Origin of the sequence: Frigoribacterium sp. MCBA15_019, assembly GCF_001864945.1 — a bacterium.
GTDB lineage: Bacteria > Actinomycetota > Actinomycetes > Actinomycetales > Microbacteriaceae > Frigoribacterium.
Genome location: NZ_MJGS01000001.1, coordinates 704,812 through 762,482, shown reverse-complemented (window position 1 = coordinate 762,482; position 57,671 = coordinate 704,812). Strand labels below are relative to the sequence as shown.

Genomic DNA, 57,671 nt, shown 5'->3' with positions numbered 1-57,671 from the left:
CCGCGACGGCCAAGGTGACGGGCTCGATCACCCTCGACGGCGAGGAGCTGCTCGGCCGCGGCGACAAGGCGATGTCGGCGATCCGCGGCAAACGGATCGCCATGGTCTTCCAGGACCCGCTGTCGGCGTTCACGCCGGTCTACACGGTGGGTCAGCAGATCGCCGAGACCGTGCTGATCCACCGCGGCGGCACGAAGAGGCAGGCGCGCGAACGGGCGATCGAGCTGCTGGGGCTCGTGGGCATCCCCGAGCCCGAGCGTCGGGTCGACTCGTTCCCGCACGAGTTCTCGGGCGGCATGCGGCAGCGCGCGATGATCGCCATGGCGATCGCCAACGATCCCGACGTGATCCTCGCCGACGAGCCGACCACGGCCCTCGACGTGACGATCCAGGCGCAGGTCATCTCGGTGCTGCGCACGGCGCAGCGCGAGACCGGGGCCGCCCTGCTGTTCGTCAGCCACGACCTGGGCGTCATCGCCGGCTTCGCCGACCGGATCGCCGTGATGTACGCCGGCCGCGTCGTCGAGACGGCGACGGCCGACGACCTGTTCGCCCACCCGCGCATGCCCTATACGGTCGGACTGATCGGGGCGCTGCCGCGGCTCGACCAGCGGTCGGACCAGCCGCTGGTGCCGATCCCCGGGACGCCGCCGTCGCTGCTGTCGCTGGCCCCGGGCTGCCCGTTCGCGGCGCGCTGCCCCCTCGTGACGGTCGAGTGCCGCGTCGACGAGCCCGCGCTCGAGCAGGCCCCGGCGGTCGAGGTCGGCCACCGGGCCGCCTGCCTGCACGCGGACCAGCTCGTGGGCGAGGGCACCGACCCCGAGGACGTGTACGACCTGCCGCCCGCTCCCACCTCGGAGCTGGCGGCCGTGCCGCGGGCGTCGCGGGACCGGGTGCTGCACGTCGACGGACTGGTCAAGACGTTCCCGCTGACGAAGGGGTCGGTCTTCAAGCGCCGTGTGGGCAGTGTGTGGGCCGTCGACGGGGTCGATCTCGACGTGCGCGAGGGCGAGACGCTCGGGCTCGTCGGCGAGTCCGGCTCGGGCAAGAGCACGACGCTGCACGAGATCATGGACCTCCGTGTGCCGGAGGCCGGCACCATCGAGCTGCTCGGCACGGCCCTCGACCGCAAGCTCGACGGGTCCACGGTGAAGCGGCTGCGCGGTGCCGTGTCGATGGTGTTCCAGGACCCGATGGCGAGCCTCGACCCCCGCCAGCCGGTCAGCGACATCATCGCCGAGCCGTTGCTCGCGATCGGTCGACCCCGCGACGAGGTGTCGCGTCGGGTGCCCGAGCTGATGCGCCTCGTCGGGCTCGAGCCCGCCGCCGCGACGCGCTACCCGCACGAGTTCTCGGGCGGGCAACGGCAGCGCATCTCGATCGCGCGGGCGCTGGCCGCCGACCCGAAGCTGATCGTGCTCGACGAGCCGGTGTCGGCGCTCGACGTCTCGATCCAGGCCGGCGTGCTCAACCTGCTGGCCGAGCTCAAGGCGAAGCTCGACCTGTCGTACCTCTTCGTGTCGCACGACCTCTCGGTGATCCGGCACGTGGCCGACCGGGTCACGGTGATGTACCTCGGCCGGACCGTCGAGACGGGCCCGGTCGACGAGGTGTTCGAGCACCCGCTGCACCCGTACACGCAGGCGCTGCTGTCGGCCGTGCCGGTGCCCGACCCGGTCAAGGAGCGGGCACGCGAACACATCGTGCTGCCGGGCGACCCGCCGACGCCGACCGTCAAGCAGACCGGCTGCCGGTTCCGCAGCCGCTGCCCGCTCTACGCGATGCTGCCCGAGGCGCAGCGGTCGCGCTGCGAGGACGAGGTGCCCACGATGCTGCCGCATGGCCGCGACGGCGCCGACCACACGGCCGCGTGCCACTTCGCCCGCGCCAAACAGCTCGTCTGAGACCCGCGCCGTGAGACCCCAGGAACTCGCCGAGACCCCAGCACGCGCACGAGGGTTTCGGCGAGTTCCTGGGGTCTCGCGGCGGGTCAGCGCGGCAGCGCGAGCGAGAGGGTGATCACGAGCACGTCCACGGCGACCGTGGCCCAGAAGGCGAGCTGGAACGAGCGTTTGCTCGTCTTGTGGCGCAGCAGCTGTTGCGCGACCAGGGCCCCGGGCCAGCCGCCGAGGAGGCCGAGCAGCAATAGCGTCCGCTCGGGCACGCGGCGCCGTCCTCGCCGGGCCGCGGATTTGTCGAGTGCGTAGAAACAGGCCGTCAGCACGTTGACGCCGACGAGCCCGCCGATCAGCCAGGGGGTGAGGCCGCCGAGCGGGGGCGACGTCGAGTCTCGGGTGAGGGCCCAGACGGCTGCGGCGACGCCGAGGACGACGACCAGCCCGACGAGAAGGGCGACCCTACCGGCCCGCGTGGGTCGGGGTGCCCGGGCCCGTGGTGCGGACCAGCGCGTGCCGACGGACGACACCCGCACGGCCGCCGGACCCCGGTCGCCGTGGCGGTCGACCTCGTACGAGAACGCGTCGCCCACCCGGGGTCGGGCCGTGCCGCGGCCGAACGCCGTGATGTGGACGAACGCGCGGCCCCGCCCCGAGAGCGGGGTGAGGAACCCGAAGCCGCGGTCGTCGTCCCACGAGGTGAGCGTGCCCTCGATCCGGGCCGGGCTGCCGGTCATGCGCCCGACCCTAGCCCGCGCCGCCCGTGCCGCACTCGGCCATCCCGCCACGAGGTCGACATCCCGCCACGTTTTCGCGTGGCGGATCGTTTACTTCGTGGCGGCGTGGCGGCAGATCCGAGGAGGCGCGGCGCGGGTCAGTCTCGACGGATCGCCGCGTAGGCGCCGCCGGTGGCGCGCACGAGGTCGTCGGGGGCGATCTCGATGTCGAACCCGCGCCTCCCGCCGCTGACGAAGACCGAGGCGAAGGAGGCGGCGCTCGCGTCGACCACGGTCGTCGCGGCGGTCTTCTGGCCGAGGGGGCTGATGCCGCCGACGACGTAGCCCGTGCGGCGTTCGACCTGGGCGGGGTCGGCCAGCGAGGCCTTCTTCGCCCCGACGGCGGCGGCGAGCGCCTTGAGGTCGAGACGACCCGAGACGGGGACGACGCCCACCACGAGGGTGCCGTCGGCGTCGACCACGAGGGTCTTGAAGACGCGCTCCTCCGACAGGCCGAGCTCGGCGGCGGCCTCCTCGCCGAAGTTCGTCGCCGTGTCGTGGTGCTCGTAGGTGTGGGGCGTGAACGAGATGCCGGCCGTGGTGAGCGCGACGGTGGCCGGCGTGGCGGGGCCGCGCGCGCCTCCTGCGTGCTTCGTGCTCACGGGGCGGCCTCGACCGTCGTGGCGAGGAACACCACCACGGTCGGCCCCGAGACGAGCAGGTCGTCACCGGGGGACGACGCCTGCGGCAGGCTGCGGTCGTCGCTCGACCACAACGCCTCGTAGGCCGTCACCCCGTCGTGCCGGGGGAGGGTCACCGGGACGGCGGTCTCGGCCCCGTGCACCACGACGAGCACCGTGTTGGGCGCCTCGTGCTCGGGTGTCGAGGTGGCGAGGTACTGCAGGGTGCGGACGCTGGGGTCGTTCCACTCGTCGGGGCGCATCTCGTCGCCCGAGGCCGAGTGCCACGACATCTCGTCGGCACCGATCGTGCGGGCGCCGTCGAGGCCGAACCGCGACGGGCGCAGGGCGGGGTTCTCGGCCCGCAGCCGGGTCAGCGTGGCGACGTCGTCGTGCAGGGCCCGGTGCCAGGGTTCGTCGGACCAGTCGACCCAGGCGAGTTCGCTGTCGGTGCAGTACGCGTTGTTGTTGCCGTGCTGGGTGCGACCGCGTTCGTCGCCGGCGGTCAGCATCGGGATGCCGGCCGAGACGAAGAGCGTGGCGAGCAGGTTGCGCATCGACCGGCGGCGGGCGTCCGAGATCCAGGGATTGACGCTGTCGCCCTCGACCCCGTGGTTGAACGACCGGTTGTCGTCCGTGCCGTCGCGGTTGCCCTCGCCGTTGCTGAGGTTGTGCTTGCCGTCGTACGAGACGAGGTCGAGCAGGGTGAAGCCGTCGTGTGCCGTGACGAAGTTCACGCCCGACAGCGGACCGCGCTCGTGGGCGTAGATGTTGCTCGAGCCGCTGAGCTTGGAGGCCAGGCTGCCGAGACCGGACGGGGGAGCGCCCTGTGAGCGGGCGGCGGCGATGTCGGTCAGCCAGAAGTCGCGCGCCCGGTTGCGGAACCGGTCGTTCCACTCGATCCAGCCCTCGGGGAAGGCGCCGGTCTGCCAGCCGCCCAGACCGACGTCCCACGGCTCGGCGATCATCTTGACGCCCTCGAGCGCCGGATCGTCGACGATCGCGCTCAGCAGCGGGTGCTCGGGGTCGAAGACGTGGTCCGCACCGCGACCGAGGGTGGCGGCGAGGTCGAAGCGGAACCCGTCGATCTGCACCTCGTCCGCCCAGTACCGCAGGGAGTCGAGCACGAGCCGCGAGGCGGCCGGCGTGCTCGTGTCGAGCGAGTTGCCGCATCCCGTGACGTCGACCGGCCGACCCTCGGCGTCGTGCCGGTAGTACGCCGAACCGTCGAGACCGCGCAGGCTCGTGACCGGGCCGCCGACCTCGCCCTCTTCGGCCGTGTGGTTGTAGACCACGTCGAGGTAGACCTCGATGCCGGCCTCGTGCAGCAGGCGCACCATGCCCTTGAACTCGCGCAGGACCGCCGAGGCGCCGGCCAGCTGCGCGTCGCGGCTGGCGTAGGCGGCGTGCGGGGCGAAGTACCCGAGGGTGTTGTAGCCCCAGTAGTTCTCGATGCCCTGCGCGACGAGGCGCTGCTCGTCGACGTGCTGGTGCACCGGCAGCAGCTGCACCGCCGTGACGCCGAGGCCCGTCAGGTAGGCGATGGTCGACTCGGCGGCGAGGCCGGCGTAGCTGCCGCGCAGCTCTTCGGGCACGAAGGGGGCCAGCCGGGTCAGGCCGCGGACGTGCGCCTCGTAGACGACCACCTGGTCGAGCGGCGTGCGGGGCTTGGCCACCCCGCCCCAGTCGAAGGACTCGTCGACGACGGTCGACTGCCACGTGCCGCGTCCGGTGCGACCGAGGCCGCGCGCGTACGGGTCGAGCAGCTCGAGCGACGGGTCGAAGGCGTTGCCGCCCCCGGCCGGGCCGTCGGCGCGCAACCAATAGCGACGGCCCGGGGTGAGGGCGCCGTCGGTGGCGCTCCACACGTCGTGCTCGTCGCGGACCATCGGCACGACGCGGTCGTGCGGGGCGTCGTCGATCACGAGGTCGACGTGGGACGCCGACGCCGACCAGACGCGCAGCGTCGGCCCGTCGGGGCCGGGACGGATGCCGAGATCGCGCAGGGGGTCGAGGTCGGTCACGCGTTTACAGTAGAGGAGGCGCGTGTCGGCCCCGAAATCATCGAGCGTCACCGCCCCACCCAGCCTGAGGACCCGAACATGAGCGTCTACCTCGACCACGCGGCCACCACGCCGATGCACCCGGCGGCCATCGCCGCCTACGCCGAGGCGCTCGGCACGGTCGGCAATCCCTCGTCCATCCACTCGGCCGGCCAGAACGCCAAGCGCGTCCTCGAAGAGGCGCGCGAACGCGTCGCCGCGACCCTCGGCTGCGACCCGATCGAGGTCGTCTTCACCTCGGGCGGCACCGAGGCGGTCAACCTCGCGATCAAGGGACTCTGGTGGGCGAGACAGTCCGACCGACCGCGCCCGCGCCTCCTCGTCCCCGCCGGTGAGCACCACGCGACCGTCGACACCGTCGAGTGGCTCGAACGGTACGAGGGCGCCGTCGTCACCTGGCTGCCGCTCGACGAGCAGGGTCGGCTGCGCGTCGACGCCCTCGCCGCGGCCCTCGACGAGCACGACGACGTCGCCCTCGTCAGCCTGCTGTGGGCCAACAACGAGGTCGGCACGATGCAACCCGTCGACGAGGTCGTGGCGCTCGCCGCGGCCCACGGGGTGCCGGTGCACTCGGACGCCGTCGCGGCCTACGGGCAGGTGCCGATCGACTTCGGGGCCTCCGGGCTCGCGGCGCTCAGCGTGAGCGCCCACAAGATCGGCGGGCCGATCGGCATCGGCGCGCTCGTGCTGTCGCGTTCGGCGACGGTCGTGCCGCTGATCCACGGCGGCGGGCAGCAGCGGCAGGTGCGTTCGGGCACGCAGGACGCCCCGGCCGCCGTCGCCTTCGCCGTCGCGGCCGAGCAGCCGCACGGGGCCTACGAGCCGCTGCGTGACCGACTGATCGCCGGGGTGCTGGCGTCGGTGCCCGGGGCCGTGTTGCGGGGCGACCCCGTCGACCGGCTGCCCGGCAACGCCCACTTCACCTTCGACGGGTGCGAGGGCGACTCGCTGCTGTTCCTGCTCGACGCCGCCGGCGTCAGCGTCTCGACCGGGTCGGCCTGCCAGGCCGGCATCCCCGAGCCGTCGCACGTCCTGCTTGGCATGGGCCTGCCGGCGGACGCGGCCCGCGGTGCGCTGCGCATGACGATCGGGCACACGAGCACCGACGCCGACGTCGACGCGCTGCTCGCGGCACTGCCGACGGCCGTCGCGCGCGCCACGACGGCTGGCTACGCCGACCGGACCCCGGTGCTCGGCGCCCGCTGATCCGGCACCCGGGACGGGCACCCCGGCACCGTCCCCCGAACGGGTGGGTTGTCGCCCCCGCGAGGGGGTGGTGTACTCGTCGTCAACACACGTGAGCACGTCTCACCGGCCGGGCCCCACCATCCCGCGCCGCCGCCGCACCCCGGCTCGCCGCCCGCTCACCACGGGCGTCCATCGCACCACCCGAGCGCCGCCCTCACCAGGCTGCGCGGATCAGGAGCACCACCATGACGCAGCACAGCTCTGCCTCCGACGCCCCTCGCGACGACGCCTCCCACGACGACGTGGCGACGCTCGACGGGGCCACGCCGAGACCCCGTCGTCTCCGCAAGATCGCGGCGCTCGCCGCCGGCGGTGCCCTCGTCGTCGGCGGCCTCGGCTACACGGTCGCCGCCTGGACCGACAGCGAATGGGTCTACGCCGGCGACGGTTCCGGAGGCCCCGGCATCGGCACGGGCACCTTCGAGGTGCAGCAGAGCGTCACGTCGCCCTACACGGCCGGCTTCACCGACTTCGAGGCCAACCCCGGCCAGGCCATGATCTTCACCCCGGGCTCCCAGACCCTGAGCCCCGGCGAGAGCGTCTACGCAGGCGTCGCCCTCCGGACGACCGCGACGACGACCGTCCCCGCCGACGTCCAGGTCCGAGCCGCCGTCCCCGCGACGGGTGTGACCGTCGCCGACGCCGGGGGCTCGCTCTTCTCCGCGCTGACCGTCCGCGTGGCGACCGTCGTGGTCTCCGGCACCGGAGCCGCCCCGACCTGCACGGCCGCCGCTTTCACGGCTCCCACGACGATCGGCACGGGCCCCCTCGCCTCGACGGGCGCGTCGGCCCCGCAGCGTCTCGCCGCCGGGTCCGCCAGCACGCAGTTCTACTGCTTCGAGGTGACCCTGCCGCAGAGCGCCGCGACGGCCGCGTCCACGGCCCTGCAGGGCCGTACGGTCGCACCGGCGTGGGAGTTCGCCTCGACCAGCGTCGAGTGACGGGCCGACCCATGGTCGACACCGTGACCCGGCCCCGAGCGGGGCGCCCGGCCCCCGAGGCCGGGCCGCGCCGCGCGGACCGTCGCGAGCGCCCGGGCCGTCGCCCGCGCCGTCGCCCGGTCGAGGTGGCGAGCACCATCCTGCTGTCGGTGGTCGGCCTCGTCGGTGCGGTCTGCCTGCTCTGGCTCGCCGTCTCGACGGTCCTCGGCCTGTCGCTCGTGGTCGTCCTGACCGGTTCGATGAGTCCCACCGTGCCCGCGGGCGGTGCCGTCGTCACGCGGGCGATCGCCGCGGCCGACGTGCGGCCCGGCGACGTGGTGACGGTGCCCCGACCCGGCTTCGAGGTCCCGGTGACCCACCGCGTGGTCTCGACGACCGCCGTGCCCGGGGACGCCGCCGCGCGATCCCTCGTGCTGCGGGGCGACGCCAACGACACGGACGACCGCGATCCCTACGTCGTGCGCGACGCCCGGATCGTCGTCGCCTCGGCCCCGGGCCTCGGCTTCGTCCTGACGACGATGTCGACCCCGCCGGCCCGAGGCCTCGCGGTCGCCGTCGTCGGTGCCGCCGTCGTGCTGGCCTTCTGGCCGACGCGACGCGGCGCCGCCCGTCGAGGGTGAGGACGACCGTGGACCCGGCGACCGGTGCCCACCGCGGACCCGCCACCCGCGGGCACCGCACCGCGCCGACGCTGCTGGCGGTCGTCGGAACGGCCGCGTTCGTGCTCGGCGGTGCCCTCACCGTCCAGGCCGGCACCGCCCGTGCCCTCGAGCCCGTGCCCGAGACCGGCCTCGACGGCCACCTCGTCCTGGCCGACGAACTGGTCGGCACCGAGGACATCGCCCCCGCGGCCCCGGGTCGCTGGCAGATCGCGACCGACGTCACGACCGGTGACCGGGTGGCGCTCGGTCTCGAACTCGTCAGCTCGGGCTCGCTCGTCGACGACGAGGCCGGACTGACGTTGGGGGTCGAGACCTGCGACGTCGAGTGGCAGCAGGTCGAGACGACGCCGCTGTGCACGACCGGGGCGCGGACCGTGACGGCCCCGACCCGCGCCTCCTCGTTCGTCGACGGCAGTCCCTCGTGGCCGGTGCGCTCGGTCGGGGGCACGGGCCGCGTCTTCGTGCTCGTCAGCCTCGGTCTCGCCGGGGGGCGCGCAGCAGACGACACCTCCTCCATGGGGCGGAGCGCCCGAGTGGGCGTCGGCATCACGGCCACGGCCCTGGACCCCGTCGCGACGCTCCCGGCCGAGCCCGCTCCCGAGCCCGAACCCACCGTCACCGCCACGCCCGGTGACCCGGCGGAGCCCGGGGCCGACGCGACGGACGCGGCGACACCCGGATCCGCGATTGACGGCTCCGACGACGGACCATCCGACGACGGACGCCCCGTCGGCGTGACCCTCAGCGGCGTGGCCGCCCCGCGCTCCCTCGCCTTCACCGGCGGCCTCTCGCTCGGCCCGGCGATCGCGGGTGCCGGCGCCCTGCTCGTCGGCCTCTCGCTGCACCTCCGCGGACGACGCCGGGCGGTGACCTCGTGACCGGCGTGCACGTCCGACTTCGTCACCCGACGGGTACGGCTCGCCTCGTCGCGGCCCTCACCGCGCGCCGGGCCGTCGTCGCGGTCGCGGCCGTCGTCGCCGTCGTGGGAGCCGTCATCGTGCCGCCGCCGCCCGTGACGACCGCCGCCTGGACCGACTCCGAGCGCACGTACGGGCTGGTCGGCACCACGAAGTTCACCTGCGGCACCGACACCGGGTACGCCGCCGCGGCGTCCAGCCGCTTCGTGCGCGGCAGCCTGGCCGGCACCGACCTCGACACCGTCGCGGCCGTGCGCGGGGCGGACCTGGCGCGCACCCGCTCCGGCGTCGTCACCGCGGTGCCGGCGTCGCCCGCCCCGACCACGGACGCGGGAGGCACGACGACGTTCCGCAATCCCCTCTCGGCGAGCGCGGGGTCGGGTCTCGTCGGCCTCGACCTGACCGGGCTCGGCACGAACCTGCCGGCGGGGTCGGCCGGAGCCCTGAACCAGTTCACGCGGGTCGCCCCGACCGGCACGGCGGCCGCCGCCACGGGGTTGGTGAGCGACCAGGGCGGTCTCGGCGTGACGTCGACGACGCCCGCGTCGGCACTGCCCGGCCCGGCCCGCGTCGGCCTCACCTCGGTCCTCCCCGCGACGACGGCGCTCGACCGGGCCGACCTGACCGTGGGGGCGGTGGCGTCGACCGCGACGATCGACGGGTGCCGGGCCCTCGAGAGCCGCATCTGGGGTGACGGCAGCGTGACAGGGGTCGTCCGCGACTACGGCGTCGCCGGTCTCGGCCTCGAGCTGCGCAGCCCGGCGGTGGTGGGGCTGTCCGGCCAGGTGTCGAGCTCGGTGGCGAGCCTGAACACGGCCGCCGCCGGATTGGGTGGCAGGGACGGGGCGATCTCCGGCGTCGTGAAGTCGGGTGTGTTCGACACGGTCAACGCCCTCACAAAGCTGCTCAGCCTCGGGTCCGTGAGCGGCGACGTCGTCATCTCGGGTCTGAACCTGCAGGCCGCGGTCGATCCTCTGCTGGCGGGCTCCGTGACGAGCGCCGACGGAACGGTGACGATCACCCCGGCGACCGGACGCGTGACGGTCGACCTGGTCAAACTGCTGGGACCTTCGGGCGGGGTGAACGGCTTGGCGCCGAACACCGAGATCGTGCTCAGCGCGACGGCGATGAACACCATCACGGCGACGGTGGACGGGCTGCTCGACGGTCTGACCTCGTCGATCGTCACGGCGCTGAAGGCCGCGGTCGACAGGGTGAACCTCGACGTGGCGCTGAAGGTCGACCTCACGGCCACGCTGCTCGGCGCCGCCGTTCCGGTCCTCCGGGTGGACGTCGTCGTCAAGGGGTCGCTGTCGCAGGTGCTCGCGTCGCCGTCGACCGCCCAGGCGTCCGTGACCGGCAGCCTGTTGCCCGTGCTCGGTCTCGGTACGGTCCTCAGCGCGGTGCTGAACGGGCTCCTCACACCCCTGGCGAACTCCGCCCCCGCTCTGGTGGGATCGATCGCGAGCCTGCTGACGACCACGCTCGTCACCCCGATCACGACCCTGGGCACCACGCTCTCGACCACGCTCGCCCCGGTCGTGACCGCGGTGGGCGCCCTGACCACCCGTCTGCCGTCCGTGCTGTCCCTGCGCGTCAACCTGCGTCCCGACCAGGCCGGCTACCCGGGTGGCGTCGTGACCACACCGCCGGCCGACAAGTGGTCGACGAGCACGTACCAGGTGGGGGCGTTGCGGGTGGCCCTGTCCGCCGGTGCGACGACGGTCACCTCGATCGACTTCGCGACCTCCCGCGTCGGCCCCGTCAGCACCGTGCCCCGGTAGCCGCCGCGACCCCGACGGCGTCGGGGCCCGAGGAGGCGCGGGTCGGGCCTCGCAGGCCCCCTCGCGTCAGACTGGGGCCATGCAGCTCTACTCGGCCTCGCCCCTCGTCCGTACCCGCCAGGTGACCGGAGACGTGGTGGCGATCGGCCTCGTCGTCCTCTTCGTCGTGCTCGGGGTCGGCATCGCGTCCTTCATCGGCACGTTCGCGGACCTCGGCCGGCAGCTCGAGGAGGCGGGGGCCGGCTTCCAGGGCACCATGGAGGACGCGTCGCGCGCCCTGGAAGGGTTGCCCTTGGTCGGCGGTGCCGCCAGCGCACCGTTCGACGGGGCCAGCGGCGCCGGACAGTCCCTGGCCGACGCCGGACGGCAGCAGCAGGACGGTGTCGCCCGGGCGGCGCTGGTCGCCGGACTCGTCGTGGCCGGGGTGCCGAGCCTCGTGGTGCTGTGGGTCTGGCTGCGCGGGCGGATCGCGTTCGTGCGCCGCGCCTCCTCGGTCCGTTCGCTGCTCGCCCTGCCGGGCGGCGAGGACCTGCTCGCGCTGCGGGCCCTGACCGGCCGCGACGCGAAGGCCGCGCTCGCCGTGTCGCCCGACCCCGTCGCGGCCTGGCGTGCGGGGGAGCCCGCGGTCGTCCGCCGGCTCGCCGACGTGGCCCTGCGCGAAGCGGGCGTCGCCCGGCGCTGACCGTCGCCGGCCGGTGCCCCACCCGGGGTGACGGGACGAGGGAACCTTTCCGGCCGATCGGACATCTAGGGGAAGCAGCAACGGACCAGAGGGGACGTCGACATGACGACGAGAAGCGAGCGCGACCGGTGACGGCGACGGGGGACGACGAGGTCTGGGCCCGGGCGGTCGGCGGGGACGCGGCCGCGTTCGGGGCCGTCTTCGACCGTCACCAGGCCCGGGTGCACGGCCACGCCCTGCGGCTGTGCCGTCACCGGCACGACGCCGAGGACGTCACGGCCGTGGTCTTCCTCGAGGCATGGCGCCGTCGGGACGCGGTCCGCGTCGTCGACGGCTCGGTCCTCGCGTGGTTGCTGGTGACCACGGGCCACGTCGCCCAGAACCTCGCGAGGTCGACCCGTCGTCACCGCCTCGCCCTGGCTTCCCTGCCGCCGCACCCCGTCGTGGACGACCCCGCCGACGACGTCGCGGCGCGACTCGACGTCGTCGCGCGGGACCGGCGGCTGCGCCTCGCCCTCGACGGCCTCGGCAAGGCCGATCGTGACGTCCTCGGGCTCTGCGTGCTCGAGGAGTTCCCGATGGCGACCGCGGCCGAAGCGCTGGGCGTGCCGGTCGGCACCGTCAAGTCCCGGCTGTCGCGGGCCAAGGCGCGACTCGCGCGAGCGATGTCGGCCTCCGAGCCGACCACCGACCGACCCGTCACCCTGAACGGAGAGACCCGATGAGCGACGCACCGAACGGCCGTCCCGACGGCCCGCACGGTCGGCCCGACCGGCCCGGCCTCGATGGTGAACGCGCCGAAGCGATCCGCGGCCTCCTGACCGAGACCGTCGAGCGAGAACCCGAACGTGCCCGCTCTGCCCGTCGCCGCCGGGTCGTCCTGCTGTCGGTGGCCGGGGTGGCCGCCGTGGCGCTCGCCGTCGGGGGCGTCGCGCTCGCCGGGGGTGGCCCCCTGCCGTCGGGAAACGGTGAAGCGGCCCCCACCTCGCTCCCGTCCGATCGACCCGAGGACGATCCCGGCACGTCGCCGGGTGTCGTCGAACCGGCCGGGACGCCGTCGGCGACACCGGTCCCACCACCGGCACCGGTGGTGGACGATCCGACGGCCCCGTCGACCTGGATCGTGTCCACCGATCGGATCGGGCCGTTGGTCCTCGGCGGGCCGCTCGAGGAGCAGGCCGCCCGGCTGACGACCTTTGACCGGCACCCGGACGACGGCTACGGTTGCCCGGCGTCGTTCTTCTCGGACGGCCGGGGACTGACCCTCGCCCTCTCGCGCGCGTCGTCGCCCGACTCGACCGAGATCGCTACGGTCTCCGCCGACCTGACCTTCGACGACCCGGCCGCCCTGGCGAGCGCCACCCCCCGGACCGCGTCCGGCATCGGTCTCGGCGACGACGAGGCGCGACTCCTCGCCGCCTACCCGGATGCCGAGCTCACGCTCGACCACGACGCCAACTACGGGACGCAGTACGCCGTCGCCGGTGACGACGGGCAGTACCTCGTCTTCGTGGTGGGGACGTCCGGCCGGATCACCGGCATGAGCGTGGGCACGACGCGCATCGCCCCGCCCGAGTACTGCGGATGAGACGAGACCTCATCGTGTCGTCCGGTGGCGCGAGGCGGGTGACGCGGGACACGGGCAGGACCGGCCCACCCGGGCCGGGTAAGCTCGGGGACCATGATCGCACTGGATTTCTCTGAGCAGATTGCCGCCCTCCGGGCCACGTTCGAAGACATCCGTGCGGTGATCGGGCAAGACCGTCTCGTCGCCGAGATCGCCGAGCTCAGCGAGCAGGCGTCGGCCCCCGACCTGTGGGACGACACCGACAACGCGCAGAAGGTCACCAGCGCGCTCAGCCACCGGCAGTCCGAGCTCGAGAAGCTCGAGACCACCGAGGCGCGACTCGACGACCTCGTGGTGCTCGTCGAGATGGCGAACGACGGCGACGACCAAGAGAGCGCCGACGAGGCGCAGGCCGAGCTCAAGGCGCTGCAGAAGATGATGGACGTCCTCGAGGTGCAGACGCTGCTCGACGGCGAGTACGACCCGCGCCCCGCCGTCATCACGATCCGGGCCGGGGCGGGCGGGGTCGACGCCGCCGACTTCGCCGAGATGCTGCTGCGCATGTACCTGCGCTACGCCGAGAAGCACGGCATGTCCGCCACCGTGATGGACACCAGCTACGCCGAAGAGGCCGGCATCAAGAGTGCCACCTTCGAGATCGACGCCCCGTACGCGTTCGGCACGCTCAGCGTCGAGGCCGGCACGCACCGGCTCGTGCGCATGAGCCCGTTCGGCGCCGCCGGCAAGCGTCAGACCAGCTTCGCCGCGGTCGAGGTCATCCCGCTGATGGAAGAGACCGAGTCGATCGACATCCCCGAGAACGACATCCGCGTCGACGTGTTCCGGTCGTCGGGCCCCGGCGGTCAGAGCGTCAACACGACCGACTCGGCCGTCCGCCTGACGCACATCCCCACCGGCACCGTCGTCTCGATGCAGAACGAGAAGAGCCAGATCCAGAACCGGGCCGCCGCCATGCGCGTGCTGCAGTCGCGCCTCCTGCTGCTGCAGAAAGAGGCCGAGAACGCCAAGAAGAAAGAGCTGGCCGGCAACATCACCGCCAGCTGGGGCGACCAGATCCGCAGCTACGTGCTGGCGCCCTACCAGATGGTCAAAGACCTCCGCAGCGAGCACGAGGTCAACAACCCCTCGAACGTGTTCGACGGCGATCTCGACGGCTTCATCTCGGCGGGCATCCGCTGGCGCAAGCGCGACGACCAGGACTGATCCGGCCCCGCCCGCCCGGCGGCTCCCAGCACATCCATAGCAGCCTCGCCGCAGCGAGTCGCTGCGGTGATCGTCGCGGACCGCGCTTAGGGTGATCACCGTCATGATTCGGTTTGATGAAGTCACCAAGGTCTACGTCGGCAACCCCCGACCCGCGCTGAACGCCGTCACCCTCGAGATCCTCAAGGGCGAGTTCGTGTTCCTCGTCGGGGCCAGCGGCTCCGGCAAGTCGAGCTTCCTGCGGCTCGTGCTGAAGGAAGAGAAGCCGTCGCAGGGGCAGATCCACGTCCTCGGCCAGCGTCTCGGCACGCTCTCGAGCCGCAAGGTGCCCTACTTCCGGCGCAACCTCGGCGTCGTCTTCCAGGACTTCCGGCTGCTGCCGCAGAAGAACGTCTTCGACAACGTCGCGTTCAGCCTGCAGGTCATCGGCAAGAGCAAGGGCTTCATCCAGGAGGCCGTCCCCGACGTCCTCAAGATGGTCGGCCTGGTCGGCAAGCAGCACCGCCTGCCGCACGAGCTCTCCGGCGGCGAGCAGCAGCGCGTCGCCATCGCCCGCGCGATCGTCAACAAGCCGGCGATCCTGCTGGCCGACGAGCCCACCGGAAACCTCGACCCCTCGACGAGCGCCGGCATCATGACCCTGCTCGAGCGCATCAACGCCGGCGGCACGACGGTCATCATGGCCACGCACGACGCCGGCATCGTCGACCAGATGCAGCGCCGGGTGATCGAGCTCAGCGCGGGCAACATCCTCCGCGACGAGCGCCACGGCGGCTACCAGACCCAGGCGGTGCCCATCCAGGCCATCGGGGTCGAGGACCTCAGCACGAGAGGAGCCGACGCATGAGACTCGGACTCGTCATGAGCGAGGTCGGCAGCGGCCTCCGTCGCAACGCCTCGATGGTCGTCTCGGTCGTGCTCGTCACGTTCATCTCGCTGACCTTCGTCGGCACGGCGGCCCTCCTGCAGATGCAGATCACGCAGATGAAGGGCTACTGGTACGACAAGGCCCAGGTCGCCGTCTACCTCTGCACCGACACCGACACGACCGGCAACTGCACCGGGGCGATGGCCACGCAGGACCAGATCGACGGAGTCAAGGCGCAGCTCGACAGCGACGTGTTGACGCCCTACGTCGACAAGTTCTACTTCGAGGACCAGACCCAGGCCTACGACCGGTTCAAGCAGCAGTTCGCCGACAGCCCGGCCACCGAGTTCGTGCAGCCCGCCTACCTCAACGAGACCTTCTGGGTGAACCTGAAGGACCCGACGCAGTCCGACGTCCTCACCGAGAGCCTGTCCAGCCTGGCCGGCGTCCAGAGCGTCGTCGACCAGCGGGGGTACCTCGATCCGATCTTCGCGGTGCTGAACGCGGCGAGCTACACGGCCATCGGCATCGCCTCGCTCATGCTGATCGCGGCCGTGCTGCTGATCGCCACGACCATCCGGTTGAGCGCGTTCAGCCGGCGACGAGAACTCGGCATCATGCGCCTAGTCGGTGCGTCCAACCGGTTCATCCAGACGCCGTTCATCCTCGAGGGGGTGATCGCGGCCCTCGTGGGCTCGTTGCTCGCGGGCGGGGCGATCATCGCGATCGTGAACTTCTTCGTGAAGGGCTACCTCGCGGTGACCTTCCAGGGCACGCCGTTCATCGGCCTGCGCGATGCCGCCCTCGTCGTGCCGATCGTCATCGTCGTCGGCATCCTGCTCGCGGCCCTCAGCGCGAACGTCGCCATCAGGCGTTACCTCAAGGTCTAGAAACCGGCCCCGTGAAGGAGGCGCGGTGCCCGTCAGTCGGGCACCGCGCCTCCTGCGGTGGAGCTGTGAGAATCGCGAAGCGATTCCGCGACCCCAGCGCCGAGGGAGCCTGCGACCGAGGGTCGGCATCAGGTGTGGAGAGGCTTTTGTCGTTCGACGTCTCCTGTATACTGAACGGCTGCCTGTCGGCAGCATCCCGACCCGAACGACCAGGAGGCCAGCGTGGCGAAAGAACGCGGTGAGAAGGTCGTGGCCACGAACCGCCGCGCGCGCCATGACTACACGATCGACACCACCTACGAGGCGGGCATCGTCCTGAGCGGCACCGAGGTCAAGTCGTTGCGGCAGGGCCGGGCGTCGTTGGTCGACGGTTACGCCTTCGTCGACGCCGGCGAGGCGTGGCTCGACGCGGTGCACATCCCCGAGTACACCGAGGGCACCTGGAACAACCACGCGCCCCGACGCAAGCGCAAGCTGCTGCTGCACCGCCACGAGATCGACAAGATCGGGCAGAAGACCAAGGAGGGCGGCTTCACGGTCGTGCCGCTCAAGATCTACTTCAGCGACGGCCGGGCCAAGGTCGAGATCGCCCTCGCGAAGGGCAAGCGCGAGTACGACAAGCGTCAGACCCTGCGTGAACGCACCGCGACGCGCGAGGCGCAGTCGGCCATGGCGGCTCGCAAGCACCTGGGGGAGTGATCGTCGGGTCGTCGCCGGTGGCGCGAGAGCGTCGGACGACGTAGACTGATGGGCCGCACGGAAACGTGCGTTGGTAATTCAAGAGCGTGTGACGACGGCCCCCTCATGGGGATGATCGGTTTCGACATCGCCTGTGTGCGAACGAGAAGCGGGCCGAGGATCCAGGGTTATCTCGTAAACGATCTCTGGAAAACAATAAGTGCCAATAACAAGCGCACTGACTTCGCTCTCGCTGCGTAAGCAGTAGAGCCACATGGAGTCCGTCAGTCTGGTGACCGCCTTCTAACCAGATCCTGACGTCATTTAGATGGCTTGCTGTGTGACTACGCCTGGGGGTCACACGGGACTTGCACTCGGGCTGGGCTCGTCGACCTAGAAGCCAGTAACAAAGGTCGGAGCCGAGCAGAACGCCTCATCTGGCTACGCCCGTAGAATGCGTGCAATCTCAGCGATGGACGGGGGTTCAATTCCCCCCATCTCCACCACCGGTCGTCGTCACACGCTCTCGAACACGAACGCCCCCGCCTGATCAGGCGGGGGCGTTCGTGCGTCCGCGGCTGTACGTTCTGCGCCCGCGCCCGCGCCTGCGCCCGCGCTCGCGCTCGCGCCCGCTCCTCGCGCGCTGACACCGTGGCGTTCATGTCGCACCACCGATGTGGTGTCGAACCACGCACATGGATGGTTCGACACCACATCGGTGGTGCGACCGCGACTGCGGGTGCGGCCGGACGCGGGACGGCCCCCGGCACTGCCGAAGCAGTGCCGGGGGCCGTCCTCGTGGTGCGGGTGGTTACTCGCCGGCCACGTCGGTGGTCGCGAGCTTCGCGCGGCGACGAGCGAGGACCATCAGCGTCGAGCCGAGCAGCAGGACGGCGGCGCCGATGCCGATGGCGGCCTCGGTGCCCTCGCTACCCGTGTACGCCAGGCCCGTGGTGCCGGTGGCGATCGGGGTGGCGGGCAGGGCTGCGGGCGTCACGGCGGCGACGAGGCTGAAGGCCACGTCGGCCGAGGGCGCCGAGACGATCGGGTCACCGGCGGCGTCGAGCACCGGCAGGCCGTCTGCGTCGAGCAGGAACGACACGGCGGCGGCCGTGTAGTCGTCCGGCGTCAGGGCGAGGGTGACGGTCCAGTTGCCGGCGGCGTCGACGACGATCGGGTCGGCGGGGTCGGCGGGCTCCGCAGCGGCGGCGGCCCGGCCGTTCTCGGCGGCCTCGAGCTCGTCGAGCTGGTCCGTCGGGATGACGGCGAGCAGGATGTTCGAGCCGGGGGTGCCGGTGCCCTCGAAGGTGACCTGGTCACCGACGACGACCTGGCCCTGGGTGGGCGAGGTGATGGCGGGCGCGTCGAGGACGACGTCGGTCGGGGGAACGGCGCCGACGGCGGGCAAGGCGAAGGTACGGGTGATGTCACCCGAACCGGCGCCGCCCGTGACCTGGGTCACGCGGACGGTCTGGGCCACGGTGGCGGTGTCGGGGTAGGTGTAGTCGAGCGACCACTGGCCGTCGACGACGGCGACGGCGCCGGTACCGGGGAGGCGGTTGCCGTCCGTGCCGAGCACGTTGACGGTCGAGCCGGAGGTGCCGGTGCCCGAGAACGTGACGGTACGCGAGGCGGTCGTCGAGCCTGCGGCGGGGGTGACGACGTCGAGCGTCTGGCCCTGCGGCAGGACGAACGCGACGGGGGCGTCGCCGGTGCCGGCGCCGCCGGTGACCTGGGTCACGCGAACGCTCTGGTTGCGGTCGACGGTCTCGGGGTAGGTGTAGGCGAGCGACCACTGGCCGCCGACGACGGCGACGGCGCCGGTACCGGGGAGGCGGTTGCCGTCCGTGCCGAGCACGTTGACGGTCGAACCCGAGATGCCGGTGCCCGAGAAGGTGACGGTGCGCGAGGCGAGCTGCTGACCACCCACGGGTGCCGTGACCGAGAAGACCTCGGCCGGGGCGACGGCGGGCAGGACGAAGGCACGGGCCTGCGGGTCGCTGAAGCCGCTGCCGCCGTAGAGGCCGGTGACGTAGACGCTCTGGTTGACGGCATCGGTGTCGGCGTACGTGAGCGTCGTCGACCAGGTCGTCGAGTTGCCCGTGTTGATGCGGTCCGCGCGGGTGCCCGAGTCGTCGGTGCCCTTGAAGACGTCGACGGTGGCGCCTGCGGCGACCGTGCCGGACACGACGACGGTCCGCGACGTCGTGGTGGTGCCGGCCTCCGGGGTCGAGATGACCAGCGAGGCGGGGGCCGCCTGTGCGGCGGTGGTCGAGAGGAGAGCCCCTCCGAGGGCGAGCGTGAGGACGGCCGGGACGGCCACCGCACGGCGCCAAGAGAACTTGGTGATCACGTGGTGAGTGCTTTCTTGATCGGTGGTGCAAGCGTCATCGCTTGTCCGCCCACGGCCCAGTGCCGGGTGAGACACGCAGTGCCGGCCCGGAGGGCGGCACACCTCGAAGCTATAGACAACCTGAGAGAATCACACTGTTCGGTCCAGAAAACGTCGGGTGATTCGGAAGACACCCGCGCTCCACCCGTTCGCGGGGGCCAATCGGCGGGGAACCTGCTATCGACCCGTTCGGGGGCGGTCAGGCGGGTGCAGGCCCCGACGACCCCCGCCGCACGAGCGATGCGGGCGGTGCCTCGACCGACGCCACGTCCTCGCCCGCCAGCACGGCGAGCAGCATGCCGGCCGCCACCTCGCCGATGCGCTGCACGTCGTGGCTGACCGCCGACAGCGACGGTGTCGACAACTGGCACTGCGACGAGTCGTCCCAGGCGACGAGCGTCAGCTGTGTCGGCACCCCCACCCCGAGTCGCTGCGCCGCGGCGAGGCCGCCGAGCGCCATCTGGTCGTTGTCGAAGACGACGGCCGTCGGCGGCGTCGGCCCCGAGAGCAGACGCGAGAGGGCGGCCGCGCCGGCGTCCCACGAGTAGTCGCCCTCGATCGTCTGGACGACGGACGAGGAGGCGCGACTCGCGGCGACCAGCGCCTCCTGCCTCACCTGCGTGTGCAGCAGCGCCGCCGGACCCGACACGTGCGCCAGTCGACGGTGCCCGTCCGCGACGAGCGCGGCCACCGTGTCGCGCATGGCGACGCCGTCGCCGGTCCAGACGGCGGGCAGGTCACCCGAGAGCGCGGGGTCGCCGAGCACGACCGCGGGCAGGCCGAGCTCGCGCAGCAGGGCGGGGCGCGGGTCGTCGTCCGTGAGATCGACCAGCACCACCGCACCGAAGTCGCCCGAATCCGCCCACCGCCGGTAGGCCGCGAGCTCGGCGTCGCGGTCGGCGAGGGCCTGCAGCAACAGGGTGTGGCCCCGGGGTCGCAGCACGCGTTCGATGCCGGCGATCAGTTCGTGGTAGAACGGCTCCGCCCCCAAGATCTCGCCGGGGCGGACGAGGGCGAGACCGACGCGACGGCGGTCGCCCGGCCCGGCAGGGGCCACCCGGGTGTCGACGATCGAGTCGGTCATGCGCCCGAACCTACAGCCCCCGACAGGTCGGAGCGACGCCCGTGGTGACCCGCGACCCCGATCCGATCCCGCCTCGGCCCGTCCCACAGACGTTGCCCGCGACGCAGTCCGCGACGCAACCCCAACCGCAGACCAGCCGCGAACTCGTCGTCGACCTCGTGCGGTCCTCGGGCCCGATCAGCCGTGTCGAGCTCGCCCAGGCCAGCGGGTTGACGCAGGCGTCGATCTCGACCATCGTCCGGCGGCTGCTCGACGAGGGACTCGTCCGCGAGACCGGTCGGGCGGCGTCGACCGGCGGCAAGCCCCGCACCATGGTCGAGATCAACCCGCGGGCCGTCTACGGCATGGGCGTGCAGATCGGCGCGGACTCGCTCACCTACGTCGTCACCGACATGCGCGGGGGAGTCGTCGGCCGCCTGCAGGTCGACGCCGGCCCCGCCACGTCCGACGACGTCACGGCCGCCGCGGTCCGCATCGTGGACGGCTTCCACGACGTCGTCGGCAGCCTCGGCCTCGCGAGCGGGGCGGTGGCCGGGCTGGCCGTCGTCGGTCCGCGGGCGACCCTCGCGCACGGCGTCCGCACGGGCCCGCGCTCCACCGAGAGCGCTCTCCACGCCGGCCTGCACGCCGCGTTGGCCCTGCGCCTCGGCCTGCCCGTGATCGTCGACAACGACGCGGCGGCCGCGGCACTCGGCGAGTTCTGGAGCCGTCAGGTACCGCGCTCCGAGACCTTCGCCTGCGTGTACCTGGGCGTCGGCGTGGGCTCGGGCATCGTGCTCGACGGAGCCCTGCACCGTGGCGCGAGTTCGGGCGCCGGCGAGCTCGGCCACGTCTCGATCGACCTCGACGGTGAGCCCTGCTACTGCGGCAACCGCGGCTGCCTCGAGCTCGCCGCGTCGCCGGGGGCGGTCGTCGCCCGGGCGCACCGCGACGCCGCCGCGTTCGACGGCCTCGGCCTGACCTGGGCGCCGGGCGGGGTCGCGCGAGACTTCGACCTGCTCGCGCGCGCGGCGATCGCCGGTCACGTCGCGGCCGACGTGCTGGTGACGCGTGCTGCCGAGCAGTTGGCCGCGGGTGTCGTCACGCTCGCCAACCTGCTCGACCTCGACCGCGTCGTCCTGAGCGGCCCCGGGGTCGCGGTCGCCGGTTCGATCTACGCCCGCGCGGCCGTCGAGGCCCTGGCCAGGAGGGCGTTCTCGCGGGGCGTCCACACGACCCGGGTCGAGGTCTCGACCGACCCGCGCGACGCGGCCGCGATCGGTGCGGCCGCCCTCGTCGTGCAACGCGCCATCTCGCGCTGACCCCGCGGCGGTGCCCGGCCCCGGCCCGCGCCTCCTCGGGTCGGCGGCCCGGGCGGGCCTGCATGCCTTCGCACTGGGTTTCGTGCAGTGCACCGCGTCTAGTCGGGGTGCCGTGCACGAAACACGGTGCGGTGCGGTGCGGTGCGGGCCGCTGCGGCGCGGCGCGTGAGGAGGCGCGGGTCACGATCCCGACACGGCCTCACGACTTTCTTGACTCGCTTACGTAAGTCGTCTAAGAAAGACCCCGGGACCAGGCGACGACGCCTGGCCAGACGAAGGGTCGACGATGCCTCTCTCCATGACCAACCGCCGACGGGCCGGGTTCGGCGCGATCGCGCTCGCGACCGCCGCGGGCCTCGCGCTCACCGGCTGCACCGCCTCGAGCGGCGGCGACGAAGGCGGCATCACCGCCAACACGGGCCCGGCGGGTGACCTGACGGCCAACTTCAACCCGTTCTCGGCCACGGCAGACAGCACCTCGCAGGGCCTGCTCTACGAGCAGCTCTTCTACTACAACGTGCTCACCGGCGCCGACCCCAAGCCGATGCTGGGTGAGAAGTACGAGTGGAACGACGACGGCACCGAGCTGACGGTCGACCTGCGCACCGGCGTGCAGTGGAGCGACGGCGAGGACTTCACGGCCGACGACGTCGCGTACACGTTCCAGACGATGCTCGACAAGCCCGAGCTGAACCGCGTCGGCTTCGAGGGCACCGTCGAGGCGACGGACGACGACACCGTGGTCTTCACCTTCGCCGACACCTCGTTCGTCAAGGGCCCCGACATCCTCGGCCAGGCAGCGATCGTGCCCGAGCACGTCTTCTCCGAGCTCTCCGACATCGCGACCGACCCGGTCGAGAAGCCGATCGGCACCGGCCCGTACATGCTCGACACCTTCACCCCGCAGAGCTACGTCTACAAGGCGAACCCGAACTACTGGCAGTCGGGCAAGCCCGAGGTCAAGAGCATCCGCTACATCGCCCTGGCGAACAACACCTCGGCGACCGACGCGATCGTCGGCGGCGACCTCGACTGGTCGAGCATCTTCATCCCCGAGGCCGACAAGGTGCTCGGCAGCAACCCCGACGTCAGCTACGTCGCGACCCCGCTGCAGCAGATCACGCTGATGACCTGCTCGAACGCCGACCTCGGCTGCACCGGCCCGCAGACCGACCCGGCCGTCCGCCAGGCGATCTACAAGGCGATGAACCGCGACCAGCTGAACGACCTCGCCTTCTCGGGCACGAACAAGCAGATCTCGCCCACGTTCATGACCCTCGGTCGTGACGACGACTACATCAGCCCCGACGTCGAGAAGGAGACGCCGATGACGGCCGACACCGAGGGGGCCGACGCGCTGCTGCAGTCCGCCGGCTACGCGAAGGGCTCCGACGGCATCTACGCCAAGGACGGCCAGAAGCTGCAGCTCGAGATCCAGGTCGTCACGGGCTACTCGGACTACATCGCGGCGATCGACGCCATGGCCGAGCAGCTGCGCGCGGTCGGCATCGAGATCACGCAGAGCGCTAAGTCGTACAACGAGTGGGTGGCCGCCCGCAACAACGGGCAGTTCCAGCTGACGATGGACTCGCTCGGCCAGGGCCCCTCGACCGACCCGTACTACCTCTACAACGGCAACTTCGACTCGACGACGACCTCGCCGGTGGGCGAGCAGGCGATCAACAACTTCGCCCGCTACTCGAACCCGACCGTCGACGCCGCCATCGTCGCGGCCGAGCAGACCGACGACGTCGCCGCCAAGACCGAGCAGTACTTCACGATCCAGAAAGAGATCGTGAAGGACATGCCGTACATCCCCGTGCTGCTGCAGTCGACGCTGACCGAGTTCAACAGCTCGAAGGTCACCGGCTGGCCGACCGGCGACGATGACACCGAGAACTTCCCGGCGACGTGGAAGACCTGGGACAACGCCCAGACCGTCCTGAACCTGAAGCTCAAGTGATCGTGGTCGGAACCCGGAAGGTCAGGAGGCGCGGGTGAGGTACGTCGCCCAGAAGGTCGGCTTCTACGCGGTCGCGTTGTTCGCGGCGCTGACGCTGAACTTCTTCATCCCGCGGTTGCTGCCCGGTGACCCGGTGGACATCCTGCTGGCCAAGATGCAGCAGAAGGGCCCGGTCAGCGAGGCGACCGTGACCAGCCTGCGCCTCCTTCTGGGTTCCGACTCGGACGAACCGCTGTTCTCGCAGTACGTGCAGTACCTCGGCAACCTGGCCCGGGGGGACCTCGGCATCTCGGTGTCGTACTTCCCGGCCGGGGTGTCGACCATCATCGGCCAGGCCATCCCGTGGACGATCGCCCTGATCGGCATCGCGACCATCTTGTCGTTCGTCTTCGGGGTGGGCCTCGGCACCCTCGCCGGGTGGAAGCGCGGCTCGGTGCTCGACAACTTCATCCCGGTGACGACGATGTTCCAGGCGGTGCCGTACTTCTGGCTCGCGCTCATCCTGCTGTACGTGTTCGGCAGCATCCTGCGGGTGTTCCCGCTGTCCGGCGGCTACAACGTGTACGAGGCGACGCCGGGCCTCAACTGGACGTTCGTCCAGAGCGCTGTGCTCTACGGCACGCTGCCGGCGCTGACGATCATCATCTCGTCGGTCGGCGGCTGGCTGCTCGGCATGCGCAACATGATGGTGTCGACCCTCAGCGAGGACTACATCGTCACCGCCGAGGCCAAGGGTCTGTCGCCGATGCGCATCCGCCAGTCGTACGCGGCCCGCAACGCGGTGCTGCCGCAGTTCGCGGGCTTCGCGATCTCGCTGGGATTCGTCGTCTCGGGATCGATCGTCACCGAGCAGGTCTTCTCGTACCCGGGCATCGGCAACGCGCTCTTCACGGCGACGCAGAACAACGACTACGCGCTGATGCAGGGCATCTTCCTGGTCATCACCCTCGCCGTGCTGGGGACGAACTTCATCGTCGACCTGATGTACGGCTTCATCGACCCGCGCACGCGCGCCAAGCGTTAGGACGACGAGCATGTCCACGATCGACCTCGGCCAGCTCGCCGACCCGAACTCGCCCACCGGCGACAGCGGCGCGGGCACCGGCCGCAAGGGCCTGAAACGGGTCTTCCCGCACGTGACGCCGAAGCTCTGGGTGGGGGCGGGCATGATCGCCGCCATCGCCCTGTTCGGCCTGATCTTCCCGTTCGTCGTGCAGAATCCGCAGGCGATCAGCGACGTCGGGCTCAGCGGGCCGAGCGGCGACCACCTGCTCGGCACCACGCAGACCGGGCAGGACGTCTTCGCCCAGCTCGCCTACGCCACCCGTGGCTCGCTGCTGATCGGGGTGCTGGTCGGCGTCGTCGCGATGGCGCTCGCCATCGTCTTCGGCGTGATCGGCACCTACGTCGGCGGGTTCGTCGACGAGGCGTTCTCGCTGTTCTCGAACGTCGTGCTGGTCATCCCCGGCCTGCCGCTCGCGATCATCGTGTCGAGCTACGTGCCGCAGAAGGGGCTCGTGGTGATCGCCTTCGTGATCGTCATCACGAGCTGGGCGGCCAGCGCCCGCGTGCTGCGCGCCATCACCCTGAGCCTGCGGTCGCGTGACTACGTCGCGGCGTCGCGCGTGTCGGGCGAGAAGACCTGGCGCATCGTCGCCGTCGAGATCCTGCCCAACGTGCTGCCGGTGCTCGCGAGCCAGTTCCTGTTCGCGGTGATCTTCGCGATCCTCGCCGAGGCGGGCCTGTCGTTCCTGGGGCTCGGCGTCTCGGGGCAGTTCACCTGGGGCTCGATGCTGTACTTCGCCCAGAACGGCCTCGCGCTGCGACTCGGCGCCTGGTGGTGGTTCGTGCCGCCGGGGCTGATGATCGCCCTGCTCGGTTGCGCGCTGTCGCTGATGAACTTCGCCATCGACGAGATCATCAACCCGAAGCTGCGCGACCAGACCCGGGCCGGCGTCAGCCGGGCCGACCGCAAGCGACTGGCGCGGGCCGAGGCCGCCGCCGGCACCACCGAGGGGGCCACCGCATGAGCACCGTCCTGACCGTCGAGGACTTCAGCGTCGACTACGCCGTCGAGCACCCCGTGCACGCCGTCAAGAACGTGAGCTTCGAGCTGGCGCGCGGCGAGATCCTCGGCCTGGCGGGGGAGTCGGGCTGCGGCAAGACGACGCTCGCCTACGGCATCAACCGGCTGCTCAAGTCGCCGGCCGTCATCACCGGCGGGCGGGTGGTCTTCCACGACGCCGAGGGGGCCGACATCCTGCTGCCCGAACTCGACGACAAGGCGCTGCGGGCGTTCCGCTGGGACAAGCTGTCGATGGTGTTCCAGGGGGCGATGAACGCGCTCAACCCGGTCACGACGATCCAGGCACAGCTCGAGGACGTCTTCAAGACGCACCGGCCGTACTGGAAGAAGGCCGACCGCGTCGAGCGGGCGGGCAAGCTGCTCGAGACCGTCGGGGTCGACCGCAGCCGGTTGAAGTCGTACCCGCACGAGCTGTCGGGCGGCATGCGCCAGCGCGTGATGATCGCGATGGCGCTCGCCCTCGGCCCGCAGATGATGATCATGGACGAGCCGACGACCGCCCTCGACGTCGTCGTGCAGCGCGAGATCCTGCGCGAGATCAAGCGGCTGCGCGACGAGCTCGGCTTCGCGGTGATCTTCATCACGCACGACCTGCCGCTGCTGCTCGAGATCAGCGACCGCATCGCGGTGATGCGCGCGGGCGAGATCGTCGAGATCGGCGAGTCCACCGAGCTCTACACGAACCCGCAGCACGAGTACACGAAGAAGCTGCTCGGGTCGTTCCCGAGCCTGACCGGCGACCGCGGGGCGTTCATCCGCAGCGGGGTCGACGAGACGGCCGGGGGCGACGCGACCCGCGCCTCCTCGGGGCACGAGCAGGCGACGTCCGTCGCCACGAGCACAGGAGGCGCGGCGTGAGCACGCTCGAGTTCCGCAACGTCGTCAAGGACTACCGGGTGCGCGGGGGCCGGGGTGAGAAAGGTCGCCTCCGCGCGGTGAACGACGTCAGCTTCACGCTCGAGGCCGGCAAGACGGTCGCCCTGGTCGGGGAGAGCGGCAGCGGCAAGTCGACGATCGCCAAGATGCTGCTGCAGCTCGAACGTCCGACGAGCGGGTCGATCGTGCTCGACGGCGCGGTCGCTCCCCGACACGGCGAGGCGCTGCGGCGCTACCGCAGCGACGTGCAGATGGTGTTCCAGGACCCGTTCGCGTCGCTCAATCCGTTCCACTCGATCGGGCACCACCTGGCGCGGCCGCTGCTGCTGCACGGCAAGGCCACCCGCTCGACGGTCGACGAGAAGGTGCGCGAGCTGCTCGGGCGGGTGCAGCTCGGCCCGGCCGCCGACGTCGCCGCTCGACGGCCGCACGAGCTGTCGGGCGGGCAGCGGCAGCGCGTGGCGATCGCGCGGGCCCTGGCGCCCGAGCCGCGCATCCTGATCGCGGACGAGCCCGTGTCGATGCTCGACGTGTCGATCCGGCTCGGGGTGCTGAACCTGCTGGCCGAGCTGCAGCGGCAGGAGGACCTGGGCGTGCTCTACATCACGCACGACCTGGCGACGGCCCGACACTTCTCGGACGAGATCCTCGTGATGTACAAGGGACAGGTGGTCGAGCGGGGGACGCCCGACGACGTGATCCTGAACCCGCAGCACCCGTACACGCAGCAGCTCGCCGAGGCCGCGCCCGACCCCGAGAAGCGCATCGCCGAGCGGCGCGCGGCGCGCACCTGACCGGCACCGCGCCTCCTGCCGTCCGCCTCCTCACCCGGATCGCGCCGCACCTCCACATCCCGGCCCCACCCATCCAGCCATGAACCCGGTTTCGAGCGCTGCACCCCGTTGCTTCCGGGTGTTTCGTTCGAAACTGGGTTCATCGCCGGGTGAGTCCGACTCCACGCCACACCCTCGATCCCTGGGAGCGACATGAGCACCACCGAGACCTCCACCACCACGGCCACCGGCACCACGGCCGCCACCACCACGGACAGCGCGACGCAGCGCACCGCCCGCACCCTGCACGCCGGGTGGAGCCTGCGCAGCACCGCCGGCCCCGTGCCTCCCGAGATCGCGGCCGTCGACGTGCCCGCGACCGTCCCGGGCACGGTGCACACCGACCTGATGGCGGCCGGACTGATCGTCGACCCGTACCTGGACGCGAACGAGCACCTGCTCGCCTGGATCGGGCAGGCCGACTGGTCGTACACGTCGACCTTCGACTGGCAGCCCGACGGGCACGACCGCCACGAGCTGGTCTTCGCGGGCCTCGACACGGTGGCCACCGTGCTGCTCAACGGCGAGGTCGTGGCCGAGACGCGCAACCAGCACCGCACCTACCGGGTCGCGGTCGACGGCCGGCTGCGCGAGGGGTCGAACGACCTCGAGGTGAGGTTCGGCTCGCCGGTGGCCTACGCCGACGCGCAGAGCCTGGCGCTCGGCTACCGGCCGCACGTGAACCACCACCCCTACAACGCGATCCGCAAGATGGCGTGCAGCTTCGGCTGGGACTGGGGCCTCGACACGGCGACCTCGGGCATCTGGAAGCCCGTGACGCTCGAGTCGTGGTCGTCGGTGCGGCTGGCGGCCGTGCGTCCGGTCGTGACGGTCGACGGGGCGCGGGGCGTCGTCGACGTGCACGTCGACCTCGAGCGCGCCGTCGCTTCGGGCGGGGCCGGCTTCGGGGCCGGCTCCGAGCCCGGCGTCGGGGGCACGGCCGGGCCGGTGACGGTCCGGGCCACCGTCGGCGACGTCACGCAGGAGGCGCGGGTCGAGCCGGGCGCGGACTCCGCGGTCGTGCAGGTGGTCGTCGACGACCCCGAGCTGTGGTGGCCGAGGGGTCACGGCGGGCAGCCGCTCTACGACGTGAGGGTCTCGGTGACCGGGGGAGCGGGCGGGGACGCGAGCCGCGCCTCCTCGGGGGGTGACGGCGACGGGGTCGACGCGACCCGCGCCTCCTCGGGTGTCGACGCGCCGGGCGCCGAGGCCTCGGGCACCGAGGCGCCGACCGGCGGGGGCTCGGCCGGCCCGGTGCTCGACGAGTGGTCGTCGCGGATCGGGTTCCGCACGGTCGAGGTGCAGGTCGACCCCGACGAGGTCGGCACGAGCTTCAGGGTCGTGGTGAACGGCGAGCCTTTGTGGATCAAGGGGGCGAACTGGATTCCCGACGACGCGTTCCCGCACCGCATCGGGCGTGACCGCTACCGGGAGCGCATTGAGCAGGCCGAGTTCGGCAACGTGAACCTGCTGCGGGTGTGGGGTGGCGGCATCTTCGAGGCGGACGACTTCTACGAGCTGTGCGACGAGCGCGGCATGCTCACCTGGCAGGACTTCCTGTTCGCCTGTGCGGCCTACGCGGAGGAGGACCCGCTGCGCGGCGAGGTCGAGGCCGAGGTGCGCGACAACGTGAGGCGGCTGATGACGCACCCGAGCCTGGTGCTCTGGACGGGCAACAACGAGAACATCTGGGGTCACGACGAGTGGGGCTGGGAGCGTCGGCTCGACGGGGCGACCTGGGGGCTGGGCTACTACCTCGACCTGCTGCCGGCGTTGGTGGGCGAGCTCGACCCGGGGCGTCCCTACGCGGCGGGCAGCCCCTGGTCGGGCAGCCTGGACGTGGCGCAGAGCGACCCCGACCACGGATCGGTGCACCTGTGGGAGCAGTGGAACCGCAAGGACTACCCGACCTACCGTGACGTCGTGCCGCGGTTCGTGGCCGAGTTCGGCTGGCAGGGGCCGCCGACCTGGTCGGCGATGACGCGGGCGATCCACGACGAGCCGCTGACCCCCGAGTCGCCCGGCATGATCGTGCACCAGAAGGCGATGCAGGGCAACGACAAGCTGACCGACGGGCTGCTGGCGCACTACCGGCTGCCCGACGAGATCGAGGCGTGGCACTGGGCCATGCAGCTGAACCAGGCGAACGCCGTGCAGGTGGCGCTCGAGCACTTCCGGTCGCACGCTCCGCGGTGCATGGGGGCCGTGGTGTGGCAGATCAACGACTGCTGGCCGGTGACGTCCTGGGCCGCGGTCGACGGCGACGGGCAGCGCAAGCCGTTGCTCTACGCGATGCGGCACGCGTTCGCGGACCGGCTGGTGACGATCCAGCCGCGGGACGGCGGTCTCGCGGCCGTGGTGGTCAACGACACCGAGGAGGCGCTGGTCGGCCCGCTCACGCTGCGGCGCGTCGCGTACGACGGTCGCGTCCTCGCCTCGGAGCAGGTGTCGCTCACGGTGGCGGCTCGCGACACGGTGACCGTGCCGGTGCCCTCGACGGTGGCGGAGTTCGGGGCGCCCGAGTCGGAGCTGCTCGTGGCGTCGGTGGAGGGGGTGACGCGCGGGCTGTGGTTCCCGGTCGAGCCGCGGGACTCGGCGCTCGCCGCGGCGTCGCTGTCGACGTCGGTGACGGCGCTCGCCGAGGGGTCGGGCGCGGGCTACCGGGTCGAGGTGACGGCGGGTTCGCTCGTCCGCGACCTGGCCCTGCTCGTCGACAAGGTCGACCCCGCGGCGACGGTGGACGAGATGCTCGTGACCCTGCTGCCGGGCGAGACGGCCGTGTTCACGGTGGCGTCCGACGTGGCGGGAGTGGGGGAGGAGCTCGTATCGGGGCGGGTGCTGCGCACGGCGAACGAGCTGGTCGGGTGAGGGTGGCCCCCGTTCGGGGCGGGAGCCGAGGAGTTTTCGACTCCTTGTTATAGTCGGGTGAGCTTTGGCCGAGATTCGTGACCAAGTGCCAGGGGAGCAAGCCGCATGAGCGACATCTTCACTCTGACGCCCGACGAGGGCGACGGTGACGAGCCGACCCCGCAGAAGAAGCGCAAGCGGCGCCGGTCGAAGCCGGTCATCGCACTGATCACGCTCGCTTCGGTGCTGGTCGGGGTGCTCGTGGTCGTCGGGGTCGTGGGCGGTGTCTACGCGTCGCGGTTGGCGAACTCGTTCAACGACAACGCGACGAAGATCGAGCAGGCATTCCCCGAGGAGTCCACACGTCCTGCGCCGGCACCCGATGGGGCGATGAACATCCTGTTGATGGGTTCGGACTCGCGGGCCGATGCGACGACGATCGACGACGCGTCGTCGTCGGACCAGCGGACCGACTCGATGATGTTGGTGCACGTGGACGCGGACCGCGAGAACGTCTACGTGATGTCGATCATGCGCGACCTCTACGTGCCGATCCCCGGCCACGGCTCGAACAAGATCAACGCCGCCTTCGCGTACGGCGGCTCGCCCCTGACCGTTCAGACGGTCGAGCAGCTGCTCGGTGTCCGCATCGACCACGTCGCCATCATCGACTTCGAGGGCTTCAAGGGCATGACGACGGCCCTGGGCGGGGTCGACGTCGAATCTCCGCGCGCGTTCAGCGCTGGCGACTACTCGTACGCTGCGGGCGTCAACAAGCTCGAGGGTGACGCTGCTCTGGCATTCGTGCGAGAGCGCCACGCGTTCGCCGACGCCGACTTCACTCGAGTCAAGAATCAGCAAGCCTTCGTCAGGGGCCTAGCCAATACGGTGCTGAGCCGATCGACTCTGTCCGACCCGGGCAAAATCTCTGCCTTCGTCACGGCGATGTCGCCTTACCTCACCGTCGACAAACAATTCGACGTCGGAACAATCGCTTCATTGGGCTTCAGCCTCCGATCGATCGACTCGTCCAAGATGCATTTCTTCACAATCCCCACCGCAGGCACCGGCTCCATCGGCGGCCAGTCGATCGTCAATGTCGATCAGACGGGACTGGACGCCGTCAAGCAGGGCCTAGCAGCCGACACGCTCGACACTGTTCCTTCGGCCCAGTGACCTTCGCGCCCCAGAACATCCGAGCTTGCGGCAACGTCGGCAGATCGACCCAGGAGTCAAATTGAAGACAGTCGTCGTAGGCCAGGGATATGTGGGCCTTCCTGTGGCCATGCGGGCCGTCGAGGTGGGCCACACAGTGGTCGGCATCGACCTTGACGAGGCGCGCACCGGTCTGCTCCGGGAGGGGAAGTCGTACGTCGACGACATCAGCGACGCAACACTCATGGCGGCCCTCGAAAGCGGCCGCTATCTCGCGACAACGAACTACGAGGACGTCACCGGCTTCGACTTCGCGGTCATCACGGTGCCGACGCCGCTCCGCGAGTCGCTGCCCGATCTCAGCTTCATCGAGCAGTCCGCCGCGTCGCTCGCTCCGTACCTCCGCGCTGGCGCCACGGTCGTCCTCGAGTCGACGACGTACCCCGGCACGACCGAGGAGCTGCTGGTCCCTCTCCTCGAAGCGGGCTCCGGCCTCACTGCCGGCCAGGACTTCTCCGTCGGGTACAGTCCCGAGCGCATCGACCCCGGCAACCCGACGTGGGGCTTCGTGACGACTCCTAAAGTCGTCGCCGGTATCGACGCCCCGTCGCTCGTGGCGGTGCAAGGCTTCTACGACCAGTTGGTGACCACGACCGTCCCCGTATCCGGCACGAGGGAGGCAGAGCTGACGAAGCTGCTGGAGAACACCTTCCGGCACGTCAACATCGCCCTCGTCAACGAGCTCGCGATGTTCGCGAACCAGCTCGGGGTTGATGTCTGGGAGTCGATCGAGGCGGCCTCTACCAAGCCGTTCGGCTTCATGAAGTTCACGCCGGGTCCTGGCGTCGGTGGTCATTGCCTGCCGGTCGACCCTAGTTATCTCTCTTGGCAGGTACGTAAGCAACTCGGCAGACCTTTCCGTTTTGTCGAGCTCGCCAACGATGTCAACGACCACATGCCGAACTACGTCGTGGAGCGGGTCATCGCCATGCTCAACGGGATCAGCAAGTCTGTCCGGGGTACTCGGATCTTGCTCATCGGCCTCGCTTACAAGCCCGGTACCGGCGACGTGAGGGAGGCGCCGTCGATGGCGATGATCGAGCTGCTCCTCGAGCTCGGTGCAGACCTCGTGGCCGTAGATGAGCACGTCGAAGAGCACCGGTGGCCCCAAGGCGTCGAACGCGTCTCCCTGGACGCCGAGACCCTGGCCCGCGTCGACTTGTCGGTCATCGTCACGGCCCACCCCGACGTTGACCTCACAGTGTTGGCTCAAAGTGACGTGCTCGTGCTCGACACGCGCAACACCCGGTCCGTCCCGACGGCCGAGGTGCTCTGAGCGTGCTGCGCGTCGCATTGGTCGTGCCCGAGTACCACGGGGAGAAAGGACCGGGCGGCGGAATCAACACGATGGCCGAATCGCTGTCCGTCGACCTTGCCTCGGTGGAGGGCGTCGAGGTCGAGGTCGTTTCTTTGCGCATGTCCCGTCACGCACCGCAGAGCCACAGGTTGATGTCACCAGCGACGTGGGTCCGCGGACCGGAAGTCACCAAGCGGACGGTCAACGGCACGACCGTCAACGATGTCGGATCGTGGTTCGCTGAGTGGGAGGTCATGCGCAACTTGCCTCGACGGCACCTCGACCGACTCATACGGACTTTCGACGTGGCAGTCGTCCTCGCGGGCAGCCCCGCGGCGGCCTATGCCGTCCAGGGGTCGGGAGTCCCGGTCGTCTGTTACAGCGCGTCGTTGGTTCGTGAGGAGAGACGCAGTGTGCTGGCGGTGCAGCGCGGACCGAGAGCTTGGCTTACCTGGCTCAACACCTACCTCATGTCGTCCCTCGAACGTTCTGCTCTCCGCAGGTCGGGTGTCGCGGTCGCCATCAACCCTGCCATGCGGGAGGTCTACCGCCGTCTGGGCGCGAGCCGCGTTGAGCTGCTCCCCCCGACGATCGACGTCGATGCATTCTCACCCCAGGGCTCCCGCAACTCTCAGGGCTCGATCCTCACCGTCGGAAGGTTGGCCGATCCTCGTAAGGGTATTGATCGCCTCCTCCGCGCATACGCCCGTGCACTCGGTGTGGTTCCTGATCTGCCCGGTCTTGTGCTGGCCGGACGCCAGGGGCCGACGGAGGACAACATGTCGCTCGCGCACGAGCTCGGCATCGACGACCGGGTCGAGGTCGTCGCGCCAATTCCCGATGGCGCTCTGGTCGGTTTGTACCGCCGGTCGTCGGTCTTCGTCCTGTCTTCTCACGAGGAGGGTTTCGGGATCGTCGCGATCGAGGCCATGGCGTGCGGTCTGCCGGTCGTGGCGACCGACACCGAGGGATCGAGCTTCATATTCGCTGACGAGCCACACCCCGGCCTGCTCGTCGATCGGGGAGACCACGCCGTGGCGGAGATCGCGGAGGCACTCATCGCCCTGCATACCGACACCACCCTCGCCGAGCGGCTTGCTCGCCGTGCCCGCGAGGTCGTCATCGATCGCTTCTCGCGCACGTCGGCCGTCGGGGCTCTGCTCGATGTGGTCGGTTCGGTGACGTCGGCCGCAGTTGCACAACAAGTGGACGAGCGGATTGAGCGAGGTGCTCGATCATGAAGATCCTCGTGATCGGACCACTCGACGCCGACTCGTTCGCCGACAACGTACAGAACGCATTGACGCGGCTCGGTCACGAGGTGAGGACGACTGGGCCAGCGCGGCCACGCTTCAGGAATCGTCGCCTCAGCAACGCGGTGGCTGTGCTGGGCGAGCGCCTCACTGCGCAGGACGCCATGCTCCAGAAGCATCTCGTCCGTGCGTCGGAGGAATTCCGTCCCGACGTCGTCCTGACGATGGACCGCACCGTGCAAAAACCGGTGCTGAGTCAGCTGACCCGTCACGGTGCGCGGTCAGCCCTCTGGTTTCCTGACGCCGTGAGCAACATGGGGCGTCACGATCTCTTCCTCGCGGGCTATGACCGGATTTTTCTGAAGAACCCCACGTTGGTGCGTCAGCTCTCGGTTCTCCAAGGGCTTCCTGTGTCGTACCTTCCCGAGGCCGGAAACCCCGCGTGGCACGTACCTCAAGGGGAGTACGGAACGCGGGAAGTGATCGTCCTGGCTGGCAACGTCCACCCGACCAGGGCCGTCCTCCTGGACCGACTAGTCAGAGCTGGTCTCCCACTCGAGATCTACGGGCCATCCCTCGCCAGCTGGTTGGACTTCCCTGCCCTCCGGTCAGTCCACCAGGGCAGAAGCGTGACGAGGCTCGAGAAATCTGCGGTGTTCCGGAGCGCACGTGTCGTGCTCAACAACCTGCATCCTGCCGAGTTCTCGGGAGTCAACTGCCGCGTGTTCGAGGCCGCAGGCGCAGGAAGCGCCATTCTCACCGAGGAGCGCGCAGGCTTTGCCGACGCGTTCCGGATCGGAGAGGAACTCTTCACGTTCGAGACTTTCGAGGAGCTCGTCGACCTTGCCGGCGAACTGCTGCGAGACCCGGAGAAGGGGCGGCCCGTCGCTGATGCTGCAGCAATCCGGGCGGCTCGCGACCATACGTACGACGGCCGGCTCGTCCAGCTTCTCGACGAGCTGTGGTCCGTGTGAGCGCTGGGCTCCGGCGTGTAGGACTCGGGACGCTGCGGCATGGCCTTCGTCGGCCCGCCGCCCAGGCCACCGCGACGAATCTCGGGATGGTCGGGCTGGCGACTGTATCGGGCATCATCGTCGCTCGCGGACTGGGCCCCGATGGACGTGGTCACTGGGCCGCGATCCTTGCCTACTTCGCTTTGGCTCAGGTCGTCGCCGAGGTCGGTCAAAGCGGCGCCGTGACCTACTTCGTCTCGCGTCACCCAGGGCAGATCCAGTCGATCGTCGTCCGTGCCCGTCGTCTGATGCTCGTTGCCGGTGTCGTCCTGACAGTGGCGGGTCTCGTCGCCACCCCCCTCCTCGCCGGGGACGACCCCGAGCTGCGATGGGCGTACGTCATCATGTTCATCGGCGTGCTGCTCAACAGCGTGTTCGCCTCCGGTGTCTACGCACTCCAGGCCGTCTCCATCGCGCGCTGGAACGTTGTCAGGCTGGCGCAGCCACTGCTCTATGCAGTGGCGATTGCCGTGCTGGCGTCCCTGGGCGTGCTCTCGCTGATCGGCGTCGCCTGTTGTCTTGTGCTCAGCATCCTCCTGCAGTTCTTTGCGCTCGGACTGGTCAAGACCCCAGCCCAGGAGGCCTCTGAAGCCGAGCCGCCAGACATCGGCGGGAAGCGCCTTCTGACTTATGGAGGGGCCTATGCCGGCGCCGCTGTGCCGACCGCGTTGGCAGGGCAGTACGACAAATTGGTGCTCTCTCGCACAGTGCCCGCGTCGGACCTCGGTCAGTACGCGGTCGGCAGCACCATGGCGAACCTCGTGTCTCCCTTCGCTACGGCGATTGCTAGCGTGATGTTTCCCCGCGCTTCGAAGCTCGGTCTTGCAGACGTCGAACGGGGCCGCCTCGAGACGGTGACACTCATCAGAACCGCCCTCGTCAGCCTTGTCGTCAGCGCGGGCCTCTGTCTCGTCGCCCCGCTGCTGGTGCCCCTGCTATTCGGCGAGTCCTTCGCCGCTGCCGTCCCTCTCGTGTGGGCCCTCGCGCTCGTCATGATCTTCCGGTCCCTCTCTCAGGTCGCCGGGGCTTTCGTGCGGGCACGGAACCACCCAGGCCACGCTGCGGCCGCCCAGATCACCGGTTTGGTATCGGGTCTGCTGGCCATGGGGCCTGCGATCGGCCTTTGGGGCGTCTTCGGAGCGCCCGTCGCTCTCGGCATCGGCGAGCTCGTCACGCTGACGGCCATCGCCGTCGCTCTCGTAGTCCTGCGCCGCCTGGGCACGGGCGAAGGAGGAACACATGTCTGACGACACAGGCCCGGCGGAGGAGGCAAGGGTAAGCGTCTTAGTATTCGCTCCTCGGTACCCCCCGGCCTATCGGGGCGGCGGTCCGATCCGCACGCTCGAGGCTCTGGCGCGCACGGTGCCCACCCGCTTCTCGGTCAAAGTCATCACCCGCGACCGCGACCACGGCGTCGACGAGCCCCTCCCTGTCGAGGTTGAGAAGTGGACGATGCGTGATGGCGTGACCGTGAGGTACACCCATGTCGAGCGCTTGCGACATCACATGAGCGCCCTCAAGGATGCTCGGGAGGTCCGGCCGGAGCTTCTGTACGTCAACTCTTTCTTTGATTTCAGGTTGTCGATCGTGCCCCAGATCCTGAACGCCCTGCACTGGTTCGGACGGCCCGTCCTGCTGGTCGCTCCCCGAGGAGAATTCGGGGCAGAAGCGATCGGTTCAAAATCCACCAAAAAACGGTCCTTCATCGCGGCGTATCGTCTGCTGCACTTACCAGCGAGGGTGACTTGGCATGCATCATCGGCCTTCGAGGAGGCAGACATCAGACGCCTCTGGGGTGCTAAGGCGCGAGTGGTTGTGCGCCAAAATGACACCCTCCTGCCCGAGAAGAGCGACCAGAGCGGCATCCCCGGCAAGCCTGTCGACGGGCCGCTGGCACTGGTGAGTGTCGGGCGACTGGTCGAGCACAAGGGCCTGCATCTTGCGATCGCGGGCCTTCGGTCTGCGCCTGCTCCCGTGACGTTGGACGTCTACGGGCCTGCAGAGGACGCGGCCTACCGCGACCGTTGCGTCGCCCTCGTAGACGATCTCCCGGAGCACGTCGTTGTGCGGTTCCATGAGTCGCTGCCCCACGACCGTGTGCGAGCCACCCTCAAGAACTATGATGCGATGGTCATGCCGACCGCGGGAGAAAATTTCGGCCACGTGATTGCGGAGTCTCTGTCGGTCGCCTGTGCTGTCATCTGCTCCGACTCGACACCGTGGTCGTCCCGTCTTGCAGCCGGGGGAGGAGTCATCGTGTCGGAGCGAAATGCCGCGGAATGGGGGAAGGCCGTGAGGGCCTACGTCGAGTTGTCCCCGGCAGCACGCCTCAAGGCCCGCCACGAGGCCGGTCGCGCCTACGACGAGTGGCAGAAAGAGGCGGCCCAGCCCCACGTTCTCGACTTAGCCCTGAGGTCGACAACGGCAAGCCCCCTTCGAAGGGTTCGCACGTGACCGCCCGCGTCGAGTCGCGCATCGGGGCAGTTGAGGCGCGTATGCCCCTAGTCGGCGCTTCCTTCGTCCTCATCGCGGCTGGCTTATTACTTGGTGGTATCGGTCTGGGTCGAATCGATCTCGACTCGCGGATCAACTTCATGTCCTTCGGCGCGTTCGTCTATGTCCTCGGACTCTTCCTGTTGGTGTTCGTCCGGGAAAAGACGCTGGGCCTTCTCGAGCTCAGACTCGGCGCTTGGTTCCTCGTGTACGGCTCTCTCGTCTTCGGGCTCGCCACCGTGTCCATCACCACGCGTCAGCTCGGCAGCGGCGCCATCGTCGACAAGGCGTCAATTCCAGCAGCGCTCATCCTCGCGGCGTTCGCATTCACGGCGTGGGCAGTTGGCTACTCCGGGGGAGGAGCGGCGATCGTGCGACGTTTCGGCGAGCGAACGTTCGGCTTGGTCGCCGACCGTCGGTCGGAGGTGGTCCGGGGTCCGCTTTTCCTCGTCGGGATCTTTGCGCTCGGCGTGGGCGCTGACATCGTCACAGCCGTCTTCCTCGGCCGCTACGGCTACCTCGGCAACGCGACCGTCGATGCTGTCGACTCGTCTGCCTGGTATATCCAACCTCTACTGGTCCTGTCGAATCTCAAGTCCGCCGCCCTCTTCGGCCTCGCCATGCGGGTCTTTGTGAGCAAGAAGGACACCTGGTGGGCGGCTCTCATGCCCGTGGCTGTAGTCGCCGTGGCCTTAAGCCTCATCACTGGCCTCAAAGAGTCTTTCGTCACGATGGCCCTGGCGGTCGGCGTTCCCCTGCTACTCAGTGGCGGGCGACGGTCGATCCTGTGGATCGTCGTGACAGCACTCGGGTTTGTCCTGGTTGTGTCGCCCATCGTCGACGGCATCCGGCAGGACGTCACCGATGGTCGAGGGCGACTGACGGTGGAACAGAGCCTCGAGGTGGCCGCGCAGGGCGTGGTGTCGGGCCGTTACGTTTTCCAGCCCGTCGTGACGGACGGCTCAGCCACGACGTTGGAACGATTGCGGTTGATCGACAACCTCGCGCTCATCATGGACAAGACGCCGTCCGACATTCCTTACAGGTCCCTTGATGAAGTGGCGACCGCGCCGGTGACAGGCCTGATCCCACGTCTCCTCTGGCCCGATAAGCCAGTCAGATTGTCCGGGTACAACTTTTACGTGGAGTACTACGAAGGCGGTGGTTCGAGTTCCAGCGCCATTACCCTTCCTGGGTCGTTGTACCTTTACGGCGGTGCTGGAGTCGTCCTGCTCGGCATGGTCTTCGTGGGATTGGCCCTCCGGATGGCCGACGACGCTGCCGGGGCAGCCAGGCGGCCGGCTGGTGCGTTGCTGTTCCTCCTGGTCTTTAACGTCGTGGTTAAGCAGGAGGTGGACGCTGCCACCTTCCTCGCGGGTCTTCCAGTACTACTGCTCAGTTGGATAGTTGCATCGGTATGCGTCCTAGAACCCCGTCGCGGATTGTCCGTCGGGACACCAGCCCTCACCCATGCAGAGACCCAGTCAATGACCTGACCGTAGCCGACGCGGGGACCTGCTCAAGGAACGAGCCGGGCCATGGCAGGCCCCTCGGCATCAGCCGCCGGCTAGCGGCGGATTCCGGCGCGCTCGTGGAAGCCTGGCGCCAGTGACAGGATCGATGACACCGTGCGGTGCGACGTGTCACCGATGGCGTAGTCGGCGGGCACCGTGCCCACAGCCGACGTGTCGAGCACGTAGCGCACCGCCTGGGTGATGCTGGTGGGTGTCGTCCCGGTCAGCACGATGCTGCCGGTGTCCTCGGCCTCGGGGCGCTCGATGGCATCGCGAAGCGTGACGGCCGGGAAGCCCAGCAGCGATGACTCTTCGGCGATCGTGCCGCTGTCCGACAGGACGAGACGAGCTGATTTCTGCAGGGCCAGGTAGTCGTGGAACCCGAATGGCTTGTGGAACCGCAGTCGATCGAACGAGCGGTCGAGCGCCTCCAGCCGGATGCGCGTCCGCGGATGCGTGGACACCAGCACCGGCAGGTCGTACTGGTGTCCGACGTCGTTCAAGCCGCGCAGGATCGACTCGAGACGGCCGGCGTGGTCGACGTTCTCCTCGCGGTGCAGGCTGACCAAGAAATAGCCGCCCGACTCCAGCTCCTCGTCCGCGAGGACGGTGCTCGCGGCGACACCGTCCGCGTTCTGGGCCAGCACCTCCTTCATCGGAGAACCGGTGAGGCGGATGCGCGACGGGTGCAGCCCCTCGGCCAGCAGGTTACGGCGGGCGTGCTCGGTGTATACGAGGTTGTAGTCGGCCACGTGGTCGACCAACCGCCGGTTGGTTTCTTCGGGCACGTTCTCGTCGAAAGAACGGTTTCCGGCCTCCATGTGGAAGACCGGGATCTTCAAGCGCTTGGCGATGACCGCCGAGATGCTGCTGTTCGTGTCACCGAGCACCAGGAAGGCGTCGGGTCGCTCGTCGACGAGCACCTTCTCGATCGACACGAGGATGCTGCCCAGCACGGCTCCGAGCGAGGACGTGTCGGCTTCGAGGAAGTGATCGGGCCGACGCAGCCCGAGGTCTTCGAAGAACACCTCGTTGAGCTCGTAGTCGTAGTTCTGGCCGGTGTGCACCAGCACGTGGTCGACGTGTTCGTCCAGGCGCTTGATCACGGCCGAGAGGCGGATGATCTCGGGGCGCGTCCCGACGACGGTCACGACCTTGAGACGAGGGGCGGGGGTGGTCATACGGTCTCCGGGATGGTGTCGGGGGCTGCGGGGTCGAAGATCTCGTTCGACCAGAACATCGTGTAGAGCACGTCGTCGCCGGTGTTGGTGATCGAGTGTGCCCAAAAGGTCGGCATGTCGACGGAACACGGTCGATCACCGTCGACCGAGACCGTCACGACGTCGTCCGAGAACAGGCGGCGAAGGCGGATGTCGGCCGAGCCGGCCAGCACCGTGAAGCGCTCCATCTTGCGCCGATGGTAGTGCTGACCTCGCGTGACGCCCGGCACCGTCGTCGAGAACGACGTCTGGCCCGAGCCGCCGTGCGACCTGATCACCTCGATGAAGCTACCCCGATCGTCGGCGTTCTGCCGGAGGTCGAGGCTCGTCGACACCTCGAAGGCGAACGATCGGTAGGTGTTGAACAGGTCCCGCTCGAAGTCGCTCCTCAAGGCGGGTACGTCGCCCCGCCCATATGCCTCGGCGAAGGTCGAGAGGGTCGAGAGCAGCGACGAGACGGACGACACCGTGACGTGCGGCTCGAGGACGCTGCTCGGGCTGCCCTCCACCAGAGCCTCTACCGCGTGCTGAACGTGCAGCAGACTCAGCGTGTTGTCGATCTCGACCGACGGCCTCTCACCCCGACTCAGCAGATGGCAGAACGTCGCCGTGACCGAGTTGTAGAAGGGGCGCCCGTGCTCACCGAACAGGTTGGGCAGCCGCAGGTCGACGAAGCGTGCCCCGACGGCCTCGGCGGCGACCCGTACGACCTCGGACGCCTCGTGCTTCGCCTGCCCGTACACCGAGCCGTTGCCGACCTGGGTCGAGCTCGCGAACACGACGAGGCGGGGTGGGGCCTCGGCGGCTCGGAGGGCCACTGCGGCCTGCTCGGCGAAGAGCAGGTTCCCGTCCCGGACTTCGTCGTCGCTGCCACGGTTGACGCCGGCGATCAGCAGCAGCCGGTCCGACCCCGACACAGCCACGTTGGCCGCGCTGGCGTCGAAGGCCGAACCGACCGCGAACGCGTGCACGTCGCGTTCGCCGATCGAGTGGAGGTAAGCCCGGGTGTGCCAGCCGACGAACCCGCCCGCCCCGGTCATCGCGATCTTCACGCGGACCGTTCCGGCGCCCCGATGCCGGCCAAGGCGAGCTCCGAACGCACCTCGGGCAGCGACAAGAGCATCTGCTCGACCTCGGCCACGGTCATCCGGTCGACGGTGTGGGAGTCGTAGTCGGTGAACTCGACCTGCTGCGGATCGCCCTCCTCGAAGAAGGCGCTGTAGTTGAGGTCACGTTTGTCGGCGGAGATGCGGAAGTAATCGCCCATGTCCTCGGCCCGGGAGAGCTCTTCGCGGTTCGCCAGTGCCTCGGACACCTTCTCGGCGTGGCGGGTGCCGATCACGGTCACCCGTCGGTCGCTGCGGAACACGTTGATCACCGCCTGGGCGAGGTCGCCCATCGTGCAGGCCGCGGCCTTCCTGATGAACAGGTCGCCCTGACGGGCGTTGCGGAACGCGTGCTCGACGAGGTCGACCGACGACGGCAGCGACATCATGAACCGCGTCATGGCGGGGTCGGTCACGGTGAGATCCTTGCCGGCCTGGAGCTGCGAGATGAAGAGAGGGATGACCGAACCCCGTGAGTACATGACGTTGCCGTACCGCACGCACGACACGGTGGTGACGGCGTTCGGGTTGTTCAGCCCGTGGGACTGCGCCACCTTCTCCATCATCGCCTTGCTCATGCCCATGGCATTGACCGGGTAGACGGCCTTGTCGGTGCTGAGACAGACGAGGGATGACACACCCGCCTCCTCGCTCGCGCGAACCACGTTCTCGCTGCCGAGGACGTTCGTCTTGACGGCCTCGATCGGGAAGAACTCGCACGAGGGTACCTGCTTGAGGGCCGCCGCGTGGAAGACGTAGTCGACGTCTCGCGCAGCGCGTTCGACGCTGAGGTAGTCGCGCACGTCGCCGACGTAGAACCGCGCGCGTCCGTCTCCCAGGTCGTGCCTCATCTGGTCCTGCTTGGCCTCGTCACGGCTGAGGATGCGGACCTGCGCGACACCCGAGGACAGCAGCTTCTGTGCGACCGTCCGTCCGAACGAACCGGTGCCTCCCGTGATCAGGACGGTGCGGCCCTCGTAGTCGTTCGTGTCGGTGATGCTCATGCGTGCCTCTCTGCGGTGGCGTCGGACGAAGGGGAGGAGGCGGTCGTGGCGGCGTCCAACGCCTCCCGGAACAGGGCGACGATCCCGTCGACACGGTCGGGGTCGACGTCCTGGTGGACAGGGAAATTGATGATCTGACGCGAGATCGACCGGACCTCGTCGAAGCCCGCCGGGAGTTGGGGGATCAGCGTGTGGTACAGGCTGACCATGCCGACGCCGTGCTCGTTCATGTAGCGGTAGACGTGGTCCCGATCGGCACCGGTGATGCGCACCGGCAGGGTCTGCGGGACGTCGTCACCCATGTCCGGCCACATCAACGCGAAGCGGTCGTCGTCCCGGGCGAGCTCGGCCAGAGCGGTACCGGTGCGCTCGAAGACGAGGCGGCGATGTGCCGAGATGGCCTCGGTGTCATAGCTGAGCATGCGGCCCGGAAGGGCGTGCTCGGTGGAGGCCTGGCCGCTCACGAGCCCGGGCGAGCGGTAGGTCACCATGCCGCCGTCCGCCAGCGGTAACATCTTGTGCAGCGAGTAGAGCTGCGCCTCGCCATAGGTGCCGGAGGCCCCGCGGCCGAGGGCGGAGAACCAGCCGTGCGCCAGATCCTCGACGAGGAACACGTCGTGCTCTGAGGCGAGGCGGCGGACCTCCTGCCAGGCGGGGTCGGTGCGGCCGAAGTAGTGGATGACCACGAGCACGCCCACGTCGCCCGCGGCCAAGGTCTGCCCGAGCGAGGCAAGGTCGACCGTGAGATCGCTGTTCAGGTCGTAGAAGCGGCGCCCGACACCGGACTCCTCGACGGGGTCGAAGACGCCGCTGCCTTCGTTCGGCGACCAGCCGATGAAGGCCGGGAGGGCCACGGCACGGCCCGGTTGCAGGACGTTCCTCAGCAGGTCGAGCATGCCCTCGCGGGCCGACGAGTAGAAGAACGCCGGCCGCTCGTAGGTGCTGCGTTCGAGGGCCTTCTTGGTGATGTCACGCTGCACTGCCGTGCCTCCTGGTTCGTGTGGCGTCCTGCCGGGTGTCGAGGGTGCGTCGTTCACTCGTGACGACGACGCGGTGGGGTGAAGCCGGGCGACTGTCGTCGGCGACGATGACGAACGCCTCCGTCGTGGTGGGGAACGACGCCCGGAGAGCGGCGAGGACGTCGTCGTCGTCGAAATCCGCGAGAGTCAGGCACTTGAGCACGGTCTCGCCGATGCGCCCGAAGGTCGACGGAGCCCGCATCCCACCCGCGACGGGCAGGTCGCCCGTCCGGAACTGCGAGAAGCCGTAGGCCTCCTGGGTCGCGTGCTGGGTGGCGAATGCCTCGACGGGTGCCGGGACGCTCGCTGCGGCGGGCAGAGGACGGGTGACCCAGGTGCTCAACGGCCCGCGGCCGAAACCCAGCCGGTCGTAGAGAGCATTCGCGGGCCCGTTCGAGGTGAAGACGTCGAGGGCCAGGCTGCGGTGAGAACGCTCGGCCCGGAAGGCGTCGAGCAAGGCCGTCGCGACGCCGCGCCCGCGGGCCTCTTCGACGACGCAGAGGTAGCTGAGGAACGCGTCGCCCTTGGGGGAGGTGCGGAGGTCTGCGTAGCCGACCACTGCCTCCTCGGAGACGGCGACGAGCAACTCGCGCCCGGGGTGGAGGTGCGGATGCGTGACGACCAACGCCAGGAATCGAGCCGCCCCCGCCTGCGCGACCGTGAGGTAGGGGTGCAGCGACTCATCGAACGACCGTGCGGTCAGGTCGGCGAGCAGGGGAACGTCGGCGAGCACGGCAGGCCGGACCTCGACACTCACGAGCGAGCCTCACGATCGCGGCGTGCGTCGTCCAGGTTCTGCATGATCGATTCAGCGTCGACGACCACGCCGGAACGCCGCGTCACCCGGGCCAGCGTGGCGACGAGGAGGCGCAGGTCGCGTCGCAGGGACAGCCCGCGGACGTAGTCCACGTCGAGGGCGAGGCGGTCGTCCCACGGGGTCGTGTTGCGGCCGCTGACCTGCGCCAGGCCGGTGACTCCGGGACGGACGTCGAGTCGATGTCTCTCTGCGGCGGTGAACCAGCGCGTGTAACGCATCAGCAGCGGGCGCGGCCCGACGAACGACATGTCACCGCGCAATACGTTGACGAGGCTGGGCAGCTCGTCGAGGCTCGTCGAGCGCAGGAAGCTGCCGAACCGGGTGAGGCGCTCGCCGTCGGGCAACAGGTCGCCGTCCGGGCCCCGTGCGTCGTTCATCGTCCGGAACTTGACCATCTCGAAGGGTTCACCGTGGCGCCCGGGGCGCTCCTGCCGGAACAGCACGGGTGTACCCAGCGCCCGGGAGGCTGCGACGGCCAGACCGGCGATGGGAAGCGCGAGTACGGCCAGGGCCGCGGCGCTGCCGGCTGCGTCGGCCCCACGCTTCACGGCGAGGCGCCAGGGGCGCAAGGGACGGGCACGCTCGAAGGTGCGCTCGAACGCCGCAGCGCCCGAGCGGAGCGACATCGTCTCGTCGTAGAAGAGGCGGCCCCGGGTGCCGAACTCCGCCCTCGCCTCCGGGGACATCGTGCGAAGCCGACGCACGCGGTCGGCCAAGGCTCCTGCGTTGCCGGGCGGGAACGTCAGGCCCGCGCCCGCCTTCTCGACGAGCTCGGAGGCGTCACCCGCGACGCCCATCAGCACCGGACGCCCCGTCAAGAGATAGGCCTGGGTCTTGGACGGGATGGTCACCTGGAAGAGCGGCTCGTCGACGAGGTGCACGAGGAGGGCGTCGGAGGCGTCGAGGATCGGTCCGATCTCGGTGACCGGTCGACGGGGGAGGAAGATGACGCCCTCGAGGCCGCGATCGACGGCGGACTGCTTCAGCCGCGCCTCCTCCAGGCCCGTGCCGACGATGACGAAGGCGACGCCGGGGTCGTCGCGGAGGATCTCGGCGGCGTCGAGCACGACGTCCAGCCCCTGCGCGCTGCCGAGGTTGCCGGCGAACGTCACCGTGAAGGCATGGGGCAGTTCCGCCGGTCGGGTCGCGACAGCCACGCCGGTCGAGTCCCGGCGGGTTCCGAGGTCGCTCTCGTACGCCCAGTTGTAGATCACGTCGGTCTTGCCCTCGGGGGTGCCACGCCTGCCGAGCAGGGTACGCATGCCGGGGGAGAGGACGACGACGCGTGTCGCCGCGGCGTACAGGCGGCGCATGCCCCAGGCGACTGCTCGGAGCACGCGATGGTCGGACACCATGCCGGTCGCCTCGAGGGAGTCGGGCCAGAGGTCCTGCACGTCGTAGACGAAGGGGACGTCCTTCACGAGGGCGAGCACGAGAGCAGGCAGTGCCGCGGTGGCCGGTGGGTGGTAGACGTAGGCCACGTCGGGCCGGGGCAGGAACAACGCACCCACGGCGGCGCTGAGCGCGAACGACGCGTAGTTCAGCACGCGGTTGCGGGCCGACGAGTCGTGGCTCGGGAAGAGCGGCACCCGCAGGATGCGCACGCCACGCACGACCTCACGCTGGTAGACGCGCATCGTCCAGCCGGGGTAGAGCGTGCCGGTCGGGTAGTTCGGGAATCCCGTCAGCACCTGGACGTCATGACCACGCCGAACGAGTTCCTCCGCGAAGAGCTGGCCCTTGAAGGTCGGCTCGGGGTCGTACCACTGGGAGATGATGAGGATCTTCACGGCCGTGGCCTCCGGTAGGCGGGGAAATACGGCTCGTCGGAGTCGACGTCGCCGGAAAGCGCGGCGTACGTCCCGGCGTCGACGATGCTCTCGCCAGTGGAGAACGGGCGAGCACCCGCGGGAGCGAACGACAGCTTGTAGCGTTCGATGCCGTCACCGGGGGAGGCGCCGCCCCCGAGCACGAAGGCGGTTCTGTCGGTCTCAGCGCCCCACGTCATGACGCCGTGCTTCAACAGGTCGTTCGGACGGAGGGCGAATGCGGAGTCGTCCGTGCCCCCGAGGTACGAGTACAACGTGCGTCGGCCCGCCAGCACGAGTTCGGTCGAGACCATGACGCCGTCGACGTCGGCATGGAAGAACGCGAACGAACCGCGCATCTCGTCGCGGATGCGTTCGAAGAAGCGTCGTCCGAAGAGGTAGCGCTCGTGCGCACCGCGACGCTCCATCGTGCCCTCGTAGATGGCGAGGAACTCCTCGAGGCGTCCTCCCTCGGTGTCGACGCTGATCGTGACTCCCGATCGACGGGCCTTGTTGACGCTCTTCCGCACCTTGTGCTCGACGTCCATCCAGAGGGCCTCGGGCTCGAGGTCGAGCGAGCGGACGATCACGGTCGACCGATGGTGCAACTGCCCGGGGTAGGCGATGTCGTGCGGGTCCGGGGACGTGCTGAACCGGAGGAACTCGGACACGACGCCCTGACCGGTGCACCAGGCTGCGAATCCGGCCCAGAGTTCGTGCCAGCGGTCCAGCGTGACGTCACCACTCGAGAACGGGCCGCCGTAGCCATAGGCCGACGTCACGTCGTGATGCCTGGTGCCGTCGATGGTACGGAGGACGAAGGGCAGCAGGATCGAACCGCCGTCCCAGGTGAGCACGGCGCAGTGTGCCGCATCGCCCTCGCCGGTGAAGAGATCGACGTGCGTGGGGTGGGCGAACGGGTCCGCGTCGTCACTCGCGGTCCAGACTCTCATCCAAGCCGCGAGTTGGTCGGGTTCACGCCGGTCGAGGACTTCGAAGGACGCGAACTCAGGCACGCCCGCTGGCCTCTCCTGTGACGATCGAGAGCGCAGCGATGACTCGATCCATCTCGGCCTCGGTGAGCGCCGAACCGCTCGGAAGGGTGAGCCCCCTCCGGAACAAGTTCTCGGACGCGCCCGTGGTCCGCTGTCGGGCGCCCTCGAAGACGGGTTGGAGGTGCATGGGCTTCCACAGTGGCCGTGATTCGATCTGATCTTCGGCGAGGACCCGCGATATCTCGGTCGTGCTGTAACCGGTCGTGGTCTCGTCGACGAGGATCGATGTCAACCAGCAGTTGTCACCCTCGTCACCGGTGGCGCCGAACAGCTCGATGCCGTCGACGTCGGCGAAGAACGCGCGGTAGCGGTCGCGAACGGCACGTCGGCGAGCGATCATGTCGTCCAGCCGGGAGAGCTGGGCTCGGCCCAGTGCCGCGAGCAGGTTGCTGAGACGGTAGTTGTACCCGATCTCGGTGTGCTCGTAGTGGGTGACAGGCTGCCGAGCCTGGGTCGACAGGTAGCGCACTCGTGTCGCGAGGTCCCCGTCGTCGGTGAGCAACATGCCCCCGCCGGAGGTCGTCATGATCTTGTTGCCGTTGAACGACACCACCGACGCGTCACCGAACGACCCCGCGGCACGGCCGGCGTGGGTCGCGCCGAGCGACTCTGCCGCGTCGGACAGGACGCGTGATCCGTGCTCGTTCGCGAGCTCGAGGATGTTCGTGTAGTCCACGGCCTTGCCCAGCAGGTCGACGGGCACGACGACGGGGACACGAGCGCCCTCGGCCCGCAGTTCGGCGAGGACCTCACCGAGGAGGCCGGGGTCCATGTTGCCGGTCTCCGGGTCGCAGTCGACGAAGTAGGGCGTCGCGCCCGTGTAGGCGATGGCATTCGCCGTCGCCGCGAAGGTCATCGTGGACGTCGGCACCACGTCGCCCGGCCCGACACCCCAGGCGACGAGGGCGACGTGCAGAGCAGCCGTGCCCGAGCTGAGTGCGACACCGTGGTCGACGCCCACGCGCCCCGCGACGTCACGCTCGAAGCCGTCGACGTCAGGCCCCAGCGGCGCGATCCAGCCGCCACGGATGGCGGTGAGGACAAACTGCTCCTCCAGCTCGCCCACGTCGGGCGAGCTCATGTAGATCCGTTCGGTCACTCGGGGACTTCCTGTTTCGGGTCGAGGGTGAGCTCCGCGGTCCACGGGCCCACGTCGGCGTGCACGCCGTCGAGCTGCGACGGGTGCAGGGCGGGCACGGTGGTGTGCGAGATCTTCGGATGCACGGGCCGGTTGTCGCTCTCGCCGTCACCGACGAGCTCCTCGTGCATCTTCTCGCCCTCGCGCAGGCCCGTGTAGACGATGCCGATGTCACGGCCCGACATGGCGATCATCCGCTCGGCGATGTCGAGGATGCGCACGGGCTCGCCCATGTCGAGGATGAGCACCTCGCTGGGCGCACCGATGCCGCCGGCCTGCACCACGAGGTGGCACGCCTCGGGGATGGTCATGAAGAACCGCGTCACGTCGGGGTGCGTGATGGTCAGCGGGCCACCGGCCTCGATCAGCGACGTGAACACCGGCAGCATCGAGCCCCGACTGCCCAGCACGTTGCCGAACCGCACCGACAGATAGCGCGCACCGGTCTCGTCCGCTGCCCACGCGGTCAACCGCTCGGCGAGCCTCTTCGAGTGCCCCAGCACGCTCGTGGGGTTCGCGGCCTTGTCGGTCGAGATGTTGACGAACGTCGTCACCCCGACCGCCTTGCTCGCGTCGAGCACGTTCTGCGTGCCGAGCACGTTGGTCTTCCAGGCCTCGTCGGGGTACTGCTCGAGCATCGGCAGGTGCTTCAGCGCCGCCGCATGGAAGACCACCTCGGGTCGACGGTCCGCGAAGATCGCTCGCAGCGCCTCCGGGTCCCTGATGTCGGCCAGCACGACCTCTTTGGTGTCGAGCAGGCCGTTGCCCGAGATCGACAGCTGCGACTGCTGCAGGCCCGTCTCGTCACGGTCGAGCATGATCAGCTCGGCCGGCGAGAACTTGGCGATCTGGCGGCACAGCTCGCTGCCGATCGAGCCGCCGGCGCCCGTGACCAGCACGCGCTTGCCCGCCAGGTAGCCCGCGATCGACTCGACCTGCGTGTCGACGGGGTGGCGACCGATGATGTCCTCGATCGCGATGTCGCGCACGTCACCGAGTCGCGACTTGCCCTCGAGGATCTCGTCGAGCAGCGGCAGCACCATCACCCGCAGGCCAGCCTCGGCCGCCCGGTCGGTGACGTCCTGCAACAGCGGGGCATCGGCCTTGGCGATGCCGACGATGATCGCCTTCGCCCCACTGCGCTCCGCCGCGGCGACGAGGTCGTGACGCGTGCCCAGGACGCGGACCCCCTCGATGCGCAACCCCGCCCGCGAAGGGTCGTCTTCGATCAGGCCCACGGGGAGGTACGGCGAGTCGGGGTCCGTCAGCATGCGGCGGATGAGGTGGTTCGCGAGACGACCCGCGCCGAAGATGAGCGTCGGCTGGGCTCCCTCGCCCGGCCGACGGCGACCTTCGACGTAGAGCCTCGCAACGTACCGCAGGGCTCCCATGAAGACGAAGGCGACCGGCAGGGCGATCAACATCGTGCTGCGTGCCAGCATGATCTCCGTGCCGACCACAAGCACCGGGATGCCCACGGCGATCCCGGTCACGACCACGACCCGCATGATGGTGCGCACCTCGGCGAAGCTGCCCGGCACGAACCGGCGTCGGTAGAGACCGGTCGCGTAACCCAGGGCTGCGCCGAGCACGACGGTCACGGCGGCCACGCCGAAGACCGCGCTCCACGCGACCGCCTCGTACGAGAAGTCGTAGCGCAGCGACACGGCGAAGACGATTGCGACGACCCAGACCAGGGCGTCGAGCACGACCTGCAGGCCGGTGCGCCGGGCCGGTGAGGCCATGAATCGGTCGATCACCAGGTCACCCCGCCGTCGGACGACACGAGCACGTCGTCTCCGGCCCACAACCAGACCGAGCCGCCGCCACCGGAGAGGGCGACCGAACCCGGCGTCTCGGACGACACGGGAGCGCAGCCCACGCGGGTCGCGACGGTGCCCGGCGTGGCGGACGGCGCTTCGAGGGCCGTCCCTTCGCAGGAGGCCGCTCCGAGCGCGGCGACGAGGTACTCGCCGGCGTCGGCCGTGATCGCGACGGCTCCGTCGACGGCGGTGCCCGCGTCCCAGGTGCGGGCACCGTCGAGCGTGCGGAAGAACCGGCGGTCGCTGCACAGCACGCCGGCTTCGGTGTCGCTGACGACCGCGAGGTCGACGACCGCCGCGCACGGAGCCGGACGGTCACCCGCGGGGGAGTGCACGGTGCCCGGGGCGGACCGCGCGACGAACCACGAGGCGGCCAGTCGCTCGGGGTAGTCCCGGAACTCGGCCCCGCCCGAGAAGGTCTGCGCGAACGCCGTGGCGCAGGTCGTGCCGGCCGGGCCGACGACGAAGGCCGAGGCCGCGTCCGTGGCCTGCACCCGGTCGACGGCAGCCGGGTCACCGCTCGTGGACACCGACAGCGGCGACCAGGTCGCCCCGGCCGACGTCGTCAGTTCGAGCGTGGGGGACGGCCCCGCCGTCCCGGGCGTGCACGTGCCGGACTCGGCCCGCCACGCGGTGACGTCGTCGACCGCCGACAGCAGTCGCGTCGGGGTGACGGCCTCGGCCTCGGCCACGGGCGTCGGCGTCTCGGTGGGCTCCGGCGCGGCCGTGGTCTCGACGGGCAGGGGCGTCGACGTGACGGCGGGCTCGGCGTCGGCAGCCAGACCAGACGGTTCGCGGGTCAGCGCGAGCGCGACGAGTCCGAGGTCGACGAGGACGAAGGCGCCGATGCCGATCAGGGCGAGTCGGCGGCGGGTCCGGGCTCGCGAGCCCCGCTTGCGACGTGCGTCCGGCATCAGCGGTCACCCCCGGCGAGGGTGGTGGCGCGGGTCAGCAGGTCGACGAGCACGTCGGCAGCGGGCACCAGCTGGCGACCCGACTCGGCGAACGTCTCGTCCGACCGGCGGTACGGGTCGACCACGTCGTCGTCCAGCGGATCGTTCGGAGCCTCGACCGAGCCCCGGCGCGAGGCGAGGAGGGCGACGGTGGCCCGCAGTCGGTCGGCAACGGACGAGGCGCCCGTCGGCAGGGCGTCGGCCAGTTGCACGTCGGTCACGTCGCGGGCGAGACGGGCGGCCTCGCGCAGGGTGAACGTGTAGCGGCTGGCCCGGGGGTGCATCGAGACCACGGCGCGACGGTGCTCGCGGGCCAGGGCGATGACGAGGTCGGCGCCCCGCACGTCGCGTTCGAAGAGGAAGCGCGCCCGGTGCTCGTCGGGCTCGAGGTCGAAGGACCGGGCCAGGGCCCGGGCCTGCTCGGGCATCACGTCGTCGTCGACGGCCATGGTGCCCGCGCTCGACACTGTGACGTCGTCGAGGGGCGAGAGACCGCGGCGCAGGTAGAGCTCGGCCAGGGGCGACCGGCAGATGTTGCCGGTGCAGACGGTGAGCAGCGAGAAGGTGGACGACGTGGGCTGGGGGATCACGAACGACATCTCGCGCCTACTTCGCCGAGCGTGAACTCGTCTTCGGGGCGGCCGGCAGGTCGCCGACGCCTGCCTCGGGGGTGTCCTGCTCCATGCCGTAGTACGCGCCGTAGTTGCCGTAGCCGTAGGCGTCGGGCCCCTTCGTGGGCAGCATGGTCAGCACGATGCCGTGCACCTTGCTGCCGATGTGCTCGAGGTTGCGCAGGGCCGACTGCAGCTCGTTGCGCGTCGTGCGGCCCGCCGCCGAGACGACGATGGCCCCGCCGGTCAGCTTGCTGAGGATGGCCGCGTCGGTCACCGGCAGCAGGGGAGGCGCGTCGATGAGCACGTAGTCGAACGACGTCGTCAGCGACTCGATCAGCGCCGACATGGCCTTCGAGCCGAGCAGCTCGCTCGGGTTGGGGGGAACGCGACCGGCCGGCAGCACGTACATCGTGCCGCGGCCCCAGGGCTGCAGGACGTCCTGCAGGTCGGCGCGACCGATCAACACGTCGGTCAGCCCGACGACGCCCTCGAGGCCTAACGTGTCGGCCAGGCGGGGCAGGCGCAGGTCGCCGTCGACCACGGCCACCGTGGCCCCGGTCTCGGCGAGGGCCACCGCGAGGTTGGCCGTCGTGGTCGTCTTGCCCTCGCCGGGCAGCGACGAGGTGACGACGAAGCAGCGGCTCTGCGACTCGACGTTGACGAACTGCAGGTTGGTCCGAAGGGTGCGGAACGACTCGGACCGCGGGTTGCGCGGGTCGACGTGCACGATCAACGGGTGCTTCTTCGCCCCGGGGTCGAAGCTGATGCCGCCCACGATGGGGGCGTCGGTCACGAGTTCGACGTCGTGCGAGCCGTGGATGCGGGTGTCGAGGGTGCTGCGCAGCACCGCAGCGCCCACACCGAGGGCCAACCCGATCAGCAGGCCCAGGCCGAGGTTCAGGGCGGTGCGGGGGGTCGCGGGTGCCGAGGCGACCGACCCGGGGACGATCGTGGCGATCTTGACCAGGCTCGCGCCTCCACCGGTCGGTGTCTCGAGCTCGTTGACGACGACGTCGGTCAAGGAGGTGCCCACCGCGTTGGCGATGTCGGCGGCGCGCTGGGCGTCGGTGTCGGTCACCGTGATGTTGATCAACACGGTGTTAAGGGGTGAGTCCGCCGTGATCTTCGAGGCGAGGCCGGCGGCCGTGGTGTCGAGGCCGAGCTGGTCGATCACCGGGTCGAGCACGGCGTCGCTGGTGACGACGTCGACGTACGACCGAACCTTCTGCTGGGCTGCGCTGCTGCCCTGCACGGCGTCGACCGTGGTCGACGAGTCCTGCGCCTGCACGGACACGAAGAGCCGGGTCGACGACACGTAGGTCGGCGTCGCCAGGATCGAGCTGAGCGCTCCGGCGGCGAGGCCGACGAGCGTCAGGGCGGCGATGAAGATCCAGCCCTTGCGGAGAATGCGGATGTAGTCACGGAGTTCCACGTGGCTGAGGTCCTGTCCTGATCGGGTACGAGCACCGTGGAAGGCACCCGGGCAGTCGTCGCGTGGACCATGCCTCCCGGCACCCTGATGGCTCCCCGCGGCTCTGCGCCGTGACCAATACTCACACATAGGGCGCCCGGATGGGGTACATATGTTGTCCGATCCGGTGAAGTGACCCCCGAAGGGGGGCCTGTACGACACCTTTCGCGAATCGTCCGCCTGAACGCTCGCTGTGATTCGGTCGCACGGCCGGACCCGGGCAATAGCCTGCGAGAGATCGGGCACGTCCCGTGCTCGCACGTGATCAAGGAGGATCACCATGGCAACGAATCACGCGGTCGCCTACAAGGGCCCCGGCCAGGTCGAGGTCATCGACGTCGACTACCCGACCTTCGAGCTGAAGGACGGCCCCGGCGTCAACCCGGCCAACGTCGGGCGCAAGGTCAACCACGGCGCGATCCTGCGCACGGTCGCCACCAACATCTGCGGCTCCGACCAGCACATGGTCCGCGGCCGCACCACCGCCCCGACGAACCTCGTGCTCGGCCACGAGATCACGGGCGAGGTCGTCGAGGTCGGCCCCGACGTCGAGTTCATCAAGGTCGGCGACATCGTCTCGGTTCCGTTCAACATCGCCTGCGGCCGCTGCCGCAACTGCAAGGAACGCAAGACCGGCATCTGCCTCAACGTCAACCCCGACCGCCCCGGCAGCGCCTACGGCTACGTCGACATGGGCGGCTGGGTCGGCGGCCAGGCCGAGTACGTGCTCGTGCCCTACGCCGACTGGAACCTCCTTAAGTTCCCCGACGCCGACCAGGCCATGGAGAAGATCCTCGACCTGGCGATGCTCTCCGACATCTTCCCGACCGGCTTCCACGGCGCCGTCACCGCCGGCGTCGAGGTCGGCTCGACCGTCTACGTCGCCGGAGCCGGCCCCGTCGGCCTCGCCGCCGCCACCGGAGCCCTGCTGCTCGGCGCCAGCGTCGTCATCGTCGGCGACATGAACGCCGACCGCCTCGCCCAGGCCCGCAGCTTCGGCTGCGAAACCGTCGACCTGACCAAGGGCGACCCGGCCGACCAGATCGACCAGATCCTGGGGGAGCCCCTCGTCGACTGCGGCATCGACGCGGTCGGCTTCGAAGCCAAGGGGCACGGCGGCGGATCGGGCGACGAGGCGCCCGCCACCGTGCTCAACTCGCTGATGGACATCACCGCGGCGGGCGGCGCCCTCGGCATCCCGGGGCTCTACGTCACCGGCGACCCGGGCGGAGTCGACGAGGCCGCCCAGAAGGGCTCGCTGTCGCTCAGCCTCGGCACCGGCTGGGCCAAGTCGCTGTCGTTCACCACGGGCCAGTGCCCGGTGATGAAGTACAACCGACAGCTGATGATGGCGATCCTCCACGACCGCACGAGCATCGCGAAGAACGTCCACGCCCAGGCGATCAGCCTCGCGGACGCCCCGCGCGGCTACGCCGAGTTCGACAAGGGCGCCGCCACGAAGTACGTCCTCAACCCGAACGACCTGATCAAGGCGGCCTAGCGGTCGGCGCCACCCGCGCCTCCTCGGCTCTCGGTCCCCTCGACCGACAGAGCCCAGGAGGCGCGGGTCGGCCCACCGGGCCTCTCGCGTTCCGCAGCCACTCGCGTCGTTGCAGGCTGTGCACGGTGTATGACGGAACGATCCCATGACGAAGACATCCGACACCCCTGCCTCGGGAGGCGCTGACGCCGCCCGCCCCGCCTCCGGCCACGGCCGCGCCGCCCGCTCCGACGAAGAACGCCAGAAGTGGCGCGCGTTCGCCGTCTGCGTCGGCGTTGCCGCCCTGACGATCCTCGACCTGTCGAAGGTCAACGTCGGCCTGCCCAGCATCGAGGCGTCGCTCGGCGCCGGACCCACCGCCCTGCAGCTGATCGTCGCCGGTTACGCCCTGGCCTTCGGCCTCTCTCTCGTGCCGTCCGGCCGTCTCGGCGACCTCAAGTCACGCCGCATGATGTTCGTCATCGGACTGACCTCGTTCACCGTCGCCAGCCTGCTCTGCGCCCTCGCCCCGACCATCGAGCTGCTCGTCGCCGCGCGCATCCTGCAGGGCGTCGCCGCCGGCATCCAGATGCCGCAGGTGCTCGGGCTCATCCAGCAGCTGTTCCAGGGCAAGGAACGCGGCCGCGCGTTCGGCTTCTTCGGCGCCATCATCGGCGTCAGCACGGCGTTCGGCCCGACCCTCGGTGGCCTGCTCATCGCGATCGGCGGCCCGGAGGACGGCTGGCGCCTGCTGTTCTGGATGAACATCCCGCTCGGCCTGATCGCCATCTTCTTCGCCCTCAAGCTGTTGCCGAAGACCCGCACGGCCTCGAACGGCCATAACGAGCTCGACCTGTTCGGCATCGTGCTGCTCGGCCTGACGATCTTCACGTTGATGCTGCCGTTCGTGCTGACCACCGGCCAGGGCGACGACCCGCTGCGCTGGCTCTTCTTGATCGGCTTCGTCGGGTTCGGCGCCGCCTTCGTCTGGTGGGAGCAGCGCTACAAGGCCCGGGGCAAGTCACCGGTCGTGCACTTCAGCCTGTTCTCGCTCGCCTCGTACCGCAACGGCACCCTCATCGCCACCGTCTACTTCTGCGCCCTGCCGGCGACCTTCCTGCTGACGACGCTCTACCTGCAGCAGGGCCTGGGCCTCGAACCCGTCTACGCAGGCATGGTCACCATCCCCTTCGCCCTGACCAGCGCCGTCGCCGCGTTCTACGGCGGACGCCTCGTCGACCGCTTCGGCCGCAGCCTGGTCGTGCTCGGATTGATCCTGGTCGCGGTGGGCTTCGTCGCCCTGCTGCTCGCGGCCGTGCTCACCCCGCGCGACATCACGCCGTACGCCATGGGCATCGGCATGCTCATCGCCGGTACGGGCGGCGGTTTCGTCATCTCGCCGAACCAGACGCTGACGTTGGCCGAGGTGCCCGTCGAGATGGGCGGCGTCGCCGGCTCGATGGGGCAGGTCGGTCAGCGCGCCGGCACGGCCATCGGCACGGCGGCCGCGGTCTCGACGTTCTACTCGGTCATCGCCGGAGCCGGGGGAGCGGAGGGCGCCGACCTCGACATCTACCACGAGGCCTACCGCAACGGGTTTTTCGTCACAATCGCCCTGGTGTCCGTGGCGCTCGTGCTCGGGCTGATGGACCTGCGGGCCCGCAAGAAGGGGCGTGTGGGCGACGGGGCTGAGGCTGCTGCTGTGTAGTCGGTGACCCGCGTCGTCGCGGTGACCGGCGCCTCCTCGGTGACCAGCGCCTCCTGGGTGGGGCGCGCCTCCTCGATGAGATGCGCCCCCGGGGTGGTGTGCCCCCGCAGCTCAGAGGCGGGCGAAGGCCTCGACGACGTAGCTCGTGACGTCGATCTGGCGGGTGTTCGGCAGGGCGATCGACGCGGGGTCGACCGAGCCGGCGGCGGTGCTGGTGGTCGCGGAGACGGAGACGGCGGGCGTGACGAACATGGATGGTCCTTCGGTCGGCTGGTGAGGCGGTTGACGGGGCCCGACCGCCCGTCACAGCGAGACGGGCGGCGGAGCCCCTGGCGTCCCTGACCGAGATTCTCGGTGCCCCTGCTGGAGCCGGTGACGTCGTGCGACCAGTCAAGCGGCCGGGACGTTGCGTGAACATAAGCGCAGGGCTGAGTCGACCTCCGTCGCAGGGATGAACCGCGGCCGCCGGCATCCCGCCACGAAGTAAACAAGCCGCCACACAAAAACGTGGCGGCTTGTGTACTTCGTGGTGGCGAGGGCCCCACAGTGGTCAGGCAGGAGGCGCGGCCACGACCTCGAGGACGCTCTCGTGCAGCAGTCCGTTCGTCGCCATGGCGGTGCCGTGCCACGGGCCCAGCTGTCCGTCGGCGCTGGTGAATCGTCCGCCGGCCTCCTCGACGACGACGGCCACGGCGGCCATGTCGTAGGGCTGCAGGTCGAACTCGCCCGCGATGTCGAGCGCGCCCTCGGCGACGAGCATGTACGACCAGAAGTCGCCGTAGGCCCGCGTCCGCCAGACCCGGCCCGCCAGCTCGAGCAGCTGCGGCAGGCGTCCGGCGTCGATCCAGTACTCGAGCCCGTTGAAGCTCAGCGACGCGTCGGCCAGGTCGCGCACCCCCGACACCCGCAGCGGCCCCTCGTGCTCGGTCGAGAAGGCCCCGCCGCCCTGCGTCGCCCACCAGCGCCGCCCGAGGGCCGGAGCACTGACCACGCCCACCACGGGCACCCCGTCCACGACGAGCGAGACGAGCGCCGCCCAGACCGGCACCCCGCGCAGGAAGTTCGCCGTGCCGTCGATCGGGTCGACCACCCACTGGCGGTGCGAAGGGGCGTCGTGCCCGTACTCCTCGCCGTAGAAGGTGTCGTCGGGGCGGGCGGCGGCGACCCGCTCGCGGATCGCCCGCTCGACGGCCTGATCGGCGTCGGTCACGTGCGACCGGTCGGGCTTGAGCGACACGTGCAGGTCGGCCGACCGGTACCGCTCCGTGCTGATCGCGTCGGCCAGGTCGGCCAGCTCGAGCGCGAGCGCGAGGTCGTCCGCCCAGGGGCCGACGGCCCCGCCCGTGGCGTCCGCAGCGTCCGCGCCGCCCGCAGCGTCCGCGCCGTCCGCAGCGTCCGCGCCGTCCGCAGCGTCCGTGCCGTCCGCAGCGTCCGTGCCGTCCGCAGCGTCCGCGCCGCCCGCAGCGTCCGCGC

48 protein-coding genes and 1 other RNA gene (1 of these 49 running past the window's edge) are annotated in these 57,671 nt (G+C 70.0%); 30 read left to right on the top strand and 19 right to left on the bottom strand.

Translation table 11 applies throughout. The annotated features are described in order from the left end of the window. Positions 1–1,904, top strand: the 3' portion of a protein-coding gene (locus BIV04_RS03615) for an ABC transporter ATP-binding protein (protein ID WP_071254168.1). Its footprint begins 214 nt before the window's first position; the window shows 1,904 of its 2,118 coding nt (coding positions 215–2,118); the start codon falls outside the window, past its left edge; the stop codon is at positions 1,902–1,904. An 86-nt stretch (positions 1,905–1,990) separates the two neighbouring features. Here BIV04_RS03615 and BIV04_RS03610 read toward each other — a convergent pair whose 3' ends face one another. The 3 genes from BIV04_RS03610 to glgX form a co-directional block, all read right to left on the bottom strand. Further along, positions 1,991–2,632 (bottom strand): DUF1294 domain-containing protein, encoded by a 642-nt coding sequence (locus BIV04_RS03610; protein WP_071254166.1) that lies wholly within the window; start codon positions 2,630–2,632, stop codon positions 1,991–1,993. Between the two features lie 137 nt (positions 2,633–2,769). Then, positions 2,770–3,273 carry a Cys-tRNA(Pro) deacylase gene (ybaK, locus tag BIV04_RS03605; protein ID WP_071254164.1) on the bottom strand — a complete coding sequence of 168 codons (504 nt, stop codon included), beginning with the start codon at positions 3,271–3,273 and terminating at the stop codon, positions 2,770–2,772. Beyond that, positions 3,270–5,315, bottom strand: coding sequence for a glycogen debranching protein GlgX (gene glgX / locus BIV04_RS03600; protein WP_071254162.1), 2,046 nt, complete (start codon positions 5,313–5,315; stop codon positions 3,270–3,272). The genes ybaK and glgX overlap by 4 nt, the downstream gene beginning before the upstream one ends. A gap of 78 nt (positions 5,316–5,393) precedes the next feature. Between glgX and BIV04_RS03595 the strand changes: the two genes are divergently transcribed. From BIV04_RS03595 to ssrA, 13 genes are all read left to right on the top strand, one after another. Next, positions 5,394–6,560, top strand: a complete 1,167-nt coding sequence (locus tag BIV04_RS03595) for a cysteine desulfurase family protein (protein WP_071254160.1) — start codon at positions 5,394–5,396, stop codon at positions 6,558–6,560. A gap of 227 nt (positions 6,561–6,787) precedes the next feature. Further along, the gene (locus tag BIV04_RS03590; RefSeq protein WP_255364131.1) at positions 6,788–7,543 is read left to right on the top strand and encodes an acyl-CoA dehydrogenase; all 756 of its coding nucleotides are present in this window, start codon (positions 6,788–6,790) and stop codon (positions 7,541–7,543) included. 11 nt (positions 7,544–7,554) lie between these two features. Then, a complete protein-coding gene (locus BIV04_RS03585; RefSeq protein WP_083396096.1) occupies positions 7,555–8,163 on the top strand; it encodes a signal peptidase I in 609 nt (202 codons plus the stop codon). A gap of 8 nt (positions 8,164–8,171) precedes the next feature. Further along, positions 8,172–9,083, top strand: a complete 912-nt coding sequence (locus BIV04_RS17020; protein ID WP_071254158.1) for a hypothetical protein — start codon at positions 8,172–8,174, stop codon at positions 9,081–9,083. Continuing rightward, positions 9,080–10,906: a choice-of-anchor G family protein gene (locus tag BIV04_RS03575; RefSeq protein WP_071254156.1), complete on the top strand. Its 1,827-nt coding sequence runs from the start codon at positions 9,080–9,082 to the stop codon at positions 10,904–10,906. The genes BIV04_RS17020 and BIV04_RS03575 overlap by 4 nt, the downstream gene beginning before the upstream one ends. Before the next feature lie 79 nt (positions 10,907–10,985). Further along, positions 10,986–11,588, top strand: coding sequence for a hypothetical protein (locus tag BIV04_RS03570; protein WP_071254155.1), 603 nt, complete (start codon positions 10,986–10,988; stop codon positions 11,586–11,588). A gap of 128 nt (positions 11,589–11,716) precedes the next feature. Next, complete coding sequence (locus tag BIV04_RS03565) at positions 11,717–12,313, top strand: RNA polymerase sigma factor (RefSeq protein WP_071254153.1); 597 nt, start codon at positions 11,717–11,719, stop codon at positions 12,311–12,313. Continuing rightward, positions 12,310–13,176, top strand: a complete 867-nt coding sequence (locus tag BIV04_RS03560) for a hypothetical protein (RefSeq protein WP_071254151.1) — start codon at positions 12,310–12,312, stop codon at positions 13,174–13,176. Before BIV04_RS03565 ends, BIV04_RS03560 begins: the two co-directional genes overlap by 4 nt. A gap of 93 nt (positions 13,177–13,269) precedes the next feature. Beyond that, on the top strand, positions 13,270–14,379 hold the full coding sequence (gene prfB / locus BIV04_RS03555) for a peptide chain release factor 2 (protein ID WP_043593664.1): 1,110 nt from the start codon (positions 13,270–13,272) through the stop codon (positions 14,377–14,379). Between the two features lie 103 nt (positions 14,380–14,482). Then, entirely contained in the window at positions 14,483–15,226 is a 744-nt protein-coding gene (gene ftsE, locus BIV04_RS03550; protein ID WP_043593759.1) for a cell division ATP-binding protein FtsE, read from the top strand. After that, complete coding sequence (gene ftsX, locus BIV04_RS03545; RefSeq protein ID WP_071254148.1) at positions 15,223–16,137, top strand: permease-like cell division protein FtsX; 915 nt, start codon at positions 15,223–15,225, stop codon at positions 16,135–16,137. The genes ftsE and ftsX overlap by 4 nt, the downstream gene beginning before the upstream one ends. Positions 16,138–16,359: 222 nt before the next feature. Continuing rightward, positions 16,360–16,836 carry an SsrA-binding protein SmpB gene (gene smpB, locus BIV04_RS03540; protein WP_054147018.1) on the top strand — a complete coding sequence of 159 codons (477 nt, stop codon included), beginning with the start codon at positions 16,360–16,362 and terminating at the stop codon, positions 16,834–16,836. Positions 16,837–16,943: 107 nt separating this feature from the next. Further along, positions 16,944–17,321, top strand: a transfer-messenger RNA (tmRNA) gene (ssrA, locus tag BIV04_RS03535). A 305-nt stretch (positions 17,322–17,626) separates the two neighbouring features. Here the strand turns inward: ssrA and BIV04_RS03530 are convergent. Beyond that, positions 17,627–19,168, bottom strand: coding sequence for a hypothetical protein (locus tag BIV04_RS03530; RefSeq protein ID WP_071254147.1), 1,542 nt, complete (start codon positions 19,166–19,168; stop codon positions 17,627–17,629). A gap of 238 nt (positions 19,169–19,406) precedes the next feature. Next, positions 19,407–20,291 carry a LacI family DNA-binding transcriptional regulator gene (locus BIV04_RS03525; protein ID WP_071254145.1) on the bottom strand — a complete coding sequence of 295 codons (885 nt, stop codon included), beginning with the start codon at positions 20,289–20,291 and terminating at the stop codon, positions 19,407–19,409. Positions 20,292–20,332: 41 nt separating this feature from the next. Here BIV04_RS03525 and BIV04_RS03520 point away from each other — a divergent pair, with 41 nt between their 5' ends. From BIV04_RS03520 to BIV04_RS03455, 14 genes are all read left to right on the top strand, one after another. Further along, positions 20,333–21,592, top strand: coding sequence for an ROK family transcriptional regulator (locus tag BIV04_RS03520; RefSeq protein WP_218141804.1), 1,260 nt, complete (start codon positions 20,333–20,335; stop codon positions 21,590–21,592). Between the two features lie 286 nt (positions 21,593–21,878). Further along, on the top strand, positions 21,879–23,555 hold the full coding sequence (locus BIV04_RS03515) for an ABC transporter substrate-binding protein (RefSeq protein ID WP_218141797.1): 1,677 nt from the start codon (positions 21,879–21,881) through the stop codon (positions 23,553–23,555). 34 nt (positions 23,556–23,589) lie between these two features. After that, a complete protein-coding gene (locus tag BIV04_RS03510; protein WP_056225867.1) occupies positions 23,590–24,579 on the top strand; it encodes an ABC transporter permease in 990 nt (329 codons plus the stop codon). 10 nt (positions 24,580–24,589) lie between these two features. After that, positions 24,590–25,585 (top strand): ABC transporter permease, encoded by a 996-nt coding sequence (locus BIV04_RS03505; protein ID WP_071254141.1) that lies wholly within the window; start codon positions 24,590–24,592, stop codon positions 25,583–25,585. Further along, complete coding sequence (locus tag BIV04_RS03500; protein WP_043593677.1) at positions 25,582–26,499, top strand: ABC transporter ATP-binding protein; 918 nt, start codon at positions 25,582–25,584, stop codon at positions 26,497–26,499. The genes BIV04_RS03505 and BIV04_RS03500 overlap by 4 nt, the downstream gene beginning before the upstream one ends. Continuing rightward, complete coding sequence (locus BIV04_RS03495; protein WP_055971980.1) at positions 26,496–27,311, top strand: ABC transporter ATP-binding protein; 816 nt, start codon at positions 26,496–26,498, stop codon at positions 27,309–27,311. The genes BIV04_RS03500 and BIV04_RS03495 overlap by 4 nt, the downstream gene beginning before the upstream one ends. Before the next feature lie 192 nt (positions 27,312–27,503). Then, entirely contained in the window at positions 27,504–30,218 is a 2,715-nt protein-coding gene (locus BIV04_RS03490) for a glycoside hydrolase family 2 protein (protein ID WP_143048523.1), read from the top strand. A 222-nt stretch (positions 30,219–30,440) separates the two neighbouring features. Beyond that, positions 30,441–31,373: an LCP family protein gene (locus tag BIV04_RS03485; protein ID WP_177174754.1), complete on the top strand. Its 933-nt coding sequence runs from the start codon at positions 30,441–30,443 to the stop codon at positions 31,371–31,373. A 61-nt stretch (positions 31,374–31,434) separates the two neighbouring features. Then, a complete protein-coding gene (locus tag BIV04_RS03480) occupies positions 31,435–32,688 on the top strand; it encodes a nucleotide sugar dehydrogenase (RefSeq protein ID WP_071254139.1) in 1,254 nt (417 codons plus the stop codon). A 2-nt stretch (positions 32,689–32,690) separates the two neighbouring features. Next, complete coding sequence (locus tag BIV04_RS03475) at positions 32,691–33,950, top strand: glycosyltransferase family 4 protein (protein WP_071254138.1); 1,260 nt, start codon at positions 32,691–32,693, stop codon at positions 33,948–33,950. Beyond that, entirely contained in the window at positions 33,947–34,936 is a 990-nt protein-coding gene (locus BIV04_RS03470) for a glycosyltransferase (RefSeq protein ID WP_071254137.1), read from the top strand. The genes BIV04_RS03475 and BIV04_RS03470 overlap by 4 nt, the downstream gene beginning before the upstream one ends. An 86-nt stretch (positions 34,937–35,022) precedes the next feature. Continuing rightward, complete coding sequence (locus tag BIV04_RS03465; RefSeq protein ID WP_071254134.1) at positions 35,023–36,222, top strand: oligosaccharide flippase family protein; 1,200 nt, start codon at positions 35,023–35,025, stop codon at positions 36,220–36,222. Beyond that, positions 36,215–37,429 (top strand): glycosyltransferase family 4 protein, encoded by a 1,215-nt coding sequence (locus BIV04_RS03460; protein ID WP_083396094.1) that lies wholly within the window; start codon positions 36,215–36,217, stop codon positions 37,427–37,429. Before BIV04_RS03465 ends, BIV04_RS03460 begins: the two co-directional genes overlap by 8 nt. Continuing rightward, positions 37,426–38,964, top strand: coding sequence for a hypothetical protein (locus tag BIV04_RS03455; protein WP_071254128.1), 1,539 nt, complete (start codon positions 37,426–37,428; stop codon positions 38,962–38,964). The genes BIV04_RS03460 and BIV04_RS03455 overlap by 4 nt, the downstream gene beginning before the upstream one ends. Before the next feature lie 71 nt (positions 38,965–39,035). On the opposite strand, the gene wecB is transcribed toward BIV04_RS03455, so the two are convergent. The 12 genes from wecB to BIV04_RS03395 are packed head-to-tail and all read right to left on the bottom strand — an operon-like array spanning position 39,036 to position 52,971. Then, positions 39,036–40,163: a non-hydrolyzing UDP-N-acetylglucosamine 2-epimerase gene (gene wecB / locus BIV04_RS03450; RefSeq protein WP_071254126.1), complete on the bottom strand. Its 1,128-nt coding sequence runs from the start codon at positions 40,161–40,163 to the stop codon at positions 39,036–39,038. After that, complete coding sequence (locus BIV04_RS03445) at positions 40,160–41,254, bottom strand: NAD-dependent epimerase/dehydratase family protein (RefSeq protein ID WP_071254123.1); 1,095 nt, start codon at positions 41,252–41,254, stop codon at positions 40,160–40,162. The genes wecB and BIV04_RS03445 overlap by 4 nt, the downstream gene beginning before the upstream one ends. Beyond that, a complete protein-coding gene (locus tag BIV04_RS03440; protein WP_071254121.1) occupies positions 41,251–42,312 on the bottom strand; it encodes an SDR family NAD(P)-dependent oxidoreductase in 1,062 nt (353 codons plus the stop codon). Before BIV04_RS03440 ends, BIV04_RS03445 begins: the two co-directional genes overlap by 4 nt. After that, positions 42,309–43,292 carry a DegT/DnrJ/EryC1/StrS family aminotransferase gene (locus BIV04_RS03435; RefSeq protein WP_071254119.1) on the bottom strand — a complete coding sequence of 328 codons (984 nt, stop codon included), beginning with the start codon at positions 43,290–43,292 and terminating at the stop codon, positions 42,309–42,311. Before BIV04_RS03435 ends, BIV04_RS03440 begins: the two co-directional genes overlap by 4 nt. Next, positions 43,282–44,088 (bottom strand): GNAT family N-acetyltransferase, encoded by an 807-nt coding sequence (locus BIV04_RS03430; protein ID WP_071254117.1) that lies wholly within the window; start codon positions 44,086–44,088, stop codon positions 43,282–43,284. The genes BIV04_RS03435 and BIV04_RS03430 overlap by 11 nt, the downstream gene beginning before the upstream one ends. Further along, entirely contained in the window at positions 44,085–45,938 is a 1,854-nt protein-coding gene (locus tag BIV04_RS03425; protein ID WP_218141796.1) for a sugar transferase, read from the bottom strand. Before BIV04_RS03425 ends, BIV04_RS03430 begins: the two co-directional genes overlap by 4 nt. Further along, on the bottom strand, positions 45,935–46,909 hold the full coding sequence (locus tag BIV04_RS03420) for a GNAT family N-acetyltransferase (protein ID WP_143048522.1): 975 nt from the start codon (positions 46,907–46,909) through the stop codon (positions 45,935–45,937). The genes BIV04_RS03425 and BIV04_RS03420 overlap by 4 nt, the downstream gene beginning before the upstream one ends. Positions 46,910–46,964: 55 nt before the next feature. Next, entirely contained in the window at positions 46,965–48,110 is a 1,146-nt protein-coding gene (locus tag BIV04_RS03415) for a DegT/DnrJ/EryC1/StrS aminotransferase family protein (protein WP_255364130.1), read from the bottom strand. After that, positions 48,107–49,909, bottom strand: coding sequence for a polysaccharide biosynthesis protein (locus tag BIV04_RS03410; protein WP_369825271.1), 1,803 nt, complete (start codon positions 49,907–49,909; stop codon positions 48,107–48,109). The genes BIV04_RS03415 and BIV04_RS03410 overlap by 4 nt, the downstream gene beginning before the upstream one ends. Continuing rightward, positions 49,906–50,886 (bottom strand): hypothetical protein, encoded by a 981-nt coding sequence (locus BIV04_RS03405; RefSeq protein ID WP_071254113.1) that lies wholly within the window; start codon positions 50,884–50,886, stop codon positions 49,906–49,908. The genes BIV04_RS03410 and BIV04_RS03405 overlap by 4 nt, the downstream gene beginning before the upstream one ends. Then, a complete protein-coding gene (locus BIV04_RS03400) occupies positions 50,886–51,524 on the bottom strand; it encodes a hypothetical protein (RefSeq protein ID WP_071254111.1) in 639 nt (212 codons plus the stop codon). The genes BIV04_RS03405 and BIV04_RS03400 overlap by 1 nt, the downstream gene beginning before the upstream one ends. 7 nt (positions 51,525–51,531) lie before the next feature. After that, on the bottom strand, positions 51,532–52,971 hold the full coding sequence (locus tag BIV04_RS03395) for a polysaccharide biosynthesis tyrosine autokinase (protein ID WP_071254108.1): 1,440 nt from the start codon (positions 52,969–52,971) through the stop codon (positions 51,532–51,534). A gap of 319 nt (positions 52,972–53,290) precedes the next feature. Between BIV04_RS03395 and fdhA the strand changes: the two genes are divergently transcribed. Beyond that, on the top strand, positions 53,291–54,511 hold the full coding sequence (gene fdhA, locus BIV04_RS03390) for a formaldehyde dehydrogenase, glutathione-independent (RefSeq protein ID WP_043593702.1): 1,221 nt from the start codon (positions 53,291–53,293) through the stop codon (positions 54,509–54,511). A 145-nt stretch (positions 54,512–54,656) separates the two neighbouring features. Further along, the gene (locus tag BIV04_RS03385; protein WP_071254106.1) at positions 54,657–56,198 is read left to right on the top strand and encodes an MFS transporter; all 1,542 of its coding nucleotides are present in this window, start codon (positions 54,657–54,659) and stop codon (positions 56,196–56,198) included. 111 nt (positions 56,199–56,309) lie between these two features. On the opposite strand, the gene BIV04_RS17015 is transcribed toward BIV04_RS03385, so the two are convergent. Beyond that, positions 56,310–56,450 (bottom strand): hypothetical protein, encoded by a 141-nt coding sequence (locus BIV04_RS17015; RefSeq protein WP_177174753.1) that lies wholly within the window; start codon positions 56,448–56,450, stop codon positions 56,310–56,312. 298 nt (positions 56,451–56,748) lie between these two features. Next, positions 56,749–57,492, bottom strand: a complete 744-nt coding sequence (locus tag BIV04_RS03380) for an inositol monophosphatase family protein (RefSeq protein WP_071254740.1) — start codon at positions 57,490–57,492, stop codon at positions 56,749–56,751. Between the last annotated feature and the right edge of the window lie 179 nt (positions 57,493–57,671).

Bases quoted from the DNA above. Each gene is read 5' to 3' on its own strand.
- fdhA (WP_043593702.1), top strand. From the start codon at position 53,291: ATGGCAACGAATCACGCGGTCGCCTACAAGGGCCCCGGCCAGGTCGAG.
- BIV04_RS03470 (WP_071254137.1), top strand. From the start codon at position 33,947: ATGAAGATCCTCGTGATCGGACCACTCGACGCCGACTCGTTCGCCGAC.
- BIV04_RS03560 (WP_071254151.1), top strand. From the start codon at position 12,310: ATGAGCGACGCACCGAACGGCCGTCCCGACGGCCCGCACGGTCGGCCC.
- BIV04_RS03385 (WP_071254106.1), top strand. From the start codon at position 54,657: ATGACGAAGACATCCGACACCCCTGCCTCGGGAGGCGCTGACGCCGCC.
- BIV04_RS03500 (WP_043593677.1), top strand. From the start codon at position 25,582: ATGAGCACCGTCCTGACCGTCGAGGACTTCAGCGTCGACTACGCCGTC.
- BIV04_RS03405 (WP_071254113.1), bottom strand. From the start codon at position 50,886: ATGCCGGACGCACGTCGCAAGCGGGGCTCGCGAGCCCGGACCCGCCGC.
- BIV04_RS03595 (WP_071254160.1), top strand. From the start codon at position 5,394: ATGAGCGTCTACCTCGACCACGCGGCCACCACGCCGATGCACCCGGCG.
- BIV04_RS03585 (WP_083396096.1), top strand. From the start codon at position 7,555: ATGGTCGACACCGTGACCCGGCCCCGAGCGGGGCGCCCGGCCCCCGAG.
- BIV04_RS03460 (WP_083396094.1), top strand. From the start codon at position 36,215: ATGTCTGACGACACAGGCCCGGCGGAGGAGGCAAGGGTAAGCGTCTTA.
- BIV04_RS03570 (WP_071254155.1), top strand. From the start codon at position 10,986: ATGCAGCTCTACTCGGCCTCGCCCCTCGTCCGTACCCGCCAGGTGACC.
- BIV04_RS03465 (WP_071254134.1), top strand. From the start codon at position 35,023: ATGGTCGGGCTGGCGACTGTATCGGGCATCATCGTCGCTCGCGGACTG.
- wecB (WP_071254126.1), bottom strand. From the start codon at position 40,163: ATGACCACCCCCGCCCCTCGTCTCAAGGTCGTGACCGTCGTCGGGACG.
- BIV04_RS03400 (WP_071254111.1), bottom strand. From the start codon at position 51,524: ATGTCGTTCGTGATCCCCCAGCCCACGTCGTCCACCTTCTCGCTGCTC.
- BIV04_RS03525 (WP_071254145.1), bottom strand. From the start codon at position 20,291: ATGACCGACTCGATCGTCGACACCCGGGTGGCCCCTGCCGGGCCGGGC.
- BIV04_RS03440 (WP_071254121.1), bottom strand. From the start codon at position 42,312: ATGAGCATCACCGACACGAACGACTACGAGGGCCGCACCGTCCTGATC.
- ftsX (WP_071254148.1), top strand. From the start codon at position 15,223: ATGAGACTCGGACTCGTCATGAGCGAGGTCGGCAGCGGCCTCCGTCGC.
- BIV04_RS17015 (WP_177174753.1), bottom strand. From the start codon at position 56,450: ATGTTCGTCACGCCCGCCGTCTCCGTCTCCGCGACCACCAGCACCGCC.
- BIV04_RS03420 (WP_143048522.1), bottom strand. From the start codon at position 46,909: ATGAGAGTCTGGACCGCGAGTGACGACGCGGACCCGTTCGCCCACCCC.
- ftsE (WP_043593759.1), top strand. From the start codon at position 14,483: ATGATTCGGTTTGATGAAGTCACCAAGGTCTACGTCGGCAACCCCCGA.
- BIV04_RS03590 (WP_255364131.1), top strand. From the start codon at position 6,788: ATGACGCAGCACAGCTCTGCCTCCGACGCCCCTCGCGACGACGCCTCC.
- BIV04_RS03515 (WP_218141797.1), top strand. From the start codon at position 21,879: ATGCCTCTCTCCATGACCAACCGCCGACGGGCCGGGTTCGGCGCGATC.
- prfB (WP_043593664.1), top strand. From the start codon at position 13,270: ATGATCGCACTGGATTTCTCTGAGCAGATTGCCGCCCTCCGGGCCACG.
- BIV04_RS03505 (WP_071254141.1), top strand. From the start codon at position 24,590: ATGTCCACGATCGACCTCGGCCAGCTCGCCGACCCGAACTCGCCCACC.
- BIV04_RS03490 (WP_143048523.1), top strand. From the start codon at position 27,504: ATGAGCACCACCGAGACCTCCACCACCACGGCCACCGGCACCACGGCC.
- BIV04_RS03610 (WP_071254166.1), bottom strand. From the start codon at position 2,632: ATGACCGGCAGCCCGGCCCGGATCGAGGGCACGCTCACCTCGTGGGAC.